Raw genomic sequence first — 57,216 nt, 5'->3', positions numbered from 1 at the left:
CTACTACCGGCCCGGCGGCGTCTACCGCGATCTGCCGGACCGCATGCCCAAGTACCAGGAATCGCGCTGGCACAAGGGCGCCGCGCTGAAGCGGCTCAACGCTGCGCGCGAAGGCTCGATGCTCGACTTCCTGGAAGACTTCACCAGCAGCTTCCCGGGCCGGGTCGACGAGTACGAGACCCTGCTCACCGACAACCGCATCTGGAAGCAGCGCACCGTCGGCATCGGCGTGATCACGCCGGAGCAGGCCTATGCCTGGAGCATGACCGGCGCGATGCTGCGCGGCTCGGGCATCGAATGGGACCTGCGCAAGAAGCAGCCCTACGCCAAGTACGACGCGGTGGATTTCGACATCCCGGTCGGCACCAACGGCGACTGCTACGACCGCTACCTGGTGCGCGTGGCCGAGATGCGCGAATCCAACCGCATCATCCAGCAGTGCGTGAAGTGGCTGCGGGCCAATCCTGGCCCGGTGATGGTCGAGAACTTCAAGGTCGCCCCGCCCAAGCGCGCGGAGATGAAGGACGACATGGAAGCGCTGATCCATCACTTCAAGCTGTTCAGCGAAGGCTATTGCGTGCCGGCCGGCGAGACCTATTGCGCGGTCGAGGCGCCGAAGGGCGAGTTCGGCTGCTACCTGGCCTCCGACGGCGCCAACAAGCCGTTCCGCGTGCATCTGCGCGCGCCCGGCTTCGCCCATCTGTCCTCGATGGACGCGATCGTGCGCGGGCACATGCTGGCCGACGTGGTGGCGATGATTGGTACCTATGATCTGGTGTTTGGTGAGGTCGACCGATGAAGGCGACAGGTAATTTCGAAGCGGCGCGCGACGTCGATCCGATGCTGGTGCTGAGCGAGAAGACGCGCGCGCACATCGATCACTGGCTGGCCAAGTTCCCGCCGGACCGCAAGCGGTCGGCGGTGCTGCAGGGCCTGCATGCCGCGCAGGAGCAGAACCAGGGCTGGCTGACCGACGAGCTGATCGCCGGCGTGGCCAAGTACCTGGAGCTGCCGCCGGTGTGGGCCTACGAGGTCGCCAGCTTCTACTCGATGTTCGAGACCGAGAAGGTCGGCCGCAACAACGTCGCCTTCTGCACCAACATCAGCTGCTGGCTCAACGGCGCCGAAGACCTGGTCGCACATGCGGAAAAGAGGCTCGGCTGCAAGCTGGGCCAGTCCACCGCCGACGGCCGCGTCTACCTCAAGCGCGAAGAAGAATGCCTGGCCGGCTGCGCCGGCGCGCCGATGATGGTGATCAACGGCCATTATCACGAGCAGTTGACCAAGGACAAGGTCGACGCGCTGCTGGACGGGTTGGAGTAACGGCAATGGCACAGCATCCCCACGCTCCCACCGGCCCGGTCGGTCCGGCCCCGCAGCCGCACCAGGTGGTACTGACCACGCTGCACTACGACACCCCGTGGTCGTACGAGAGCTACCTGAAGAGCGGTGGCTACGCCGCGCTGCGCAAGATCCTCGAAGAGAAGATCGCGCCGGAGCAGGTGGTCGAGATGGTCAAGCAGTCGAACCTGCGCGGCCGCGGCGGCGCCGGCTTCCCGACCGGCCTGAAGTGGTCGTTCATGCCCAAGGGCGCGCCGCAGAAATACATCCTGTGCAACTCGGACGAGTCCGAGCCGGGCACCTGCAAGGACCGCGACATCCTGCGCTACAACCCGCATTCGGTGGTGGAGGGCATGGCCATCGCCTGCTACGCCACCGGCAGCACGGTGGGCTACAACTACCTGCGCGGCGAGTTCCACCACGAGCCGTTCGAGCACTTCGAACAGGCCCTGGCGGACGCCTATTCCAACGGCTGGCTGGGCAAGAACGTGCTCGGCAGCGGCGTGGACATCGACATCTACGGCGCGCTGGGCGCCGGCGCCTACATCTGCGGCGAAGAGACCGCGTTGATGGAATCGCTGGAAGGCAAGAAGGGCCAGCCGCGCTACAAGCCGCCGTTTCCGGCCAATTTCGGCCTGTACGGCAAGCCGTCGACGATCAACAACACCGAGACCTACGCTTCGGTGCCGGCGATCATCCGCAACGGCCCGGAATGGTTCCTGGGCCTGAGCAGGACCAAGAACGGCGGGCCGAAGATCTTCTCGGTCTCCGGCTGCGTGCAGAAGGGCGGCAACTTCGAGGTGCCGCTGGGCACCACCTTCGACGAGCTGCTGGACATGGCCGGCGGGTTGAAGCCGGGCCGCACGCTGAAAGGGGCGATCCCGGGCGGCGTGTCGATGCCGGTGCTCAAGGCCGAGCAGCTCAAGGGCCTGCAGATGGACTACGACACCCTGCGCGCGCTGGGCACCGGCCTGGGCTCGGGCGCCATCGTGGTGCTCGACGACAGCGTGTGCTGCGTCAAGTTCGCCTGCCGCATCTCGCAGTTCTTCCACAAGGAGTCCTGCGGCCAGTGCACCCCGTGCCGCGAGGGCACCGGCTGGATGCACCGCGTGCTCGAGCGCATCGTCGCCGGCAAGGCCACGATGCAGGACCTGCAACAGTTGAAGACGGTGGCCGGCCAGATCGAAGGCCACACCATCTGCGCGTTCGGTGAAGCGGCGGCATGGCCCATCCAGGGCTTCCTGCGCCAGTTCTGGGACGAATTCGAGTACTACATCGTCAACGGTCATTCGATGGTTGACGGCAAGAAGGTGGAGGCAGCCGCCGCATGAGCGCGCAACCCAACAATCCTGGCGCGACCCCGGCCGTGGTGCCGGAGGGACACGTCACCGTCGAGATCGACGGCCAGTCCCTGGTCGTGCCGAAGGGCTCGATGATCATCCAGGCCGCCGACAAGGCCGGGATTCCGATCCCGCGCTTCTGCTACCACGAAAAGCTGCCGATCGCGGCCAACTGCCGCATGTGCCTGGTCGACGTGGAGAAGTCGCCAAAGCCGTCGCCTGCGTGCGCGACGCCGGTGATGGACGGCATGAAGGTCGCCACGCGCAGCGAGAAGGCGCTGAAGTACCAGCGCAGCGTGATGGAATTCCTGCTGATCAACCACCCGCTGGATTGCCCGATCTGCGATCAGGGCGGCGAGTGCGAGCTGCAGGACGTGTCGCTGGGCTACGGCCGTTCGGTCAGCCGCTTCAACGAGCGCAAGCGCGTGGTGGCGGACGAGGACATCGGTCCGCTGGTCGCCACCGAGATGACCCGCTGCATCCAGTGCACGCGCTGCGTGCGCTTCACCGCGGACATCGCCGGCACCTATGAGCTGGGCGGCATGTACCGCGGCGAGAACCTGCAGATCGGCACCTACGACGGCAAGCCGCTGACCACCGAGCTGTCGGGCAACGTCATCGACGTGTGCCCGGTCGGCGCGCTGACCAACAAGGTGTTCCAGTTCCGCGCGCGTCCGTGGGAGCTGACCGCGCGCGAATCGCTCGGCTACCACGACGCGATGGGCTCGAACCTGTTCCTGCACGTGCGCCGCGGCGAAGTGCTGCGCACCGTGCCGCGCGACAACGAGGCGGTCAACGAGTGCTGGCTGTCCGACCGCGACCGCTATTCGCACCAGGGCCTGTACGCCGCCGACCGCGCCACGCGGCCGCTGCGCAAGATCGATGGCCAGTGGCAGGAAGTGTCCTGGGCCGATGGCCTGGCCGCCGCCGCGCAGATCCTCGGCGACAACCGCGGCGATGCGCTGGGCGTGCTCGCGCACCCGGCCACCTCCAACGAGGAAGGCGCCTTGCTGGCGCGCCTGGCCGATGGCCTGGGCAGCGGCAACCTGGACCACCGCATCGGCAATCGCGATTTCTCCGATGCCGCCGTGGCCGAGCCGTTCGCGGTGCCGCTGGCGCAGATCGAACAGGCCGACGTGATCGTGCTGCTGGGCAGCAACCTGCGCCACGAGCTGCCGCTGCTGCACGCGCGCATCCGCAAGGCGCGGATGCAGCGCCAGGCGCGGGTGTATTCGATCAATCCGGTCGATTTCGATTTCGCCTTCGACCAGGCCGGCAAGCAGATCGTGGCGCCGTCCGGCTTCGCCGCCGCGCTCGCCGATGCGGCGCTGCGCGAGGCCGTGCAGGGCGCCGCCGGGCGTGCGGTGCTGATCGTCGGCGCGCTGGTCGAGACCCATCCGCAGGCCGCCGCGCTGCGCGCCGCCGCGCGCGATTTCGCCGCCGCCACCGGTGCGGCGCTGTGCCGCGTGCCGCAGGGCGCCAATGCGGTCGGCCTGGCCAGGCTGGGCGTGCTGCCGCGCGCGCGCGATGTGGCCGGCATGTTCGCCGAGCCGCGCAGCGCCTACCTGCTGTACGGCATCGAGCCGGGCCTGGACTTCGCCGACGCCGGCGCCGCGCGCGCCGCGCTGGGCGCGGCCAAGGTGGTGGCGTTCAGCCAGTTTGCCTGCGCCTCCACCCGCGACGTCGCCGATGTGATCCTGCCGATCGGCGCGCTGCCCGAGATCGACGCGACGCTGACCAATCTGGACGGCGTCGAGCAGCTGGCGCGCGCCGCCGGCAAGCTGCCCGACCAGGCCCGCGAAGGCTGGCGGGTGCTGCGTGCGCTCGGCGGCGAGCTGCAGTTGGCCGGCTTCGACTTCACCGACCTGGCCGGCCTGCGTGCCGGCGTGCAGCCGCGCAGCGTGAGCCTGCACGGTTCGGCGCAGCGCGCGGCCGCGGGCGAGGGCATCGAAGTGGCGGCGACGCCGGCGATCTACCGCACCGATGCGGTGGTGCGCCGTGCGCCAGCACTGCAGGCGCATCCGCTCAACGACGCGCCGGCGATCCGCCTGCATCCCGCGCACGCCGCGCAACTGGGCGTGGCCGCCGGGCAGGTGGTCAAGGTCGGCAATGCCGTCGGCAACGCGACGCTGCCGGTGGTGCTGGATCCGCGCGTCGCGGCGGGGGTGGCCTGGATCGAGTCCGGCCATGGAGCGACGGCGCCGATCGGTGCCGGCCGGGTAACGGTGGTGGCTGCATGAACGAGATGCTGTTGAACGTGGTCGATCCGCTGCACCAGTGGTTCGTCGGCCTGGGCGCGGTCGGCGTGGTCCTGTGGATCGTGCTGAAGATCCTGCTGATCGCGGTGCCGGTGATCGTCGCGGTGGCGTTCTACGTGGTCTGGGAGCGCAAGCTGATCGGCTGGATGCACATCCGCCACGGGCCGATGTACGTGGGCATGGGCATCTTCCAGGCCTTCGCCGACGTGTTCAAGCTGCTGTTCAAGGAGATCATCCAGCCCAGCAGTTCGCACAAGGCGATGTTCGTGATCGCGCCGCTGATCACCCTGGCGCCGGCGTTCGCGGCCTGGGCGGTGGTGCCGTTCGACGCCAGGCTGGTGCTGTCCAACGCCAACGCCGGCCTGCTGTACCTGCTGGCGATGACCTCGCTGGGCGTGTACGGCATCATCCTGGCCGGCTGGGCCTCCAACTCCAAGTACGCGTTCCTGGGCGCGATGCGCTCGGCCGCGCAGGTGGTCAGCTACGAGATCGCGATGGGCTTCGCCCTGATCGGGGTCATGATCGCCGCCGGCAGCCTCAACCTGAGCACGATCGTGGCCGCGCAGGCCGGCAACTCCGGCTTCTTCGACTGGTTCCTGGTGCCGCTGTTCCCGCTGTTCATCGTGTACTGGGTGTCCGGCGTGGCCGAGACCAACCGCGCGCCGTTCGACGTGGTCGAGGGCGAGTCGGAAATCGTCGCCGGGCACATGGTCGAGTATTCGGGCGGCGCGTTCGCGCTGTTCTTCCTGGCCGAATACGCCAACATGATCCTGGTCAGCTTCCTGGTCTCGATCTTCTTCCTGGGCGGCTGGCTGAGCCCGATCCAGGGCTGGGTCACGGCGGACATCTCGCCGTGGGTCGACTGGATCTGGACCGGCGGCTGGCCGTGGCTGCTGCTGAAGGTGTTGTTCTTCGCCAGCGCCTACATCTGGTTCCGCGCCAGCTTCCCGCGCTACCGCTACGACCAGATCATGCGCCTGGGCTGGAAGGTGTTCATCCCGCTGACGATCGTGTGGATCGCGGTGACGGCATTGATGGTGTTCTACGGCGTGATCCACAAGGGCGTGTAAGCGATGAATAAAGTCACCCATTATTTCAAGAGCCTGCTGTTGCTCGAGCTGCTCGGCGGCCTGTGGCTGACCCTGAAGTACGCGTTCCGTCCCAAGTACACCGTGCTGTACCCGATGGAGAAGTTCCCGCAGTCGGTGCGCTTCCGCGGCCTGCACGCGCTGCGCCGCTATCCCAACGGCGAGGAACGCTGCATCGCCTGCAAGCTGTGCGAGGCGGTATGCCCGGCACTGGCGATCACCATCGATTCGGCCAAGCGCGAGGACGGCACCCGCCGCACCACGCGCTACGACATCGACCTGTTCAAGTGCATCTACTGCGGTTTCTGCGAGGAAAGCTGTCCGGTGGACTCGATCGTGGAAACCCACGTGCTCGAGTATCACTTCGAGAACCGCGGCGAGAACATCGTCACCAAGCCGCAGCTGCTGGCGATCGGAGACCGGCTCGAAGCCGAGATCGCCGAGCGCCGCGCCGCCGACGCCGCCTTCCGCTGAGGTCCTGAAATGGATTGGGTAAATATCGCTTTCTGGATCTTCGCCACCGTCGCCGCGGTCTCCGCCGGCGCGGTGATCAGCGTGCGCAACTCCGTGTATGCGGTGCTGTGCCTGATCCTGACCTTCTTCTCGATCGCCTGCGTGTGGCTGCTGGTGGGCGCCGAGTTCCTCGGCGTGACCCTGGCGCTGGTCTACGTCGGCGCGGTGATGGTGCTGTTCCTGTTCGTGGTGATGATGCTCGACATCGATACCGCGCGGCTGCGCCAGGGCTGGGTGCGCTACCTGCCGGTCGGGCTGGTGGTGGCGGTGGCGATGCTGGTGCAGATGGTCACCCTGGTCGGGGTCAAGGCGCGCACCGCCGCCCCGTTCCCGGCCGACAACGCCGCCGCGCAGGCCGCCGACACCTCCAACATCACCTGGCTGGCCAAGACCCTGTTCACCCAGTTCCTGCTGCCGTTCGAGTTCGCCGCGATCATCCTGACCGTGGCGGTGGTGGCGGCGGTGATGCTGACCCTGCGCAAGCGCACCGGCATCAAGACCCAGAATCCCGGCGAGCAGGCGCGGGTCAAGGCCGGCGACCGGCTGCGCATCGTCAAGATGGACGCCGAGCAGCCCACGCTGCACACCCCGGCCCCGGCACCGCAGGAGGGCCAGCCATGATCACCCTGGGTCACCTGCTGGCGCTCGGCGCGGTGCTGTTCTGCATCAGCCTGGCCGGCATCTTCCTCAACCGCAAGAACGTCATCGTGCTGCTGATGTCGATCGAGCTGATGCTGCTGTCGGTCAACATCAACTTCGTGGCGTTCTCGCGCCAGCTCGGCGACCCCGCCGGTCAGCTGTTCGTGTTCTTCATCCTGACCGTGGCCGCGGCCGAGGCCGCCATCGGTCTCGCCATCCTGGTCACGCTGTTCCGTACCCGCCACACGATCAACGTGGCCGAAGTCGATTCGCTGAAGGGCTGACCCGTAGATGGAAATCACTCTCTCCAAGAGTCTGCTGATCGCGGTGGTGCTTGCGCCGCTGTTCGGCAGCATCGTCGCCGGCCTGTTCGGTCGCCAGGTCGGCCGCAAGGGCGCCCAGTGCGTCACCATCCTCGGCGTGGCGGTGAGCTGCGCGCTGTCGTGCTGGACCCTGTACCAGCTGGTCGGGCAGGGCGCGGCGCCGTTCAACCAGAACATCTATACCTTCTTCGAGGTCGGCCACTACGCGGCCCACGTCGGCTTCATGGTCGACCGCCTGACCGCGATGATGATGGTGGTGGTGACCTTCGTGTCGCTGCTGGTGCACGTCTACACCATCGGCTACATGGCCGAGGATCCGGGCTACCAGCGTTTCTTCAGCTACATCTCGCTGTTCACCTTCTCGATGCTGAGCCTGGTGATGAGCAACAACTTCCTGCAGCTGTTCTTCGGCTGGGAAGCGGTGGGCCTGGTGTCGTACCTGCTGATCGGGTTCTGGTTCAAGCGCCCGAGCGCGGTGTTCGCCAACATGAAGGCGTTCCTGGTCAACCGTGTCGGCGATTTCGGCTTCATCCTCGGCATCGCCGGCGTGCTGCTGTGGTTCGGCACGCTCGACTACGCCACCGTGTTCGCCAACGCCACCGCGGTGCTCGGCAGCGAGGCGGCCGGCGGCCTGGCCCAGGTGCAGCTGTTCCAGGGCCACCCGTGGAACGTGGCGACGATCATCTGCATCTGCCTGTTCATCGGCGCGATGGGCAAGTCGGCGCAGGTGCCGCTGCACGTGTGGCTGCCCGACTCGATGGAAGGCCCGACCCCGATCTCGGCGCTGATCCACGCCGCGACCATGGTCACCGCCGGCATCTTCATGGTGGCGCGCATGTCGCCGCTGTTCGAGCTGTCGCAGACCGCGCTGGACTTCGTGCTGTTCATCGGCGCCACCACCGCGTTCTTCACCGGCCTGATCGGCATCGTGCAGAACGACATCAAGCGCGTGGTCGCCTATTCGACGCTGTCGCAGCTGGGCTACATGACCGTGGCGCTGGGCGTGTCGGCGTACTCGGCGGCGCTGTTCCACCTGATGACCCACGCCTTCTTCAAGGCGCTACTGTTCCTGGCCGCCGGCTCGGTGATCATCGGCATGCACCACGAGCAGGACATGCGCAAGATGGGCGGCCTGCGCAAGTACATGCCGGTCACCTACTGGACCAGCGTGATCGGCACCCTGGCCCTGGTCGGCACGCCGTTCTTCGCCGGCTTCTACTCCAAGGACACGATCATCGAGGCGGCCGCGCACCATGCGCACGCCTCGCACAGCTGGATCGCGACCTACGGCTACTGGGCGGTGCTCGGCGGCGTGCTGATCACCAGCTTCTACAGCTTCCGCCTGCTGTTCCTGACCTTCCACGGCAAGGAACGCTTCCGCGACGCGCACCCGGCGCACGCGCACCACGACAGCGCGCATGCCGACGCCCACGCCACGCATGCGCATGACGAGCACGCGCACGACGACCACGACGACCACGACCACGGCCATGGCCACGGCGCGCACGAGCCGCACGAGTCGCCGTGGGTGGTGACGGTGCCGCTGGTGCTGCTGGCGATCCCGTCGATCGCCATCGGCTTCTTCACCATCGGCCCGATGCTGTTCGGTACCGACTGGGCCGGGCACCACACCGCGGCGGCGATCAAGGGCCAGGCGCTGGGCTTCTTCAGCGGCATCGTCGATTTCTACACCCCGGCGCGCGATACGGTCGGCGCGCTGGCCGAGGAATTCCACGGCCCGGTCGGGTTCGCGCTGCACGGCCTGACCCAGCCGCCGTTCTTCCTGACGCTGGCCGGCTTCGCCCTGGCCTGGATCCTGTACCTGTGGAAGCCGGAACTGGCGGCGAAGGCGCGCAAGACGTTCTCGCTGCCGGTGTGGATCCTTGAGAACAAGTACGGTTTCGACAAGCTCTGGATCAACGGCTTCGCCGGCGCCGGTCTCGGCCTCGGCAAGGTCTCGCGTGCGGTGGATACGCATGTCGTGGACGGCGTCATGGTCAACGGCACCGCGCGCGTGATCGACCTGGCGGCCAATCTGCTGCGTCGCACGCAATCCGGTTTTCTCTATCACTACGCCTTCGCGATGATCATCGGCCTCATTGCCCTGTTGGGCGTGCTGATGCATTTCTGGCGTTGACCTGTACGGAATAAGAACACGTGTCGAACTGGCCCCTACTGACTCTCCTGATCTGGCTGCCGATCCTCGGCGGCGCGCTGATCCTCGCGTTGCGCGACGCCAAGGCGGCGCGCTGGGCGTCGCTGCTGGTCGCGTTGCTGACCTTCGCGCTGAGCCTGCCGCTGCTCACCGGTTTCGACTACGCCAGCGACGCGCTGCAGTTCGTCGAGACCCATGCGTGGATCCCTGCCTACGACATCGGCTACAACCTCGGCGTCGATGGCATCGCGATCGCGCTGATCGTGCTGACCACGCTGGTCACGGTGCTGGCGCTGATCGGCGCCTGGACCTCGATCGAAAAGCGGGTCAACCAGTACGTGGCCGCGTTCCTGATCCTGGAAGGCGTCACCGTCGGCATCTTCGCCGCCACCGACGCGATGCTGTTCTACGTGTTCTTCGAGGCGATGCTGATCCCGATGTTCCTGATCATCGGCATCTGGGGCGGCCCGCGCCGCATCTACGCCGCGGTCAAGTTCTTCCTGTACACCTTCCTCGGCTCGGTGCTGATGCTGGTCGGGTTGATCTACCTGTACCTGAAGGGCGGCAGCTTCCAGCTCGCCGACCTGTACCAGCTGTCGCTGACCTCCAGGGAGCAGACCTGGCTGTTCTTCGCGTTCCTGATCGCGTTCGCGGTCAAGGTGCCGATGTTCCCGGTGCACACCTGGCTGCCGGACGCACACGTCGAGGCGCCGACCGCCGGTTCGGTGATCCTGGCCGCGATCGCGTTGAAGATCGGCGGCTACGGCTTCCTGCGCTTCAACCTGCCGATCCTGCCCGACGCCAGCAACGAATGGGCCTGGCTGGTGATCGCGCTGTCGCTGATCGCGGTGATCTACGTCGGCCTGGTCGCGCTGGTGCAGGACGACATGAAGAAGCTGATCGCATATTCGTCGATCGCGCACATGGGCTTCGTCACCCTCGGCACCTTCGTCGCCTTCGCCCTGGTTGGCTTCGGCAGCACCGACGCGGCGCGGCTCGGCCTGCAGGGCGCGATGGTGCAGATGATCTCGCACGGCTTCGTGTCCGGCGCGATGTTCTCCTGCGTCGGCGTGCTCTACGACCGCATGCATACCCGCCGCATCGCCGACTACGGCGGCGTGGCCAACGTGATGCCGTGGTTCGCCGCGTTCGCGATGCTGTTCTTCATGGCCAACGCCGGCCTGCCGGGCACCAGCGGCTTCGTCGGCGAGTTCATGGTGATCATGGCCAGCTTCCAGGCGCACCCGCTGCTCGCCTTCGCCGCGGCGACCACTCTGGTGATCACCGCCGCCTATACCCTGTGGCTGTACCGGCGCGTGTTCTTCGGCGAAGTGGCCAATGCGCACGTGGCCGAGCTGAAGGACATCAACCGCCGTGAGGCGCTGGTGCTGGGCGTGTTCGCGGTGGGCGTGCTGGTCCTGGGCCTGTATCCGAAGCCGCTGACCGACCTGATGGAACCCTCGATCGCAAAGCTGGCGGCGCAGATCGCCACCAGCAAGCTGTAATCGGGCCGTCGAGCGAAATGATTCCAGAGAGTTGATGATGACCACCCCTGCGCTACTGCCCCTGACCGCCGTCGACCTGCCGCCCCTGCTCCCCGAGCTGGTGCTGACCGCCGGCGCCTTCGCCCTGCTGATGCTCGATCTGTTCGTCAGCGAGCGCAACAAGGCCTGGACCCATATCGTCTCGGTGGCGATCCTGGTCGCGGTGTTCGCGATGCTGCTCGCCGGCGTGGGCGGGCAGGGCGCGGTGTTCAACGGCATGTTCGTGCGCGACGCCGCCGCCGACGTGATGAAGACGGTGATCGTCGGCCTCAGCGCGCTGACCCTGATCTACGGCTGGAGCTACCTGCGCGAGCGCAAGCTGTACCAGGGCGAGATCCCGGTGCTGGTGCTGTTCGCCACGGTCGGCATGATGATCCTGGTCTCGGCCGGCAGCCTGCTGATGGTGTACCTGGGCCTGGAACTGCTGGCGCTGTGCTCGTACGCGCTGGTCGCGTCGAACCGCGACAACGGCATGGCCACCGAGGCGGCGATGAAATACATCGTGCTCGGCTCGCTGGCCTCGGGCCTGCTGCTGTACGGCATGTCGCTGATCTACGGCGCCACCGGCACGCTGAGCCTGACCGGCATCCATGAGGCGATCGGTTCCAGCCAGGAGCGCACCCTGCTGCTGACCGGCACCATCTTCATGATCGCCGGCCTGGCGTTCAAGCTCGGCGCCGCACCGTTCCACATGTGGCTGCCCGACGTGTACCAGGGCGCGCCGGCGCCGATCGCGCTGTTCATCAGCTCGGCGTCGAAGCTGGCCGCGTTCGGCATGGCCTACCGGCTGCTGGAAGTGGGCCTCGGCCCGCTGGCCGAGCAGTGGCACTGGGTGGTCGGCGGCCTGGCCGCGCTGTCGCTGCTGGTCGGCAACCTGATGGCGCTGGCGCAGAGCAACCTCAAGCGCATGCTGGCGTATTCGACCGTCTCGCACATCGGCTTCCTGCTGCTCGGCGTGGCCGGCGGCGGCGAGCGCGGCTATGCGGCGGCGCTGTTCTATGCGATCTGTTATTCGCTGATGTCCACCGCTTCGTTCGGCGCGATCATCGCGATGTCGCGCAAGGGCTTCGAGGCCGAGCACATCGACGACTTCAAGGGCCTGAACGCGCGCAACCCGTGGATGGCGCTGCTGGTGCTGTGCATCATGGCCTCGCTGGCCGGCGTGCCGCCGTTCCTGGGCTTCTGGGCCAAGCTGGCGGTGCTCGGCGCGGTGCTCGCGGTGCCGACCGACAACCTGTGGTGGACCGGCCTGGCGATCCTGTCGGTGCTGTGCGCGGTGATCGGCGCGTTCTACTACCTGCGCGTGATCAAGGTGATGTATTTCGACGAGCCGGTCGGCGCGCCGTTGCCGGTCAACGACGACCGCGTGCTCGGCGTGGTGCTCGGGGTCAATGCGCTCGGTCTGTTGGCGCTGGGCCTGGCCTGGAGTCCGCTGATGGCGTGGTGCCAGCGCGCTTTCGCGCAGCTGGCCTGAGCGCGCGCGAAAGCGCTGTTTTCAAGCTGTTTGCGACAACGCCGCCACGATGGCGGCGGTGGCGTTTGTGCATCGATGGATGCGATCGGTCTTCCGCTGTCGGTCGCTTGCGGTTATCATGCCGCGCGAAGTCCGGCGGCATCGCCACCGGGTCGAATGAAAAATCAGGGCTTGCAATCATCGCGCTGGTTCTTCATAATTCCGCTTCTGCTGCGGGGTGGAGCAGTCTGGCAGCTCGTCGGGCTCATAACCCGAAGGTCGCAGGTTCAAATCCTGCCCCCGCTACCATATTTGTCTACGGCGGCAACCAGTTCAGCGGTTGCCTGCGGTAGGGAAATCTGGGCTTCGCGAAGACGCATGTTCCCGTCTTCGCAACCGGAATCCAGCGTTACCGGAGTCGTACCGGATAAGGGGCCCAACGGGCCCTTCGTCGTTTCCGGGGTCCGGAAAAACCGCCAGGACCGAATTCATTCATTCAGATGCAAGGCAGGCTGTGAGCGACAAGGCAAACGAAATCGCGAATCTGCTGGGCCCGACCGTGGACGCGTTGGGGCTGGAACTGCTGGGGGCGGAATACCTGCCGGCCCCGGGCGGCGCCACACTGCGCCTGTATATCGACGTGCCGCTGGCCGAACAGCCCGAGCGCATCGTCAACATCGACGATTGCGAGCGGGTCAGCCGCGAAGTGTCGGCGCAGCTGGACGTGGAAGATCCGATCAGCGGCAACTACACGCTGGAAGTGTCCTCGCCGGGCGTGGACCGTCCGCTGTTCAGCGCCGCGCAGTTCGCGCGCCACCAGGGCGAGTCGGCCAAGGTGGTGTTGAAGCTGCCGCAACAGGGCCGTCGGCGCCTGCAGGGGCGCATCGCCCAGGCGGACGTGGACGCCGGCCGCATCGTGTTCGAGGTCGACGGCGCCGAACTGGCGGTGGACTTCGACAATATCGACAAGGCGCGGATCCTGCCCGACTGGGCGGCACTGGGCCTGGCCCCGACCAAGCCGGGCAAGGCCCCCAAGCCGGCCGGCAAGACCGCAAAACCCAATAAGAAACCATCCAACGAACCGGCAGCCGACAAGGCTGCGCGCGGAGCGAAAGAATGAGCAAGGAACTGTTGCTGGTAGTCGACGCGGTCGCCAACGAAAAAGGCGTGCCGCGCGAAGTGATCTTCGACGCGATCGAGGCCGCCTTGGCCTCGGCGGCGAAGAAGCGCTACCCCGATCAGGACGTGCTGACGCGCGTCACCATCGATCACAAGGACGGCAATTACGAAACCTACCGCCGCTGGGAAGTGGTGGCCGACGACGTGGTGATGGAATCGCCGGACCGGCAGATCCGTCTGATGGACGCGGTCGACGAAGCCGAGGGCGTGGACGTCGGCGATTACATCGAAGAGCAGATCGAGAATCCGGATTTCGGGCGCATCGCCGCGCAGGCCGCCAAGCAGGTGATCGTGCAGCGCGTGCGCGAGGCCGAGCGCCAGCAGGTGGTGGACGCGTGGAAGGACCGCATCGGCGAGCTGGTCACCGGCGTGGTCAAGCGCGCCGAGCGCGGCAACATCTATGTCGATCTGGGCGGCAATGCCGAGGCCTTCATTCCCAAGGACAAGGGCATCCCGCGCGACGTGCTGCGCGCCGGCGACCGCGTGCGCGGCTACCTGGCCGAAGTGCGTTCGGAGCCGCGCGGCCCGCAGCTGTTCATCAGCCGCGCCGCGCCGGAATTCATGATCGAGCTGTTCAAGCTGGAAGTGCCGGAAGTGGGCCAGGGCCTGGTCGAGATCAAGGCCTGCGCGCGCGATCCGGGCGACCGCGCCAAGATCGCGGTGCTGGCGCACGACACCCGCACCGATCCGATCGGCGCCTGCATCGGCATGCGCGGTTCGCGCGTGCAGGCGGTGTCCAACGAGCTCAACGGCGAGCGCGTGGACATCGTGCTGTGGAACGACAACCCGGCCAACTTCGTCATCAACGCGATGGCGCCGGCCGAGGTGCAGTCGATCATCGTCGATGAGGAAAAGCACGCGATGGACTTGGCGGTGGCCGAAGACCGGCTGGCGCAGGCGATCGGCAAGGGCGGCCAGAACGTGCGCCTGGCCAGCCGCCTGACCGGGTGGCAGCTCAACGTGATGACCGCCGAGCAGGTCGCGGCCAAGTCCGAGGCCGAGCAGAACGTCGCCCGCCAGCTGTTCATGGACAAGCTGGAAGTGGACGAGGAAATCGCCGCGATCCTGGTCGCCGAGGGGTTCAACTCGGTCGAGGAAATCGCCTACGTGCCGGTCGGCGAATTGCTTGCGGTGGAAGGCTTCGACGAGGACATCGTCGAGGAGCTGCGGGCCCGCGCGCGCGATGCGTTGCTCAACGAGGCGCTGGCCGCCGAGGAAAGCGACGACAGCGGCGTGCCGGCGGCGGATTTGCTGTCGCTGGAAGGCATGGACGAGGCCACCGCCTACGCGCTGGCCAGCCATGGTGTGCGTACCAGTGAGGACCTGTCGGATCTGGCTGCCGACGAAATCCTCGAATTCGGCATCGAGGATCTGGACCAGGAGCGCGCCGCTGCGCTCATCCTGGCGGCCCGTGCCGAGGAGATCGCCCGATTGGAACGCGGCGAATGAGTCAGCGATGAATGCCGCCCTGAACCGATCAGGGCTTAGAATCCGCGCTACCTTCGCACGCGGCGAGGGGGCGCCAACCAGATCATAGGACCCGAATGTCGCAGCAAACCACCATCCGCAAGCTGGCCGAACTGGTGAATACGCCGGTCGATAAACTGCTGGTTCAACTGGCCGAGGCCGGAATGAAGTTCAGCGGTCCCGACCAGGTCGTGACCAGTACCGAAAAGATGAAGCTGCTCGGCTTCCTGCGCCGTACCCACGGCAAGGCCGACAAGCCGGTCGAGGAAGAAGCCCAGGCCGCGCCGAAGAAGATCACCCTGAACCGGCGCAAGCTGCAGGAAGTGACGGTCAGCGCCGGACGCAGCAAGACCACGGTCAACGTCGAGGTCCGACAGAAGCGCACCTACGTGAAGACGGCCGAGGATCTGGCCGCCGAGCGCGCGGGGATGGCCGCGGGCGGACGGGTGGATGACGAGCGCGCCGAGATCCTGCGCAAGCTGGAAGCCTCCAAACAGCGCAATCTGGCCGAACAGCAGAAGCTCGCCGAGCAGGACCGTGCGCGCGCCGAGGAAATCGAGCGCAAGCGCCAGGCCGAGCAGGATGCGCGCGACCGCGTGGAAGCCGAGCGCAAGGCCGCGCAGGCCGCGTTGCAAGCCGAGTCGGCGGCGCCGGCCGCTGCCGCCACGCCTGCGTCCGCTGCCACGCCGAATGCCGGTGCCGGCACCGGTGCCGCCGCGCCGCGCGCGCCGCGTCCGGCCAGCGCGCCGCACCATCCGCCGAAGCCGGCCGCGCCGCGCAGCGACGACCGCAACGCCGGCAACAAGCACAAGACCCGCGGCTCGCACGTGATGGTCGCCGGGGTCGAGGACGACGACAGCACCAGTCGCTTCGCCGGCCAGCTGCACCTGTCCGCGGCCGATCGCGCGCGCCGTTCCAACGTGCGCGGCAAGCCGCGCGGCGGCAACAGCGGCGGCCGTCGCCAGCCCGAGCCCTCGCGCAGCGGCGGCGGCGCGCATGGCTTCGAGCGTCCGACCGCGCCGGTGGTGCGCGAAGTGGCGATCGGCGAGACGATCACCGTGGCCGACCTTGCGCAGAAGCTCGCGCTGAAGGGCGGCGACGTGGTCAAGGCGCTGTTCAAGATGGGCGTGATGGCCACCATCACCCAGTCCATCGACCACGATACCGCCGCGCTGATCACCGAAGAGCTCGGCCACAAGCCGGTGCGCGCGGGCAGTGCCGACGCCGAGGACGCGCTGCTGGCGCACACCGAGGACGAGCAGGGCGAGAAGCGCTCGCGGCCGCCGGTGGTCACCATCATGGGTCACGTCGATCACGGCAAGACCTCGCTGCTGGACTACATCCGCCGCACCAAGGTCGCCTCTGGCGAAGCCGGCGGCATCACCCAGCACATCGGCGCGTACCACGTCGAAACCGATCGCGGCGTCATCAGCTTCCTGGACACCCCGGGCCATGCGGCCTTCACCTCGATGCGCGCGCGCGGCGCCAAGCTGACCGACATCGTGGTGCTGGTGGTGGCGGCCGACGATGGCGTGATGCCGCAGACGATCGAGGCGGTCAAGCACGCCAAGGCGGCCGGCGTGCCGCTGATCGTGGCGGTCAACAAGATCGACAAGTCCGGCGCCGATCCGCTGCGGGTCAAGAACGAGCTGCTCTCGCAGGACGTGGTCGCCGAGGAATTCGGCGGCGACACCCAGTTCGTCGAAGTCTCGGCCAAGACCGGCGCGGGCATCGACACGCTGCTCGACGCGATCTCGCTGCAGGCCGAAGTGCTGGAACTGAAGGCGGTATTCGATGGCCGCGCCAGCGGCGTGGTGATCGAATCCTCGCTGGACAAGGGCCGCGGCCCGGTGGCGACGGTGCTGGTGCAGCAGGGCAGCCTGAAGCGCGGCGACTACCTGGTGTGCGGCGTGCAGTACGGCCGCGTGCGTGCGCTGTTCGACGAGACCGGCGGGCAGCCGGCCGAGGCCGGTCCGTCGATCCCGGTGCAGGTGCTGGGCCTGTCCGGCGTGCCGGATGCCGGCGACGACTTCGTCGTGGTCGACGACGAGCGCCTGGCCAAGGACGTGGCGCAGCAGCGCGAAACCAAGCGCCGCGAGTCGCGCCTGGTGTCCTCGGCGGGCAGCCGCATGGAAGACATCATGTCGCAGCTCGGCAAGGGCGAAGGTCAGCTGTCGCTGAACCTGGTGATCAAGGCCGACGTGCAGGGGTCGGTGGAAGCACTGAAGCAGTCGCTGGTGGCCCTGTCCAACGAGCAGATCCGCATCAACGTGATCCATTCGGGCGTCGGCGGCATCACCGAGTCCGATGCGAACTCGGCGCTGGCCTCCAAGGCCACGGTGATCGGCTTCAATGTGCGTGCGGACGCTTCGGCGCGGCGCATCATCGAAACCAACGGCGTGGACCTGCGCTACTTCTCGATCATCTACGACGTGATCGACCAGGTGAAGCAGGTGGCCTCCGGTCTGCTCGGCGTGGAAATCCGCGAAGAGATCATCGGTACCGCGCAGGTGCGCGACGTGTTCCGCAGTTCCAAGTTCGGCGCGGTCGCCGGCTGCATGGTGGTGGAGGGCGTGGTCAAGCGCAACAAGCCGATCCGCGTGCTGCGCGACAACACCGTGGTGTTCGAGGGCGAGCTGGAATCGCTGCGCCGCTTCAAGGAGAACGTCGACGAGGTGCGCAACGGCACCGAGTGCGGCATCGGCGTGAAGGCCTACAACGACGTCAAGCCGGGCGACCAGATCGAGTGCTTCGAGCGCATCGAAGTGCAGCGCACGCTGTAAGTAGCCGGGAATCGGGAATCGGGAATCGGGATTGGGAAAAGCGGCAGGCTGGGTCAGCTGCGCTTTTCCCAGTCCGTTTACTGGTTCCGAGTCCCGAATAGAGAGATCCCGGACCATGGCAACAAAATCCTTTCACCGTACCGATCGTGTTTCCGCGCAGATCCGCCGCGACCTGGGCACGATCGTGCATTCGGCCGTGCGCGATCACGGCCTGCCGTCGGTCAGCGTTTCCGACGTCGAGGTCACCCGCGACCTGGCCCATGCCAAGGTGTTCGTCACCGCGCTGCTGCCCGAGCGCTCGGTCGAGGCGGTCAAGGGCCTGAAAGAACTGGCGCCGCAACTGCGCAGCGAACTGGCGCGGGCGATGAAGCTGCGCCACGTGCCCGAACTGCATTTCCACTACGACGATTCGGTCGACCGCGGCGAACGCATCGACAACCTGCTGCGCGACATGCCGGAACTGCAGCAGTCGGAAGACGCCGATGGCGACAGCGACGGCGACGCGGTCCCGCCGAAAGTCTGAGTCGTTGCTGCCGGTGCGACTGCATCGGCGCCGTGCTCCGCGTCGAGCGCACTGCAAGCCCCACTCGTATTCGCGTCGGCCCGTACTCCGCAGCCTTGCCTGCGCAGCCGACCGATCTTTCGGCATCGGTTTGTTTTCCATCCTGGTCTGCAGCGATCGCAGGCCTTACCGTTCGATTCCCGATTCCCGATTTCCGATTTCCGATTCCCGAATCCCGAATCCCGAATCCCGAATCCCGAATCCCGAATCCCCCAGCTTCCAACCCCATGCCCGTCTTCGGCCCCCGCCTGCCCCGCATCTCCTTCCGCCGCCTCGACGGCATCGTGCTGCTCGACAAACCGGCCGGCATGAGTTCCAACGCGGCGCTGCAGGCGGCGCGGCGGCTGTTCCGCGCCGAGAAGGGCGGCCACACCGGCAGCCTGGACCCGCTGGCCACCGGCCTGCTGCCGCTGTGCTTCGGCGAGGCGACCAAGCTGGCCGGGCTGCTGCTGGGCTCGGCCAAGGCCTACGAGGCGCAGATCGTGCTCGGCGTGAGCACCGACAGCGACGATGCCGACGGCGCGGTGCTGCGCACCCGGCCGGTGCCGCCGATCGATGCGGCGACCCTGCAGGCGGCGCTGGCGCCGCTGCGCGGACGCATCCGCCAGCGCGCGCCGATCTATTCGGCGCTCAAGCAGGGCGGCGAGCCGCTGTACGCGAAGGCGCGCCGCGGCGAAGCGATCGAGGCGCCGGAGCGCGAGGTCGAGGTGCACGCCATCGACGTGCTCGCCCACGCAGGCGAGCGCCTGCGCCTGCACGTGGCCTGCGGCTCGGGCACCTATATCCGCAGCCTGGCCCGCGACCTGGGCGAGGCGCTGGGCTGCGGCGCGCATATCGCCGGGCTGCGGCGCTTGTGGGTGGAGCCGTTCCGCGCGCCGCAGATGGCGACCCTGGAGCGGCTGCAGCAGCTGGCCGCGCAGGACCCGGCGGCGCTGGAGGCGCTGCTGCTGCCGCTGGCCGCCGGCCTGGCCGATTTCCCGCCGCTGCGCCTGGACCATGCTGCGGCGCAGCGTTTCCGCATGGGCCAGCGCCTGCGCGATGCCGCCTGGGCGCCGGGTGCGGTCGCGGTGTTCGGCGCCGACGACGTGCCGCTGGGGCTGGGCCAGGTCGACGCCAGCGGGCTGCTGGCGCCGCAGCGCATGTTCAACCTCTGATCCGCAGCCCTGCCGGGCGCCGTGCGCGGGCAGTCCCGGCGCCGGCCTGGCCGTGACGCGGCGTTAACGCCTTGTTCGCCAGGGCGGGGACCGGTACACTTCCGCGGCCTTTATGGCATCCCTGCGCTCCGGCGCAATCCTTCGCAATCGGCGAGCCAGGCGGTGCGTCATCCGCACGTTCCTGCCGGCCCCGCATCTTCAGAGAAAACACATCATGTCCGTCGACACCCAGAAAGTCATCGAAGAAAACAAGCGCGGCGCCGCCGACACCGGCTCCCCGGAAGTGCAGGTGGCCCTGCTGACCGCGCGCATCGAGCTGCTGACCGGCCACTTCAAGACCCACAAGAAGGACCACCACAGCCGCCGCGGCCTGCTGCAGATGGTCAACCGCCGCCGCAGCCTGCTCGACTATCTGAAGAAGAAGGATGGCGAGCGCTACAAGGCGCTGATCGAGAAGCTCGGCCTGCGTCGCTGAGGCAACGAACCCGACCGCGGCGCAGTGATGCGCCGCGGTTTTGTTTTGGGTAGTACCGCGGCCCGGGGAATGCTCCGCACCGCCGGCCGGATCCTCCCGGCCACCCGCCAGCGGCATGGGCCGCCAGCGGTCCATTCGAAGACAGCATCATCCAAGGAAACCCCGTGGCAAAAATCACCAAAACCTTCCAGTACGGCAAGCACACCGTCACCCTCGAAACCGGCGAGATCGCCCGCCAGGCCGGCGGCGCCGTCATCGTCAAGATGGACGACACCGTACTGCTGGTCACCGCCGTCGCCGCCAAGAGCGCGCGCGAAGGCCAGGACTTCTTCCCGCTGACGGTCGACTATCAGGAGAAGTTCTACGCCGGCGGCCGCATCCCCGGCGGCTTCTTCAAGCGCGAGGGCCGTGCGACCGAGAAGGAGACGCTGATTTCGCGTCTGATCGACCGTCCGATCCGTCCGCTGTTCCCGGAGGACTACAAGAACGAAGTGCAGATCATCGCCACGGTGATGTCGATGAACCCGGACATCGACGGCGACATCGCCGCGCTGATCGGCGCCTCGGCCGCGCTGTCGCTGGCCGGCACCCCGTTCAACGGCCCGATCGGCGCCGCCAAGGTCGGTTACAAGAACGGCGAATACATCCTCAACCCGACCATCACCGAGCTGAAGGATTCGCAGCTGGAGCTGGTCGTGGCCGGTACCGCCAACGCGGTGCTGATGGTCGAATCCGAAGCGGCGCTGCTGTCCGAAGAAGTGATGCTGGGCGCGGTCACGTTCGGTCATCGCGAGCTGCAGAAGGTCATCAACATCATCAACGAGCTGACCGTCGAAGCCGGCACCAAGCCGTCGGACTGGGTCGCCCCGGCGAAGAACGAAGGCATGATCGCGGCGCTGAAGGAAGCGGTCGGCGATCAGCTGGCCTCGGCGTTCCAGGTGCGCGACAAGCTGCAGCGCCGCGACGCGATCTCGGCGATCAAGAAGGACGTGCTGGCGCAGTTGGCGCCGCGCGCCCCCGTCGAAGGCTGGGTCGTGGCCGACCTGTCCAAGGAATTCGGCGAGCTGGAATACCAGACCATGCGCGGCTCGGTGCTGAGCACCAAGGTGCGCATCGACGGCCGTGCGCTGGACACGGTGCGTCCGATCAGCGTCAAGGCCGGCGTGCTGCCGCGGACCCACGGCTCGGCGCTGTTCACCCGCGGCGAGACCCAGGCGATCGTGATCACCACGCTGGGCACCGCCCGCGACGGCCAGGTGATCGACGCGGTCAGCGGCGAGTACAAGGAAAACTTCCTGTTCCACTACAACTTCCCCCCCTACTCGGTGGGCGAGTGCGGCCGCTTCGGCGCGCCGAAGCGTCGCGAGATCGGCCACGGCCGCCTCGCCAAGCGCGGCGTGCTGGCAGTGATGCCGAGCATGGAAGAGTTCCCGTACACGATCCGCGTGGTCTCGGAAATCACCGAGTCCAACGGTTCCTCGTCGATGGCCTCGGTGTGCGGCAGCTCGCTGGCGCTGATGGACGCCGGCGTGCCGATCAAGGCGCCGGTCGCGGGCATCGCGATGGGCCTGGTCAAGGAAGGCGAGGACTTCGTGGTGCTGTCGGACATCCTGGGCGATGAAGATCACCTGGGCGACATGGACTTCAAGGTCGCCGGTACCGCCGAAGGCGTGTCCGCGCTGCAGATGGACATCAAGATCGAAGGCATCACCGAAGAGATCATGAAGCAGGCCCTGGCGCAGGCCAAGGCCGGCCGCCTGCACATCCTCGGCGAGATGGCCAGTGCGCTGACCAGCCCGCGTTCGGAGCTGAGCGACTACGCGCCGCGCCTGCTGACGATCAAGATCCACCCGGACAAGATCCGCGAAGTGATCGGCAAGGGCGGCTCGACCATCCAGGCGATCACCAAGGAAACCGGCACCCAGATCGACATCCAGGACGACGGCACCATCGTCATCGCCTCGGTCAACGCGATCGCCGCGCAGGCCGCCAAGGCGCGCATCGAGCAGATCACCTCGGACGTGGAGCCGGGCCGCATCTACGAAGGCAAGGTCGCCAAGATCATGGACTTCGGTGCGTTCGTCACCATCCTGCCGGGCAAGGACGGCCTGGTGCACGTGTCGCAGATCTCCAGCGACCGCGTCGAGAAGGTCAGCGACGTGTTGAAGGAAGGCGATCTGGTCAAGGTCAAGGTGCTGGAAGTGGACAAGCAGGGCCGCATCCGCCTGTCGATGAAGGCCGTGGAGGAAGGCGAGGGCGTGACGGCCGAATAAGCCGTCGGCGTCCAGCGCTGCACCAAGGAAAAAGCGGGCTTCGGCCCGCTTTTTTCATTGTGGCGCTGGGGCGGGGTGTGCGAGTTGGCTCGGCGATCGAGATACGTAAGAGGCGAGGAACATTGTGGGAGCGACTTCAGGCGCGACGGGCTTTACCGGGAATGCCCGTCGCGGCTGAAGTCGCTCCACAACACTGCGTCAGCTGGAACACCTCGGCCGAAATGCCCTGGCGAGGCTTGCAGCGGACTCAGGCCGGATCGTCGTCGATCGCCGGATAGCGCGCCAGGTGCGCCGACAGCGGCCCCGGATGCGCCAGCTGGTAGCCTTGCCCGTAGCGCGCGCCAAGCGCCTGCAGCGTCGCCAGCTCGCTCTCGGTCTCGATGCCTTCGACGATCACGCCGGCGTCGGTCTCCGCGGCAAAGGACAGGATCGCCAGCGCCAGCCGCTGGCGCCGCGGTTCGGCGTCGATGCCGCGGGTCAGGGTCAGGTCCAGCTTGATGATGTCCGGCGACAGGTGCAGCAGGTGGCGCAGGCTGGCGAAGCCGGTGCCGGCGTCGTCCAGGGCGATGCGCAGGCCCTGCCGCTGCAGCGCGCCGATATGCTCGGACAGGCGCGGGTAATCCGGCGCCTGCAACTGCTCGGTGATCTCCAGCACCACCCGCGACAGGTCGTGGCCATGCAGCAGCGCCTCCAGCTGCGGGTGCAGCAGGGTCTGCGCGGAGACGTTGATCGCCAGGTACAGCGGCGCCGGCAGCTGCGCCAGCAATTGCAGCGCCTTGCGCGCTGCGGCCAGCTCCAGCTCCAGCGCCAGCCCGACCCTGCTCGCGTCGTCGAACCAGCGCAGCGGCGGCAGGCCGGGGTTGGATGGGAACCGCGACAAGGCCTCCACGCCGACGATGCGCTGCGTGGCCAGCGCCAGCACCGGTTGCGTCACGATCTGCAGGCGCTCGTTGGCGATGACCTCGCGGATCCGCGTGGCGATCGCCGCCTTCTCGCGGAATGCGTGCTTCTCCGCGTTCTGGCGGCGCGCGATGTCGGTCTGCAGCGCGGCGCGGTCCATCGCCAGCGCCAGGGTCGCGCCGACCAGGGTCGCCAGCATCTCCAGCGTGCGCACGTCCTGCGCGGTGTAGCTGCAGGGGTAGCGCGACATCACCTTGAGCACGCCGATGCCGCGATCGCCATAACTGAGCGGCACCACCAGCATCGAACGCAGGCCGACCTTGCGGCAGGCGTCCAGATTGACCCGCGGGTCTTGTTCCGAATCGTCGCACTGCAGCACCTGGCCGCTGCGCATGCACAGCCCGGACAGGCTGCCGTCGCTGGGCAGGCGCAGGCCCAGGTGCTGTTCGGCGATGCCGCTGGCCGACCAGTACAGCATGTCGTTGCCATCGCGCATCTCCACCACCGCGCCGGTGGAGCGGGTCAGTTCCTGCGCGCGGCGGGTCACCACATCGACCACCTGCAGCGGGTCGCTGCCGGCGGCGGCGATCTCGCCCTGGGCCAGGATGATCCGCGACAACAGCAACGCATCCTCGCTCATCGCCGAGGCAACCGGGCCACGCTCGGCAGTGGCATCGGCAGGGCGCTGGACCCAGTCCGAAACGTCGGGTTGCTTGATCATGCGCGGATCATGCGCCCATGCTTCGGCGCAGGGCAATCGGAATGCGCCTGCGTTCCGCTGGCGGAGCACGCAATTGCCGCATGCATCACGCTGCGCCGCTGCACGCCGAAGCGCAGCATTCAACCTGCCGCGCCGCCCTTGCGCGGTTTTCCGTACAGGCTGCGCAGCTCGTCCTTGGCCTGCTCCAGCACTTCGCGGCGCTGCGCCGGCAGCTGCTTGCCGGCGCGATTGATGTAGAACGTCAGCATCGACATCGCGGAGCGGTAGGGGCCGGTACGGCGCCGCGCGCTCTGGTCGGCGGAGTGCTTGAGCGAACGCGCGATGGACACCGGGTCGTCGCGTTCGAACACGCTGGGCGTGAGTTCCAGCGCATCGCTGCTCTCGGTGACGCGCTGGCCCCAGTGGGCGGTGGAAATATTCGAGCTGCTATGTGCCATCGGTGATGCTCCTTGGCTGGTAAAGAAGTGGAGATGGAGTCAACGCAGGATCGCCGCGCCGCCGATGGCGGGCGGATGGAGCAGGGAAAGGGGAAGCGATTTGCCAGCGCCTGCGCCGCGCTGGTGCGAGCCGCTGCAGCAGGCGAACGCCGCAATGCGCTCCTTGTGCGTGATGGCCAGCGTGGCCCGCGCGTGCGCCGCGCAACGCCGTCGCAAGCGCACAGGCGTGCGCCGCGACGGCGTTGCTGCGTCGGCATCGACGCTGTTGTTCGATCATGCTGCCATGCTGCATGCAAGGCTCCCCGAAGCGAGTTTCACGTCCGTTGCGCTAACGCTAGATGCGCAGGCGTGACGTCATCGACAACATAACCGCGCATCTCGGTGCGTGTGGTAGACAGAGCGATTTTTCACTGAACGATTAACCGAAAAACCCCTTGAAAACAGCTGCGCCGCGCAGGTTCGCCGGATCTGCGTTGGTAACGTCACCATCTTTTCGATGCGCCATTGACTCGATTGTCGCGGCAAGGACAATCAGGACATTCCATCTTTTCGCGCGCAGCGCATTCGATCGCAACGGTGCGTCGCAGGAGACCGCATGTCGTTCGTGCAAGCGCGTTTCCATTCTGCCGTCGCTCGCTGGTTCGAGCGCCGTTTTGCTGCGCCGACGCCAGCGCAGCTGGCTGCATGGCCGGCGATCCAGGCGGGGGCACACCTTGGTGGCGGCGCCGACCGGCTCCGGCAAGACATCGACTGCGTTTCTCGCCGCGCTCGATGCGTTCTGCATCGCGACGCGGTGCATCGCCGCGTGCGCCAGCGCCGCGACGCGCGCATGGCGGCGCCGACTTCCGGCGGCACCATTCCCGAGACCGGCGACTACAGCGTGTTGCCGGAGCCGCAGGCCTAGACCATCGGCACGGTCAACGAAGACTTCGCGGTGGAGAGTCTCATGCAGGAATTGAGCGCCGCCGACAGCGCGGTGGCGCGGCAGCGGCTGACCGAGACGGCGGCGTCGGGCACGCGCGATGCCATCGCCGCCATGCTCGCCAGGCTGCGCTGAAGACGCGCTCCTGCGGCGGCGGCCTGTTCAGTAACGCCAGCGCATTCAGGAAACAGCGCGGCGGCGCTCAGATGCGCGCGATTTTCACAGCTTGTCTACAAATAACCTGGGTTTACATCCCAGTTCAGCCCCGCGCGCGAACGGGCGGAATTTGCCGCAGAGAACAAGTGCTGCGTCAGTGCCAAGCCTGGCCGAGCGTCTTCCTGCAGCGTCAAAACACCGCCCCGAAAGGCTCGGTACGTATTCATCGAAGCCTCGCAAGCGCGCACTTGTGTGCCGAATTCTGCAGTCGTGGCGCCGATTAAAGGCGACGTTCCAGCCTGCCGATAGCCCTCAAGCAACGGCGATGCAGCGCCGCGTCGGGTCATCGCGGCTGCAGGCGCCGTTGCGATCGTTGCCGATCCACGTGGTGCAGCGGGAAGCACATCCGGACGCGTCGTCGTGGCGCGGTCGTTACCAAACAATCGGGGAGACATCATGTTGGGCAATATGAAAATCGGCATCAGGCTGACCTGCGCGTTCCTGATCGTGGCGGCCATCGGCGCGTGCATCGGCGCGATCGGCATCCGCAATTCCGGGCGCATCAACGACTACGCCACGCTGCTGTACGAACGCGAGCTGGTCGGCCTGTCCAACATCAAGGAAGCCAACATCAACCTCATCTACGCCGGCCGCGCGCGCTCCAACCTGCAGTTGGCCACCACGCAGGAAGAGCGCGCCAAGCACCTGGCCAACATCGACAAGTACACCGCGAACGTGGTCGATTACATGGGCAAGGCGCGCGCCTCGTTCGACAGCCCCGAGTCCAAGGCCAAGCTGGCCCGCTTCGACGAAGTGTGGAAGCAGTTCCTGGCCAACCGCAGCCGGTTCCTGGAGCAAGCCACCCAGCAGCCGCTGCAGCAGCCCAATCCGGAACTCATCGCGCTGTCCACCGCGGTGCGCGGCGCCTCCGACGAACTCGACACGCTGATGAGCGAGCTGGCCACCATCAAGGAAGCCCACGCGGCCGAGGCCAGCGCCGCAACCACCGCGATCCAGGTCAGCGGTGCCAGGATGCTGATCGCGATCATCATCGGCGGCGTGTTGCTCGGGGTGGGCCTGGGTTTCTTCATCAGCCGCAGCGTGACCAGGCCGATCGGCAAGGCGGTGGATGTGGCCAATGCGCTGGCCGCGGGCGACCTGAGCATCGTGATCGAGAGCACGGCGAAGGACGAGGCCGGGCAATTGCTGCTGGCGATGCGGCGCATGGTGGAGAAGCTGCAGCAGGTGGTCGGCGAGGTCAACGCCAGCGCGCAGACCCTGGCCGGCGCGTCGGAGGAAGTCAGCGCGACCGCGCAGTCGCTGAGCCAGGCCTCGACCGAGCAGGCGGCAGGCGTGGAGGAAACCAGCGCCTCTCTGGAGCAGATGACCGCCTCGATCGGGCAGAACACCGAGAACGCGCGCATCACCGACGGCATGGCCGCGCAGGCGGCCAGGGAGACGGTGGAGGGCGGCGAAGCGGTGGTGGCCACGGTGGCGGCGATGAAGCAGATCGCGCACAAGATCGGCATCATCGACGACATCGCCTACCAGACCAATCTGCTCGCGCTGAACGCGGCGATCGAGGCGGCGCGCGCCGGCGAGCACGGCAAGGGCTTTGCGGTGGTCGCCGCGGAAGTGCGCAAGCTGGCCGAACGCAGCCAGGTGGCCGCGCAGGAAATCGGCGAGGTCGCCGGCTCCAGCGTGGAGCTGGCGGAGAAGGCCGGGCGCCTGCTGGAGACCATCGTGCCCAGCATCAAGAAGACCTCCGACCTGGTGCAGGAGATCGCCGCAGCGTCGCAGGAGCAGTCCTCCGGCGTGGCGCAGATCAACTCGGCGGTGGTGCAGCTGAGCCAGACCACGCAGCAGAACGCCACCGCGTCCGAGGAACTGGCCGCGACCGCCGAGGAAATGAGTTCGCAGGCCGAGTACCTGCAGCAGTCGATGGCGTTCTTCCGCCTGGGCCACGGCGAGGCGCCGCGCCCGCCACGCGCGACCGACAAGCCCAGCGCCAAGACGCTCGGCAGCGGTCGCGTCGAACCCAAGCGTGCGCGCCCGCGCGTGCCGCAGCCGGCGTACGCGATGGCCAGCCCGGACGAATCCCAGTTCGCCAGCTTCTGAGGAGCACAGCATGGGCACGCATCCGGACAACGCAGCGGCCGTGCCGCTGGAAACGGAACAGGCGCCGTCGCAGTTCCTGACCTTTCAACTGGAACAGGAACTGTTCGGCCTGAACATCGACGGCATCCACGAGATCATCGAATACCGTGCGCCGACCCCGGTACCGACCATGCCGCCTGCGTGCGCGGCGTGATCAACCTGCGCGGCGCAGTGGTGCCGGTGGTGGACCTGCAACTGCGGCTGGGTCGCGCGCCCAGCCGCATCACCCGGCGCAGCTGCATCGTGATCGTGAGCGCCGAGGAGGGCGGCGCGATCCAGGCGTTCGGCCTGCTGGTCGATGCGGTCAGCGCGGTGCTGGACATCCCGGCGCAGCGGATCGAGGCGGCGCCGTCGTTCGGCAGCGGCATCCGCGACGAGTTGCTGCAGGGCATGGGCAAGCTGGAGGACCGCCTGGTGATCCTGCTGGACCGCGCGCGCCTGCTGCGCGTGGACGCCATCGCCGCGGCGCTGCCGATCGCGGCCTGAGGCGAAGTGGCGGTGCCGCGGCCATGCACGGCTCGTCAGTCGCACTGGACTCGTGTCGTCCGAAGCGAAATGCGCTCGCCGTGATATGCGCATCACGACGGCCTCGCTAGGGTTTCCGGGACAGGGCATCCGCCCGCCATCGCGAGGTCCGGACCATGGCAGACGACGACAAGCAGCACGGGATCCGGGAGGGCCAACAGGACCGCGCGCAGGACGAGGTGGCCAAGCAGCGATCCGGGCTGGGGGATCAGAAGCTGCGCGAGGGGCACGAGCGCGGCCCCAAGTCCGGCAACCAGCAAGAACCCGGCTGAGCCGCGCTTCGCCGGCGGTCGGGTCGGCCTTCGCCGCGGCGTCGGCGATGCGCGCAGCCACAAAAAAGCCCCGGAGGCGACTCCGGGGCGTTTCGTCTGAACGAGTGGTGGAGCGGAAGGGGATCGAACCCTCGACCTTCGCATTGCGAACGCGACGCTCTCCCGGCTGAGCTACCGCCCCACATCAGACGCATAGTCTAACTGGCCCGGGGCGTGCGTGCCAAGAGGGGCGCGGATCGGTGGCGGCGCGGTGCGCGGCGTGCCAGGGCGTCCGCAGCCGCGGTCGCCTGCGGACGCTGGCGAAGGCGGAAATGCGGCGACGCATCCCGGCAGCCATCGGATAGAGTCGATATAATCGCAGGCCGAAATCCTCTGTCAGACGATTTCGTCGTTCCGGATGAAATATTCCGTCCGTTCCAAATCTTTTATCACGGGTCTTTAAAAAATGACGGAAGCTCGCAACTTGCAACAAATCGCCGAAGCCAAGGCCAAGCTGCACGAAGAGATTCGCAAACTGGAAGAGCAGGAGAAGCAGGCGCGCGAAGGCGAGACCAGTGCCGCGCATGCCAACGTGCTGTCGCTGCTGGAGCAGTTCGCCGAGTTCTTCAGCGCCAAGCAGCGCAACGAGATCGCCGCTTACGTGACCAGCGCGGCGCCGAAGGCGGCCAGCGCCAAGTCCGCCGGCGGCCGCAGCGAGGTCAAGCCGAAGTACCAGCTGCCGCATACCGGCGAGACCTGGTCCGGCCGCGGCCGCACGCCGAAGGCGTTCGCCGCCTGGGAAGGCACCGCCGCCTACAACGAGTGGAAGGCGCGCCATCCGGAGCTGAAGTTCCCGCTGGTCAAATATTGATCGGTCGAAAAAGGCCGGGTCTCCCGGCTTTTTTATGCGCGATGGCGTTTATCGGCGGCATTGGCGTTGCTCGTGCCTTGCCGCGGATAAACTGCAGCGGAGAACGCGGGCGGTGAATGGCATGCGCCTGGAATAACCGCAGGCTTGGCAGCGCGCTGTCCGCCGCCGTGGCTGCGCTGCCGGTGTTTGCAGGCGACAAACCCTGTAGGAGCAACTTCAGCCGCGACCGGCGCTACTGGCAACGCCGGTCGCGGCTGATGGCCCGAGGCCACCCGGAGCCGCTTCCGCAAGTACCTTCAAATCCCTTAGTCCGCGGCGCGGCCGAGCAGCGGCTGCAGCGTCGCTTCCAGTTCGCGCTGGCGCCAGCCGGCCAGCGGCTGCGGCCATTGGCCGCTTTCCAGTAAGGCTTCCAGGTGTTTGCGCGAGGCGAGCAGGCCGTCGGGCAGGCCGAGTTCGGCGCTGCGTGCGGAGACCGCGTCCTGCAGGCGCTTCAAGGCGGCCTTGTTGTCGTCGCTGGAGGCCAGCGCCAGCGGCGCGTCCGCTTCGTCGGGCAGCGGCGTGGTCAGCGCCTGCCACAGCGCGTCGCCGAGCTTGCGCGGCGCCTTGGGGTGCTTGTCCAGCATCGCCTGCAGCGCGTGGCGCTCGCCCGGCGGGAAGCGCGCCAGGGTGGCGGCCAGTTCGTTGTCCAGGATCCAGCTGCGCGGCTTGTCGCTGTGCCGGGCCTGCACGTCGCGCCAGCGCAGCAGGCGCAGCAGGCGCTGCTGCGACGGCGGATCCATGAACTGTGCGGCGCGCATGCCCAGCTGCGGCCAGCGCTCGCCTTCGTCGTGCTCCACGGTGCCGAGCAGGCGCTCGCCGTCCTCGTGCAGCCAGGCGCTGCGGTCCAGCAACTGCAGCCGCGCGAGCAGCGCGTCGTGGATCGCGAACAGGTGGCGCACGTCGTCGGCGGCGTACTCCAGCTGCGCCGGCGACAACGGGCGGCGCAGCCAGTCCGAGCGGGTCTCGCCCTTGGCCAGGTGCACGCCGGTGATTTCCAGGACCAGCTTCTGGTAGCCCATGCCGGCACCGATGCCGGCCAGGCCGGCGCCGATCTGGGTATCGAACAAGGGCCGCGGCAGCGCGCCGCAGGCGCATTTGAACGCGACCAGGTCTTCGCTGGCGCTGTGCATGACCTTGAGGATGGCCGGGTCCGACAGCCACGGCGCCAGCGCCTGCGGCATTCCGGGAATCAGCGGGTCGATCAGCAGGATTTCGTCGGCCACCGCCATCTGCACCAGCGCCAGTTGCGGCCAGTAGGTGCGTTCGCGGACGAATTCGGTATCCAGGCCGATCCTGGCCGGGCGCTGCGCCAGCCGTTCGGCCAGCTCGGCGGGTTGCTTGATCCAATAGGGCACGTGGTTTCCGTCGAATGCAGGGTTTGCTCAGGCAGGCGAGAATAGCCCAACGTCGGCCCGCCGGCCGCACGGACGGGGTGGCGCGGATGCCATCGGGAGCCAATGTCGTTGGGAGGAAGCGTGCGTACGAACGGCCGTGTGATCGCCTGGACCCTGCTGGCCGCGCTGGCGTGCGGCTGCAGCGGGCCGGCGTCTGCGCCTGCGGCGGCGCCCGCCAAACCGGCGCCGGCCGCGGCGGCCAAGCCGGTGCAGGCGCCCAGCGTCACCATCGGCGGTGAGGATGCCGCCGAGACGGTGGCGCGCTGGCAGCCGCCGCTGCCGGCGCTCGAGCGCGGCGATCTGGCGCAGGCGCGGCGCGAGGCCGCGCGCGCACTGGCCGAGGATCGCCTGTTCGAGTACGCGCAGTCGGCGATCCCGCTGTACCTGGCGATCCGCGCACTGGCGCCGCAGGACCGGGTGGCGCGCGACGGCCTGCGCACGGCGCGGCGCCGGCTGCTGCAGCTCGGCGCCGCGTTGTTGCGCGTATCCGAGCAGCAGGAGCAGGCGCTGCAGCGCGCCGATCGCATCGCCATGGTGGCGCTGTCGCTGGATGCCGACGATCCGGCGGTGCGGCGCCTGCAGCAGCGGGTGGAGACCGCGCAGCGGGTGCTGGCCTACAACCGTGCCGGCGAAGACGATCTGCGCGCCGGCCGGCTCGGCGAGGACGGCAACGGCGCGCTGGCCAACTTCCGCGAAGCGCTGCAACTGGACGCCGACGCAGCGCGCGCGCGGCAGGGCATGGCGGCGGTGGAGAGCGCGCTGATCCGGCGCGCCGAGGCGGCCGCGGCGGTGTCCGATTTCGCCGCCGCCGGCAGCTGGCTGGCACGCGCGGCACGCATCCGCGACGCCGCTGCCACTGTGCGCGACGCGCGCGCACGGGTGGAAGGCGTGCGTAGCGCGCGCATCGCCGCGCTGCGCGACGCCGGCCTGCGCGATCTGGCCACGCCGGCCGGGCTGAAGGCGGCGCGCGAGAGATTGGGCGAGGCGCTGCGCATCGCCGATCCGGGCGATCCGGTGGCGGCCATGCTGCGCGAGCGCATCGACCTGGCCACCCACTACGGCAGCTTCCGTCCCGGCCAGGTGTTCACCGACGGCATGAGCAACGGCGAGCGCGGGCCGCAGATGATCGTGGTGCCGCATGGCGGCTTCCGCATGGGCGCCAGCGAGACCGAGCCGGGCGCGATGCCGGCGGAGCAGCCGCTGCATTACGTGCGCTTCGACCGCGGTTTCGCGATGTCGATCACCGAGGTCACCGTGGCCGAGTTCCGCCGCTTCGTCGAGGTCAGCGGCGCGCGGCCGCGGGCGACCCGGCGCGGGCATTCGATCGTCTACGACGAGCGCAGCGGCAACTTCGTGCGCCGCAGCGGCACCGACTGGCAGTCCGGCTACAACGGCGCGCGCGCCGCGCCGAACAGTCCGGTGATGCATGTCAGCGTGCGCGATGCCGAGGCCTACGCGGCGTGGCTGTCGCAGCAGACCGGGCGTCACTACCGGCTGCCCAGCGAGGCCGAGTTCGAATACGCGCTGCGCGCCGGCAGCGGCGGCCGCTATCCGTGGGGCAACGCCGGCACGCCGCCGCGCGGCACCGGCAACTTCACCGGCGGTGGCGACGTCTCGCCCGGCGGCCGTCACTGGAACAACGCCTTCGTCGGCTATGCCGACGGCTTCTGGGGGCCGGCGCCGGTCGCCAGCTTCAAGGCCAATGCCTGGGGCCTGCACGACATGGGCGGCAACCTCAGCGAGTGGGTCGCCGATTGCTGGCATTCCAGCTACCGTCGCGCGCCGGCCGACGGCGCCGCCTGGTACAACCCCGGCTGCCGCTCGCGGGTGGTGCGCGGCGGCAACTGGGCCAACGCGCCGGAGCAGACCCGCGCCGCCTGGCGGCTGATGCAGGACTCCGACACCACCAGCGCCCGGGTCGGGTTCCGCCTGGTGCGCGGAATTTGACGCGGCCGCGTAGCGCGCCCGGCTACAGTGCCGCGGACAGGCAGGCGCCATCGCCGCCGACCAGCCAACAAGGGGATTGGATATGAGCAACGTCTTCGGCCGCCAGGGCGGGGAGCAGGGCGGGAGCCGCCGCGGGCCGCTGGGCGGCGTGCGCTGGCTGCTGCTGTTGGGCTTCGCCGTGTACGCCGGGTTCTACTGGTTCTCCAACCGCAGCGAGGATCCGTACACCGGCGAGAAGGTGCTGATCGACAGTTCGCTCGGCGTCGAGGACGAGAAGGCGCTGGGTCTGCAGGCCTATCAGGAGATCCTGGCGCAGGAGCATCCGGTCGATCCGCAGTCGCAGGTGGCGCAGCAGGTGCGCGCGATCGCGCAGCGGCTGATCGCCAAGGTCGACGTGGTCGAGGACGCGCTCGCCGCCGAGCACGGCATGCAGGCCAGGCACTACGCGCGCGGCTTCGATTGGGAGGTCAACGTGATCGAGTCCGAGCAGGCCAATGCGTTCTGCCTGCCCGGCGGCAAGATGGCGGTCTACACCGGCCTGCTGCCGGTGGCCAGGAACGCCGATGCGATGGCGGTGGTGATGGGCCACGAGATCGCGCATGCGCTGCTGCGCCACGGCGCGCAGCGCATGGCGCAGCAGAAGCTGACCCAGATCGGGCAGATGGCCGGCGCGGCCAGCGGCATGGACCCGCAACAGCAGCAGATGGCGATGGCGGCGATGGGCTACGGCTATCTGCTGCCGTACGCGCGCAGCCACGAGACCCAGGCCGACGAGGTCGGGCTGATGCTGGCCGCGGCGGCCTGTTTCGATCCGCGCGAAGCGGTGCCGCTGTGGCAGCGGATGAGCGCCAGCGGCGGCGGCCAGGCGCCGCCGGAGTTCTCGTCCACGCACCCGAATCCGGGCACGCGGATCCAGAACCTGCAGGCGCTGATGCCCAAGGCGCTGGAGTACCGGCAGCGCTTCTGCGAAACGGCGAAGACCGCGCAGCGCTGAGCGCGCCGTGGCCACGGGCTGCGGCAGCTGCCCGCTTGCTGAATGTGCTGCGTGCGGGCATAAGGGCATGCCTGGCGCGGGTGCATCATGCGCCTGTCGCGACCGGGAGCCTCCACCATGAAACGCCTGCTGCTGTCATCGCTGGGGCTGGCCGCGCTGCTGGCCGGCTGCGCCAGCAACCGCCTCAGCGACGACGAGCGCCTGGCGCTGTACCGCGCCCATGCCGCCGCGCCGGTGCGCGACTTCCAGTACTTCAACCGGATCAGCGGCTGGACCGCGCTCGGCGACAGCGCGCTGGCGGTGTGGACGCGCCCGAACCAGGCCTATCTGCTGGAATTGAGCGGCCGCTGCGCGGACCTGGATTACGCGCCGACGATCGCCATCACCCATTTCGGCGACCGCGTTTCGGCGCGTTTCGACGACGTGCTGGTGATCGGCGGCAGCCCGGGCGCGATCCGCCTGCCGTGCCGCATCCAGAGCATCCGCCCGCTCGACGTGAAAGCGCTGCGTACCTCGGAAAAGGAGCTGCGCGAGGCCAAGGTGCAGGAGCGGACCGGCAGTTGAGCTGCCGATGCGGCGTCGCCGGCGCGGAGCGGACTCCGTGGCGCGCCTATCTATTTCGATTTCGTGCCGTAGTAGAAGCCGGTCGCGGCCGAGACCAGGGTGACGACGGGGCCGAGCAGCACCGCGAACTCCTTGATGTCCTGCACCTGGATGCCGCTCCAGGCCACCAGGATCAGCAGCCCGGCCACCACCACCCACAGCAGGCCGATCAGCATGTAGGCGATGTGGCGCCTCGCCTGGTCCTCGTGCGGCCGCGGATCGTAGTCGTCGCCCAGGCGCGGGGTGATGGCGGGGGTGTCGCTCGACCGTTCGCCGGTGAGATCCAGCGTATCGGCATCGGCGCGCGTCTGGGACGATGGCGTATCGCCTGAACCGGTGCCCGGCGGCGGTCCGTCTGCAGCTTGCGGCTGTTGCATGGGAGCGCTTCCTTGTGCGGCAGGCAGCGGACTGCCCGCAATGACCTTACCTGCGGATGACCTCGCGGATGCGGGTTCCGTCCTCGACCAGGATCTTGCGGTTGGCCGCTTCGTTGTCGGTGAAGAACTTCTCGGAGTTGATCGCCCGGCGAAGCACGTCGACCACGGAAACCTTTTCCTTGGCGGCGAGCTGCTGCAGGAAATCCACCTGCTCGGTCGGCAGGTTGACGGTGATTTTCTTGAAGTCGCTCATGGGCGTTCCAGCAGAGGCGGCGGGGTGTCGGGAGCATCGTATATGGCGAAATGCCGTATTTCAACCATATCGGCGCGGCCGCCGCCGCAGGCGCTGGCGGCTGTGCCTCAGGCCTGCTCTTCCGGCGCCACATAGCCCTCGGGCTTGGGCGCGCCGCCCTGGAACAGGAATTTCTCCAGCTCCGCTTCGAGGAACGCGCGGTGCTTGGGGTCGCGCGGCGACAGCCGGTTCTCGTTGATCAGCATGGTCTGGTGCGCCAGCCAGGCCTGCCAGCCGGCCTTGCCGATCTGCGCGAACACGCGCTGGCCGATGTCGCCGGGATACGGCACGTAGTCGAGCCCTTCGGCGTCGCGTTGCTGGTACTGGCAGAAGACGGTGCGGGACATGGCGGTTCCTGGTGGCGCGGCGGGCGACGATCAGAGGCCGTCGAGCAGTTTGCGGATCGGGGCGGGCAGGCCGAGTGCGGACAGGTCGGCACGCGCCACCCAGCGCAGGTCGTCATTGTCGCGTACCGCGTCGCGCAAGGCGACCTTGCGCAGGCGCAGCGGCTGCAGGTGCAGCCGGTAGTGGCTGAAGGTGTGGACGATGGGCGGCATCGGCTCGGCGTCGTCGAAGTCGCGGCCGCGGGTTTCGCGTTCGAACCAGGCGCGCAGCTCGCTCTCGCTCTCGGCCTGCGGCAGCGTCCACAGCGAGGCCCAGATGCCGCTCGGCGGGCGCCGCTGCAGCAGCAGCTCGCCGGCGGCGTTTTCCAGCAGCAGCGCCAGCGCCTCGCGCTCGGGCAGGGTCTTGCCCGGCTTGGGCGTGGGCAGCGCTTCGGTCAGGCCGTCGCGGCGCGCCACGCAGTCGTGCTGCAGCGGGCACAGCACGCAGGCCGGGTTGGCGCGGGTGCACAGGGTGGCGCCGAAATCCATCTGCGCCTGGGTGTAGTCGGCCATGCGGCCGTTGGCGACCGCGGCCACGTGGGCCTGCGCGATCGCCCACAGCGGCTTCTCCACCGCCGGCAGGCCCGGATAGCCGGCGATGCCGTGATAACGGGTCAGCACGCGCCTGACGTTGCCGTCCAGGATCGGGAAGCGCTCGTTCCAGGCCTGGCTCAGGATCGCGCCGGCGGTGCTGCGGCCGATCCCGGGCAGCGCGTGCAGCGCATCGAAATCGCGTGGCAGTTCGCCATCGTGCAGCTCCACGCAGCGCTTGGCCGCGGCATGCAGGTTGCGCGCGCGGGCGTAGTAGCCCAGCCCGGCCCATTGCGCCATCACCGCGTCGTTGTCGGCGGCGGCCAGCGCGGGCAGGGTCGGGAAGTGCTGCAGGAAGCGCAGGAAGTACGGGATCACCACCGCGACCTGGGTCTGCTGCAGCATGATTTCCGACAGCCACACGCGATACGGGCTGCGCGGATGCTGCCAGGGCAGGTCGTGGCGGCCGGAGTGGTCGAACCAGGCGAGCAGGCGGGTGGTGAAGGTGTCGGGGGGCTGGCGCATGCTGGCATCGAGTGGTTCCTTCTCCCATCGGGAGAAGGTGCCCCGAAGGGGCGGATGAGGGTACGGGCGAAGCTCCGTGTAGTTGGGTCGGCGAGACGCTTTCGCGCCGTACCCTCGTACTTGGGTCGGCGAGACGCTTTCGCGCCGTACCCTCACCCCAACCCCTCTCCCGGGGGGAGAGGGGCTTTAGGTCAGGCGCCCAGGGCTTCGGGCAGCAGTGCGTCGACGAAGGCTTCGGCGTCGAATACGCGCAGGTCTTCCGGGCGCTCGCCGATGCCGGCGTAGCGGATCGGGATGCCGAACTCGCGCGCCAGCGCGAACACCACGCCGCCCTTGGCGGTGCCGTCGAGCTTGGTCACCACCAGCCCGGTGACGCCGACCGCGGCGTGGAACTGGCGCAGCTGCGACAGCGCGTTCTGACCGGTGGTGCCGTCGATGACCATCAGCACCTCGTGCGGTGCGGCCGGGTCGAGCTTGCCGAGCACGCGGCGGATCTTGCCCAGCTCGTTCATCAGCCCGGTCTGGGTGTGCAGGCGCCCGGCGGTATCGGCGATCAGCACCTCGGTGCCGCGCGCCTTGCCGGCCTGCAGCGCGTCGAACGCGACCGAGGCGGCGTCGGCGTTCTGGCCCTGCGCGATCACGGTGACGCCGTTGCGATCGCCCCAGGCCTGCAGCTGCGCCACCGCGGCGGCGCGGAAGGTATCGCCGGCGGCCAGCATCAGGCTGTGGCCTTCGTCCTTGAAGCGCTTGGCCAGCTTGCCGATGGTGGTGGTCTTGCCGACGCCGTTGACGCCGACCGTGAGCACCACGAAGGGCTTGGCGCTGCGGTCGATCTGCAGCGGCCTGGCGACCGGTTGCAGGATCGCGATCAGGTCGGCGCGCAACGCGCGCAGCAGTGCCTGCGCATCGACGAATTCGCGCGCCTTCATGCGCTTGCGCAGGCTCTCGATCAGCGCGGTGGTCGCCGGCACGCCGACGTCGGCGGTGATCAGCGCGGTCTCGATCTCGTCGAGCAGGTCGTCGTCGAGCTTGGGATTGCGCGAGAACAGGCCGCCGAAGCTGCGCGCGATGGCGCTGTTGCGCAGGCGTTCGCGCCAGCCGGACTTGCCGGCGGGCGCGGCGGGCGGGGCGTCGCTGCGCTGCAGGTCGTCGCCTGCGGCGAGCGCGCTCGCCGGCACCGGCGTGGGCGTGGGCGCGCTGGGCGTCGCCACGGCGGGGGCGGCCGGGGCGGGAACGCGCGCTTCCGCTGGCGCGGTCGGCGCCTGTGGCGGCAGCGGCGTTGCACCGGGGTGCGGCACGGCGATCGGGGCAGGCGGCAGCGGTGCGGCGTCGGCGCTCGGACGGCTGCTGTCGCGCGCCACTGGCGCTGCGGCTGGCGCCGCGTGCGGCGGTGCCTGTTCAGCGACAGGCGCTTCCACGGCGGCGGGCTCGGCGCCCGGCGCTGCGCCGGCTGGCTTGGGGAAGGCGGCAGCCAACTCCTCGATGCTGTAGCGCTGGGTGCTGCGGCTATCGCCAGCGTGGTCCTGGGGCTTGTTGCGGCGGAATAGGCTGACCATGGATAACGCGTGGACCGGAAACCGGGAATGCTACCACTTGTGCCTGTTGGGGCCGGGATTGGGGATTGGGAATTCGTAAAAGCGGCATTCCTGCAGCCCTGCAGACGCAGCGCCCTTACGAAGTCCCTAATCCCCAATCCCCAATCCTCGCCCCTCAGAGCCTGCCCTTCATCGAGCGGTAGTCGCGCGGGGTCATGCCGACGGTGGCCTTGAACTGGCGCGCGAACGCGCTCTGGTCGGCGAAGCCGCAGGCCTGGCCGATGCTGGCGATGCTGTCCTCGCCGTGCAGCAGGCGCATCGCCGCTTCGATGCGCATCTTGGTCAGCAACTGTTGCGGGGTCAGCTGGAACACGCGGCGGAAGTGCCGTTCCAGCTGCGCCACCGACAGTTCCGCCAGGTCGGCCAGGGTCTGCACGCGCAGGTTATCGCCGTAGTGGGTCTGCATGTGCTCCATCGCGCGGCTGATGCGTTCGTAGGCGGAATGGCGGCTGTCGGGCTGGCCCAGGTCGCGCGAGATGCCGACCACGCCGATCACCTCGTCCTGCTCGCACAGCGGGCGTTTGAAGGTCAGGCACCAGCCCGGGGTGCGGTTCGGGAACAGGTGCACTTCCAGCTGGTTCTCGATCATCTCCCCGCACAGCACGCGCCGGTCCTGCATCAGGTAGCTGCCGCCCAGCGGCAGCGGGAACACTTCCAGCGCCGATTTGCCGATCAGGTCGGCACGGTATTTCTTGCCCAGGCGCCGCACCAGGGTCAGGTTGACGTGGGTGTAGCGGCCATCGCGGTCCTTGACGAAGAACACCACGTCCGGCAGCGCGTCGAACAGCGTCTGCATTTCCTGCGCGGAAATCAAAGTATCCATCTGCACTCACCGGGCGGTTGTAGGCGGCGGCGGCAGGCACGCCGCGGCATGCCCACCCTGAGGACCGATCCTAGCCTAAGTCGGGCCTGCGGGGACGCCAGGGTTGTGCGAATTTCCGCATTTATGACAGGCAAACGCTGCTAGCCGCCAGTGGCCCGGAATGTGAGCATGGACCTATGCATACACTCGATGTGATCGACTCGCATAGCGGCGGCGAACCGACCCGTGTCGTCGTCGCCGGCTTCCCCGACCTGGGCACCGGCCCGCTGGCGCAACGGCGCGATCTGTTCCGCGATCGCTTCGATCGCTGGCGTAGCGCCATCGCCTGCGAACCGCGCGGTTCGGACACCATGGTCGGCGCGCTGCTGTTGCCGCCGATCGCGGCCGACGCCTGCGCCGCGGTGATCTTCTTCAACAACGTCGGCTACCTGGGCATGTGCGGCCACGGCACCATCGGCCTGGTACGCACGCTGGCCGAACTGGGCCGGCTGGCGCCGGGCACGCACCGCATCGAGACCCCGGTGGGCACGGTCGGGGTGGAACTGCACGCCGACGGCCGGGTCTCGGTGGACAACGTGGAAAGCTATCGCCACGCCACCGGCATCGAGGTGCAGGTGCCCGGCTACGGCCGCGTGCGCGGCGACGTGGCCTGGGGCGGCAACTGGTTCTTCATCACCGAGCAGACGCCGTGCGCGCTGGAGCTGCGCAACCAGCGCGCGCTGACCGCCTACACCGAGGCGCTGCGGCTGGCGCTGGAGGCGGCCGGCATCCGCGGCGCCGACGACGGCGAGATCGACCATATCGAGATCAACGGCCTGGCCCCGGACGCCGGTGCCGACGCGCGCAACTTCGTGCTGTGCCCGGGCCTGGCCTACGACCGCTCGCCGTGCGGCACCGGCACCAGCGCCAAGCTGGCCTGCCTGGCCGCCGACGGCAAGCTGGCCGCCGGCCAGGTGTGGCGGCAGCAAGGCATCCTCGGCAGCATGTTCGAAGCCAGCTACGTGCCCGGCAGCCGCGGCGTGCTGCCGCGGATCACCGGGCAGGCGCACATCACCGCCCGCGCGCAGCTGCTGATCGATGCGCAGGATCCGTTCGCCTGGGGCATCGGCGCCGGATGAGCGGTTTCGACCTGATCGTCGTCGGCGCCGGCATCGTCGGCGCGGCCTGCGCCGATGCGGCCGCGGCCGCCGGGTTGCGGGTGGCGATCGTCGAGTCGGGCACGATCGGCGGCGGTTCCACCGCCGCGGCGATGGGGCATCTGGTGGCGATGGACGAGGATCCGGCGGAGCTGGCGCTGTCGGCGTATTCGCTGCGCCTGTGGGAAGAATTCGCGCACTTGCCGGCGGCCGAGTTCAGCCGCTGCGGCACGCTGTGGGTGGCGCGGCAGGCGCGCGAGCTGGAGGCGATCCCGGCCAAGATCCAGCGCCTGGCCGCGGCCGGGGTGCGCGCCGAGGCGGTCGATGCTGACGCGCTGTACCGGTTAGAGCCGGCGCTGGTGCCGGGCCTGGCCGGCGGCATGCGCGTGGTCGCCGAGGCGGTGGTGTATCCGCCGCGCATGGCGCGGCATCTGCTCGAGCGTGCGCTGTCCGCCGGTGCGCAGTTGTACGCCGGGCGCCGCGCGCTGGCGCTGGCCGCCAGCGGGCTGCGCCTGGACGACGGCAGCACGCTGCGCGGGCCGGTGCTGGTCGCCACCGGCTGCGCGCTGCCGGAGCTGTTGCCGGAGCTGCCGATGCGCGCGCGCAAGGGCCAGTTGGTCATCACCGACCGCTATCCCGGCTTCGTCGGCCACCAGTTGCTGGAGCTGGGCTATGCCGACAGCGCGCACGGCAGCGACGGCAGCAGCGTGGCGTTCAACGTGCAGCCGCGGCCGACCGGGCAGATCCTGATCGGTTCCTCGCGCGAGTTCGATGCCAGCGACCGCAGCGTGTCGATGCCGATGCTGCAACGCATGCTCGAGCGCGCGTTCGCGTTCCTGCCGGCGTTGCGCCAGTTGCAGGCGATCCGGGTGTGGACCGGGCTGCGTCCGGCCACGCCCGACGGCCGTCCCTACCTGGGCGCGGTGCCGGAGCGTGCCGACGTGTGGGTCGCGGCCGGCCACGAAGGGCTGGGCGTGACCACCGCGCTGGGCAGCGCGCGCCTGTTGCTGGATCTGCTGCTGCAGCGCACGCCCGCGCTGGACCCGGCGCCGTTCGCGCCGGCGCGGGCGCTGTCGTGAGCGCGCCGATGCTGCGCCTTCGGATCAATGGCCAGGCCGTCGAGGTGCTGGACGGCAGCAGCGTGGCTGCGGCGGTGGCGCAGGTGGCTGTGCATTTCCGCCGCTCGCGCAACGGCCAGCCGCGCGCGCCGCTGTGCGGCATGGGCGTGTGCAGCGAATGCCGGGTGCGCATCGACGGCGTCGGCCAGTTGCGCGCCTGCATCACCCCGGTGCGCGACGGCATGCAGGTGTGGACCGATGGCTGAGCCGCGCGCGCTGCAGTACGACGTGGTCGTGGCCGGTGCCGGTCCGGCCGGACTGGCGGCGGCGTTGGCCGCCGCCGGGCACGGCCGGCGCGTGGCGCTGGTCGATCTGCAGGCGCGCGCCGGCGGCCAGATCTGGCGCCACGACGTGACCCATGCGCCGCCGCGGCTGGCCGCGCGCGTGCTGGCGCAGCTGGCGGCGAGCAGGATCGACTTTCTGGCGCAGACCCAGTTGCTGATGGCGCAGGACCGGCAACTGCTGGCCGATGGCCCGCAGGGCGCGCGCTGGATCGGCTACGACGCGCTGGTGCTGGCCACCGGCGCGCGCGAACTGCTGCTGCCGTTCCCCGGCTGGACCTTGCCTGGCGTCACCGGCGCCGGCGGCGCGCAGGCGCTGGCCAAGCAGGGCTGGCCGCTGGCCGGCAAGCGCGTGCTGGTCGCCGGCAGCGGTCCGCTGCTGCTGGCCAGCGCGGCGACGCTGCGCCGCCACGGCGCGCAGGTGCTGGGCATCGTCGAACAGGCCCCGCTGCGTGCGCTGGCCGGTTTCGCCGCGCAGCTGCCGTGGCGCTGGCCGGACAAGGCGTTGCAGGCGCTGAGCCTGCGCGCGCAACTGGCCGGGGTGCGTTATCACAGCGGCAGCGTGGTGCTGGCGGCGCAGGGCGACGGCCAGCTGCAGTCGGTGGAGATCGACGGCCCGCGCGGCCGCCGCAGTGTCGAGTGCGACCAGCTGGCGGTCGGCTACGGCCTGGTGCCGAACGTGGAGCTGGCGCAACTGCTCGGCTGCCGCCTGGCGCGCAGCGGCGCGCATCCGTGCGTGGCGGTGGACGCGCAATTGCGTACCAGCGTTGCAGGCGTGTACGCCGCCGGCGAGGCGCTGGGCATTGGCGGGCGCGATTGCGCGCGCGTCGAAGGCGCCATCACCGGGCACCTGGCGGCCGGGCAGGAGGCCGCGGCGCAGGCGTTGCAACCGCAGCGGCACCGCGCGCGCGCGTTCGCCGCGCTGCTGCAGCGCCAGTTCGCGCTGGACCCGCGCATCCACGCGCTGGCCGCGGACGACACGCTGGTGTGCCGCTGCGAAGACGTGCCGCTGTCGGCGCTGCGCGGCCATGCCGACCTGCGCGAGGCCAAGCTGGTCTCGCGCTGCGGCATGGGCGCCTGCCAGGGCCGCATCTGCGGCAGCGCGCTGACCGAGCTGGGATTGGCGCCGCGGCACGACGATTTTTCCGACGACGGCCGCCGGCCGCCGCTGTTCCCGGTGCGCCTGGACGCGCTCGCCCAATCGCTTCCCGATCCATTTCTTTCCGAACCTCCACTCACAACCCTCGACAAGGTGTAATCCCATGAGCAAGGCTTCTTTCTGGTACGGCGTGCTGCCGGCCATCACCACTCCGTTCAACGCCGACGGCAGCATCGACCACGCGTTCCTGGCCAGGCATGCGCAGGTCATGGTCGACGCCGGCTGCACCGCGATCGTGCCGCTGGGTTCGCTCGGCGAGGCCGCCACGCTCAGCTTCGACGACAAGGTCGCGATCCTGAAGACCCTGGTGCAGGCGCTGGACGGCCGCATCCCGGTGGTGCCGGGCATCGCCGCGCTGTCCACCGACGAGGCCGTGCGCCTGGCGCAGGCGGCCAGGCAGGTCGGCTGCGGCGGGATCATGGTGCTGCCGCCGTACGTGTACTCCACCGACTGGCGCGAGATGGGCGCGCATGCGCGTGCGGTCATCGCCGCCACCGACCTGCCGGTGATCCTGTACAACAACCCGGTCGCCTACAAGACCGATTTCAGCCCGGCGCAGATCGCCGAGCTGGCCGCCGAATTCCCGCAGCTGCAAGCGGTCAAGGAATCCTCCGGCGACGTGCGCCGCTTCGCCGCGCTGGGCGAGCTGCTCAACGACCGCCTGGTGCTGCTGGTGGGCATGGACGATGCGATCGTCGAAGGCCTCAGCATGGGCGCCAAGGGCTGGATCGCCGGCCTGGTCAATGCGTATCCGAAGGAGTCGGTGAAGCTGTTCGAGCTGGCCCGCGACGGCGGCTATCCGGCGGCCAAGGCGCTGTACGACTGGTTCCTGCCGCTGCTGCGCCTGGACACCGTGCCCAAGTTCGTGCAGCTGATCAAGCTGGTGCAGGAGAAGGTCGGCCTGGGCAACGAGCGCGTGCGCGCGCCGCGCCTGGTCGTCGACGGCGCCGAGCGCGAAGCGGCGCTGAAGGTGATCGACCACGCCATCGCCACCCATCCCGGGCTCTGAGATGAGCATGCAGCCGCTGTTGCTTGCCGGCCACTGGCAGCCCTCGTTGGAGGCGCGCGGCAGCTTCCGCGCCGAGGACCCGCGCGACGGCAACGCGTTCGGACCGGAGTTCCCGATCAGCGGCGCCGCCGATCTGGAAGCGGCGCTGAGCGCGGCGGTGCTGGTCGCCGACGCGCTGGCCGCGGCGGCGCCCGAACGCATCGCCGGGTTCCTCGACAGCTACGCCGCGGCGATCGATGCCGACGTGGAGCAGTTGGTCGCGCTGGCGCACGCCGAAACCGGCTTGCCGGTGGAGCCGCGCCTGGCCAAGGTGGAGTTGCCGCGCGCCAGCGGGCAGCTGCGCCAGGCCGCGCAGGCGGTGCGCAGCCATAGCTGGACGCAGCCGGTGATCGATACCGCGGCCGGCCTGCGCGCGCAGCTGGGGCCGCTGCACAAGCCTGTGCTGGTGTTCGGGCCGAACAATTTCCCGTTCGCGTTCAACGCGGTGGCCGGCAGCGATTTCGCCTCGGCCATCGCCGCGCGCAATCCGGTCATCGCCAAGGCGCATCCGTCGCATCCGGCCACCAGCCAGCGCCTGGCGCAGCTCGCGCACCAGGCACTGCTGGACAACGGCCTGCCGGCCGCGGCGGTGCAGTTGCTGTACCACTTCGACAATACGCTGGGCCTGGAACTGGCCGGCGATCCGCGGCTGGGCGCGATCGGCTTCACCGGTAGCCGTGCCGGCGGACTGGCGCTGAAGGCGGCGGCCGACCGCGCCGGGGTGCCGGCCTACGTCGAGTTGTCCAGCGTCAATCCGGTGTTCCTGCTGCCGGGCGTGCTGGCCGAACGCGGCACCGCGCTGGCGCAGGAATTCTTCGCCTCGTGCACGATGGGCAGCGGCCAGTTCTGCACCAATCCCGGCATCGTGGTGGTGCCCGAGGGCGAAGACGGTGATGCGTTCGTCGCCGCGGCCAGCGCGCACTTCGCCGGCGCCGCGCCTAGCCTGTTGTTCTCGCGCGGCGTGCTCGAGCATCTGCAGCGCGGCGTGGCCACGCTGCGCAATGCCGGCGCCAGCGTGCTGGCCGGCGGCGAAGCCGCGCCAGAGCCGGGCTATCGGCATGCGCCGACCTTGCTGGCGGTTTCGGCGCAGGCCTTCGGGCAACAGCCCGAGGCGCTGCAGACCGAGGCGTTCGGCCCGGTCAGCCTGGTGGTGCGCGCCGCCGGCCTGGCGCAGATGACCGCGCTGGCGCACAGCCTGGAGGGCAACCTCACCGGCACCGTGTACCGTGCCGCCGACGGCAGCGACGACGTGCTGTTCGCCGCGTTGGCCGCCGCGCTGCGGCCGCGGGTGGGACGCCTGATCTGCAACAAGATGCCGACCGGCGTGGCGGTCAGTGCGGCGATGAATCACGGCGGCCCGTACCCGAGCACCGGCCATCCGGGCTTCACCGCGGTCGGCATGCCGGCGGCGATCCGCCGCTTCGCCGCGCTGCACAGCTACGACGGCCTGCCCGATGCGCTGCTGCCGGAACTGCTGCGCGACCGCAATCCCGGCGGCGTGCAGCGCCTGATCGACGGCCAGTGGAGCGTGGCCGACGTGGAGCGCGCGGCATGAGCGCATCCGCGCAGATCGGCGGGCTGAGCCTGGCCATGGCGCAGGCGCAACTGGCGCCGTGGCCGGCGCAGGCGCCGCCGATCCAGCCGCAGGAATACCGGCAGCGGCTGGCGCGGGCGCGCGAGCTGCTGCGCGCGCACGGCGCCGATGCGTTGCTGATCGGCGCCGGCGCCTCGCTGCGCTATTTCACCGGCGTGGCGTGGGGCGCCAGCGAGCGCCTGGTGGCGATGCTGCTGACCGCCGAGGGCGATCCGCTGCTGATCTGCCCGGCGTTCGAGGACGGCTCGCTGGACGCGGTGCTGCGCATTCCGGTGCGCAAGCGGCTGTGGGAAGAACACGAGGATCCGCATGCGCTGGTCGCCGAGGCGCTGAGCGAACTCGGCGCGCAGGCGCTGGCGCTGGATCCGGGCATCGCCTTCGCCGTGCACAGCGGGCTGAGCGCGGTGCTGGACCGGGTCGCGATCCGCGACGCGACGCCGATCGTGGATGGCTGCCGCATGCGCAAGTCGGCGGCGGAACTGGCGCTGATGCAGCAGGCCTGCGACATGACCCTGCAGGTGCAGCGGCTGGCCGCCGGCCTGATCCACGCAGGCATCACCACCGCCGAGCTGGTGCGCTTCATCGACCAGGCGCATCGCGCGCTCGGCGCCGACAACGGTTCCACCTTCTGCATCGTGCAGTTCGGCCATGCCACCGCGTATCCGCACGGCATCCCCGGGGTGCAGACGTTGCGCCCAGGCGAGCTGGTGCTGATCGATACCGGCTGCACCGTGCACGGTTACCACTCCGACATCACCCGCAGCTACATCTTCGGCAAGCCGAGCGAGAAGCAGCGGCGCATCTGGCAGCTGGAGCACGACGCGCAGGCGGCCGCGTTCGCCGCGGTGCGTCCGGGCGTGAGTTGCGCCGCGGTGGACCAGGCGGCGCGCGAGGTGCTGCAGGCGGCGGGCCTGGGCCCGGACTATTGCCTGCCGGGATTGCCGCACCGCACCGGCCATGGTTGCGGCATGAGCATCCACGAGGCGCCGTACCTGGTGCGCGGCAACGCGCTGGCATTGGCGCCCGGCATGTGCTGCAGCAACGAGCCGATGATCGTGGTGCCGGGCGAGTTCGGCGTGCGCCTGGAAGACCATTTCTACGTCACCGAACACGGCGCGCAGTGGTTCACGCCGCCGTCGCCGGCGATCGATCGGCCGTTCGCCTGATGCGCGCGGCGGTCGCCATGGCAGCGCCGCCGCAGAGGTTCCATTCGCTTACCGGAGTCCGTCGATGAAATTCGCCCGCCTGTTCGTCCCCTGCGCGCTGGCCGCGGCGCTGCTGGGCGCCTGCCAGCCGGCCACGCCGCCCGCGTCGCCGCAGCCGGCGGCCGCGGCGGGCGCGCCAGCGCAACAGCCGGGCCAGGCCTTCGCCGCCTTGCTCGACGCGCAGTGGCAGTACCAGCTCGAACACCATCCGGAGTTCGCCAGCATCATCGGCGACACGCGCTACAACGACCGCTGGAGCGATTATTCGCCGGCGGCGTTGCAGGCCGAGCAGCAGGCCACCGCGGATTTCCTGAGGCGTTTCGAGGCGATCGACGGCAAGGCGCTGTCGGCGCAGGACCAACTGAGCCTGCAGATGATGCTGCGCCAGTTGCGCGACCGGCTGGAGGCGATCGCGCTGAACAACGACGCGATGCCGCTGGAGCCGGTCGGCGGCATCCAGCTGGCGCTGCCGGGTTACGCGCAGGCGTTCCCGTTCGCCAGCGTCAAGGACTACGAGGACTACATCAAGCGCCTGCAAGCGATTCCGGCGCTGCTCGACCAGGTCGTGGCGCTGTCGCGCGCCGGCGCCAAGCACGGGCTGGTGCAGCCGAAATACCTGCTCGAGCGGATCCCGGCGCAGGTGCGCGCGATCGCCGCGCCGGCCGGCGCCGACAGTCCGTTCGCGTTGCCGCTGAAGACCTTCCCCGACGCGGTGCCGGCGGCCGAGCGCGCGCGCCTGCGCGAGGCGATGCTCGCGGCGATCGACCAGCAGGTGCGTCCGGCCTACGCCAAGCTGGCCGATTTCGTCGCCGACGAATACGCGCCGCAGGGCCGCGCGCAGGAAGGGCTGTGGTCGCTGCCCGATGGCGAGCGCCGCTACCGCTACGCGATCCATACCCAGACCACCACCGACAAATCGCCCGAGCAGATCCACCAGATCGGCCTGGCCGAAGTGGCGCGCATCGAGGGCGAGATGAGCACCATCGCCAAGCAGCTCGGCTATGCCGACCTGGCCGCGTTGCGCAAGGCGGTGGCGCGCGACCGCAAGTTCTTCGCCAGTTCGCGCGAGCAGATCCTGCAGCGCTACCGCGACGACATCGCGCAGATGCAGCCGCAGCTGCCCAAGCTGTTCGGCACCTTGCCGAAGACGCCGCTGGAAGTGCGCGCGATGGCCGAGTTCCGCAGCACCGCGCCGGGCGCCGAGTACTGGCAGAGCGATGCGCAAGGCAGCAAGCCGGCGCTGGTGATGGTCAACACCAGCGACTACGCGCAGCGCACCCTGGTCAACATCGAGGCCACCGCGTATCACGAAGGCGTGCCCGGGCATCACCTGCAGATCTCGCTCGCGCAGAGCCTGCCGTTGCCGCCGTTCCGCCAGCAATCCAGCTACAACGCCTACGTGGAAGGCTGGGCGCTGTATGCCGAACGCCTGGGCAAGGATGTGGGCTTTTACAAGGATCCTTACAGCGACTACGGTCGCCTGGCCGGCGAGCTGCTGCGCGCCAACCGCCTGGTACTGGACACCGGCGTGCACTACAAGCGCTGGACCCGGCAGCAGATGATCGATTTCTTCCACGCGCATCCGTCCGACGACGAGCCCAGCATCCAGGCCGAGACCGACCGCTACATCGTGTGGCCGGGCCAGGCGCTGGGCTACAAGCTCGGCGAGCTCGACATCCTGGCGCTGCGCGAGAAGGCCAAGCGCGAACTTGGCGCGCGCTTCGACATCCGCGCCTTCCACGACCAGATCCTCGGCGGCGGCGCGATGCCGCTGGACCTGCTCGACGCACGCATCGACGCCTGGATCGCGCAGGCCAAGGCCGGCGCATCCGCCACTTCGGAGAAACCGCAATGAGCCCGAACTCCCGACTCCGAGCGCCGCTGCTGCTGGCCATGCTGTGCGCGCTGGCAGGGCAGGGCGTGGCCACTGCCGCCGAACCCGCGCGACCGGCGGCCGCCGCGGCGAGCAGCGACGCCGGCGCACGCTTCAAGGCGCTGTACCTGCGCGAGTGGACATGGCGCCAGCAGCAGTCCGCCGGCGCCGACGGCGAAGACAGCCAGGGCGAGGCCGCCGACCATTTGCCGAAGGTGGATCCGGCCACGCAGGACCAGCGCACCGCTTACTGGCAGCAGGCGCTGCGCGAACTGGAGGCGATCGACCCGGCGCAGCTGTCGGCGCAGGACCAGGTGAACTACCAGGTCTACCGGCAGCAGTTGCAGGTGCTGCTCGACCAGCAGCGTTTCCGCGCCTGGGAGATGCCGTTCAACAGCGACAGCGCGTTCTGGAGCGACCTGGGCTTCACCGCGCGCAGCACCCTGCACAGCCGCGAGGACTACCAGCGCTACCTCGGCCAGCTGGCCGACATTCCGCGCTATTTCGACGAGCAGATCGGCAACATGCGCGCCGGCCTGGCGCGCGGTTTCGCGCAGCCGAAGGTCACCCTCGACGGCCGCACCGAGTCGATCGCCGAAGTCGCGCAGGCGCAGGGCGAGGACAACCTGTTCTACGCCCCCTTCAAGCAGATGCCGGCGACGATTCCCGCCGCGGTGCAGGCGCAACTGCGTGCGCAAGCGCAAGCGGCGATCGCCAAGCAGGTGGCGCCCGCCTACGCCAAGCTGCTGCGCTTCATGCGCGAGGACTACCTGCCCAAGACGCGTCCGGCGCTGGCCATCGAGTCGGTACCCGACGGCGCCGCCTACTACCGTGCGCAGATCCGCGAATACACCACGCTGGACATGACCCCGGAACAGATCCACGCGGTCGGCCTGAAGGAAGTGGCGCGCCTGCGCAAGGAGATGGACCAGACCATCGCCGACAGCGGCTTCAAGACTCCGGCCGGGCAGCAGACCTTCCCCGCGTTCCTGAACTACCTGCGCACCGATCCACGGTTCTACGCCAAGACCCCGGAGGAGCTGCTGAAGGACGCGGCCTGGATCGCCAAGCGGGTGGACGCCAAGGTCGGCGACTACATCGGCCGCCTGCCGCGGCGCCGCTTCGCGATCGAACCGGTGCCGGCGGAGCTGGCGCCGTTCTACACCGGCGGCCGCGGCGGCCCCGGCATCTACCTGGTCAACACCTACGACCTGCCGTCGCGCCCGCTGTACAACCTGACCGCGCTGACCCTGCACGAGTCCTCGCCCGGCCACGCGCTGCAGATGCCGCTGGCGGCCGAGCAGGACAACCTGCCGGACTTCCGCCGCTACACCTTCATCTCCGCCTACGGCGAAGGCTGGGCGGTGTATTCGGAGTACCTGGGGCAGGAGATGGGCCTGTACGACACGCCGTACGACCGCTTCGGCTACCTGACCTACCAGATGTGGAGGGCATGCCGGCTGGTGATCGACACCGGCATCCACCACTACGGCTGGACCCGCGCGCAGGCGCAGGCTTATCTGCGCGACAACACCGCGCTGAGCGAGCACGAGGTCACCACCGAGGTGGACCGCTACATCGCCTGGCCGGGGCAGGCGCTGTCCTACTATCTGGGCGAGCTGAAGATCATCGAGTTGCGGCGCAAGGCCGAGGCCGCGCTGGGCGAGAAATTCGACATCCGCGCCTTCCACGACGCGATCCTGGAAACCGGCTCGGTGCCGCTGCCGGTGCTGGAGCAGCGCATCGATCGTTTCATCGCCGAGGGTGGCAAGTCGCCGTGGGCGCAGGAGGCTTCAAAACAGTAGACATGACCAAAGCCCCTCTCCCGTCGGGGCGACAGGGCACAGCTTGCGCGCCACTGGCGCGCGTGCTCTGGAGCGCCCGCGCCGCTGGCGCGGGCCGGGGCGCGGAGCGGGGGTTGGGGTGTGAGGGTACGGGCGAAGCCTCATGCGGTCGAAACGACACGAGGCTGCGCCCGTACCCTCATCCGCCCCTTCGGGGCACCTTCTCCCGGGGGGAGAAGGGGGCAGGGAAGCTTGCAATTGGAGCAGGAAGCACCTGGGCGCATCGCTTCAAGCCCCTCTCCCCCCGGGAGAGGGGTTGGGGTGAGGGTACGGCGCGAAGCCTCATGCAGTCGAAACGACACGAGGCTGCGCCCGTACCCTCATCCGCCCCTTCGGGGCACCTTCTCCCGGAGGGAGAAGGGGACAGCTGCAGGTAGTTAGGAATCGGGTACAACCTTTCCAGCGGGGGCACCATGGCCACACAAGGCAAGTTCCACAAGCGTCTGAGCCTGACCGACCTGACCTTCATCGGGCTCGGTTCGATCTTCGGCTCCGGTTGGCTGTTCTCGGCCAGCCATGTGTCGGCCATTGCCGGCCCGGCCGGCATCGTGTCGTGGATCGCCGGCGGCGTGGCGGTGCTGCTGCTGGGCCTGGTGTATTGCGAACTGGGCGCGGCGCTGCCGCGCGCCGGCGGGGTGGTGCGCTACCCGGAGTATTCGCACGGCGCGCTGCTCGGCTGGCTGATGGGCTTCATCACCTTGATCGCGTTCTCCAGCCTGATCGCGATCGAGGTCGAGGCAGCGCGGCAGTACGCCGCGGCCTGGTTCCCGTCGTTGAACCAGGCCGGCAGCACCCATCCCGGCGTGGCCGGCTGGCTGCTGCAGTTGGCGCTGCTGGTGGCGTTCTTCCTGCTCAACTATTTCAGCGTCAAGACCTTCGCCATCGCCAACAACATCGTCAGCGTGTTCAAGTTCCTGGTGCCGGTGCTGGTGATCGTGCTGCTGATGGGCCACTTCAATCCGCAGAACCTGCACGTGCAGGGCTTCGCCCCGTCCGGTGCGGCCGGCGTGGAGGCGGCGATCTCGGCCGGCGGCATCATCTTCGCCTACCTGGGGCTGACCCCGATCGTGTCGGTGGCCAGCGAGGTGCGCGATCCGCAACGCAATATCCCGATCGCGCTGATCCTGTCGGTGGCGCTGTCCACGGTGATCTACGTGCTGCTGCAGCTGGCGTTCCTGGGCAGCGTGCCGGCCGCGCACCTGAGCCAGGGCTGGGGCGGCATCGACAAGGCGTTCGCGTTGCCGTACCACGACATCGCGCTGGCCTTGGGCCTGGGCTGGCTGGCGGCGCTGGTGATCTGCGATGCGATGATCTCGCCCAGCGGCACCGGCAACATCTACATGAACGCCACGCCGCGCGTGGTCTACGGCTGGGCGCGCAGCGGCGGTTTCCTGTCGGTGCTGACCCGGGTCGATGCCAAGTCCGGCATCCCGCGCCCGGCGCTGTGGCTGAGCCTGGCGCTGTCGGTGTTCTGGACGCTGCCGTTCCCGTCGTGGGAGACGCTGATCCAGGTGGTGTCGGCGGCGCTGGTGCTGAGCTATGCGGTGGCGCCGGTGACCGTGGCGGCGCTGCGCCGCAGTGCGCCGCAGCTGCCGCGGCCGTTCCTGCTGCGCGGCTTCGCCGTGCTCGGCCCGCTGTCGTTCATCGTCGCCGCGCTGATCGTGTACTGGTCCACCTGGAACACGCTGTCGTGGCTGCTCGGTCTGCAGGTCGCGATGTTCGCGCTGTACGTGCTGTACAAGCTGCCGAGCGCGGCCGGACGCGCGCAGCTGTGGCGGCAGGTGCGCGGCGCGCTGTGGCTGATCGGGTTCTTCGTGTTGGTGTTGCTGGTGTCCTCCCTGGGCAGCTTCGGCGGCACCGGCCGGATCGCGCATCCCTGGGACACGCTGAGCGTGGCGGTCATCGCGTTCGGCTGCTACCACTGGGGCGCGCGCACCGGGCTGCGCAGCGACCAGCTGGCGCTGGAAGAGGACGACGGGGAGTAGGTTTGCTCGCTTCTGTAGGAGCAACTTCAGTCGCGACAGGCTTGCTTGAAACATCCTGTCGTGGCTGAAGCCGCTCCTACAGAAAACGCTGTATCAGGGGATATCGGAACGTAATGAACAGATTCGCTGCATCGATCGTGCTGGCCGCGGTGTCCTTCGCCGGCCACGCCCAGGCCGCGCCCAGCGCCGCCGACTACCAGCGCTCGCTCGGCCTGCGCGAGGCGTGGATGACGCTGACCGAGAACGTCGCCTGGCCGGCGCAATGGCGCGACGACGGCACGTTCTATTACCGCAAGACGGTGCCCGGCGGCTTCGCCTTCGTACTCGAGGATGTGGCCACTCAAAGCAAGCAGCCGGCGTTCGATGCGGCGCGGTTGGCGCACGGGCTGAGCGCCGCGGCCGGGACCGAGTACCCGGCGCTGCGGCTGCCGTTCGAGCGCTTCAGTTATGCGGGCGACGCTGGCCGCGACAACGCCGCGATCGTGTTCCAGATCGACTATGCGCCGTGGCGCTGCACGCTCGCCGACTATGTCTGCGCGCGCGCCGATGCCGGTCCGCAGCCGCGGCCGCGCGGCTTCGGCGTGGTCCGCGATCCGGCGGTGGCCGCCGACAACACGCCGCGGCGTTCGCCGGACGGGCGCTGGGATGCGTTCGCCGACGGCCACGATATCGTGTTGCGCAGCGTCGCCGACGGCCACGTGCTGCGCTTGAGCGAGGACGGCCGCGCCGACGATTTCTACGATCCGGAAACGCTTGCCTGGTCGCCGGATTCGCAGCGGCTTGCGGTATACAAGGTGCGTCCGGGTTTCGCGCGGCGGGTGACGCGGGTGGAGGCGGCGCCGCCCGGCGGCGGCCAGCCGCGCGTGCGTACCCAGCTGTATCCCAAGCCCGGCGACGCGGTGGATATCGAGCGGCCGGTGCTGTTCGATCTCGCCGGCGTGTCCGCCGGCGCCGGCGCGCGGCGCATCGCCATCGACGCTGCGCTGTTCGCCAATCCGTACCAGCTGTCGCCGATCCAGTGGCGCACCGACGGCTGCAGCTTCGTGTTCGATTACGTGCAGCGCGGTTTCCAGCGCATGCGCGCGATCGCGGTGGACGCGGCCAACGGCCGCGCGCGCGTGGCGGTGGGCGAGGACGCCAGGACCTTCGTCTACGCCGACCGCAGCTACCGCCACGACGTGGACGGACTCGGCAAGGAGATCCTGTGGATCTCCGAACGCGACGGCTGGCGCCATCTCTATCTGTTCGATGGCGAAAGCGGCAAGGTCAAGGCGCAGGTCACCAAGGGCGAGTGGATCGTGCGCGACGTGCTGCGCGTGGACGACGCGCAGCGCCGCATCTGGTTTTCCGCCAGCGGCATGGATGCGGGCAAGGATCCGTACCACCGGCAGTTGTTCGCGGTGGATTTCGACGGCGGCCACCCGACCCGGCTGACCACGGCCGATGCCGACCACGACGTGGCCATCGCCGACGACGGCGGCCACTACGTGGACACCTATTCGCGCCCGGACCTGCCGCCGGTGATGGAGCTGCACGCCATCGACGGCACGCTGCTGCAGGTGGTCGAACGCGGCGACATCGGCAAGCTGCTCGCCGCCGGCTGGCGCGCGCCGCAGACCTTCGTGGCCAAGGGCCGCGACGGCCGCACCGACATCTGGGGCATGGTGGTGCGCCCGCGCGATTACGACCCGCACAAGACATACCCGGTGATCGAGAACATCTACGCCGGCCCGCACGACAGCTTCGTGCCCAAGACCTTCTGGCCGTTCGGCTACCACTCCGGCGGCGACAAGCAGATCGGCATGCAGGCGCAGGCCGACCTGGGTTTCATCGTGGTGATGATCGACGGCATGGGCACCGCCAACCGTTCCAAGGCGTTCCACGACGTGGCCTGGAAGAACCTCGGCGATTCCGGGTTCCCCGACCGCATCGCCTGGCACAAGGCGCTGGCGGCCAAGGACCCGTCCTACGACATCTCCCGCGTCGGCATCTACGGCGCCTCGGCCGGCGGGCAGAGCACGCTGGGCGCGCTGGAACGGCATCCGGATTTCTACAAGGTCGGCGTGGCCTATGCCGGCTGCTACGACAACCGCATGGACAAGATCAGCTGGAACGAGCAGTGGATGGGCTGGCCGGTGGACGCCAGCTACGCCGCCGCTTCCGGCGTGGACAACGCGGCCAGGCTGCGCGGCGAGCTGCTGCTGATCGTCGGCGAGCAGGACAGCAACGTCGATCCGGCCTCGACCGCGCAGGTGGTGGATGCCTTGATCAAGGTCGGCAAGGAGTTCGACCTGTTGAACGTGCCCGGCGGCGAGCACTCGGTGGGTCGCTCTACTGGCCCGATCGACTATGTGCAGCGGCGCCAGTACGACTTCTTCGTGCGGCACCTGCTGGGCGCACAGACGCCGCGCTGGAATGCGATTTCCCCGGGAGACGCGCAATGACCGACCGCCATCCGCACATCCCTGTAGGAGCGGCTTCAGCCGCGACAGATGTTTCCAAAACCAGAATCCGTCCGGCGCCGGTGTCGCGGCTGAAGCCGCTCCTACATAAAGCATCGTCAATCGTCCGGTACGCCGTGCTGGCCATGCTGCTGCCACTGCTCGCTCACGCCGAAGAAATGCCCCGCTACGTCAGCCGCGACGGCCACCACGCGCTGTTCGTCGATGGCGCGCCGTACAGCATCATGGCCGCGCAGCTGCACAACTCCAGCGCCTGGCCGCAGGTGTTGCCGCAGGCGCTGGACGCGGTGCAGGCGCTGCACGCCAACACGGTCGAGGCGCCGGTGTACTGGGAGCAGTTCGAACCGGAGCCGGGCCGCTACGACTACCGCAACGTCGATGCACTGGTCGAGCACAGCCGTGCGCGCGGGCTGCGTTTGATCGTGCTGTGGTTCGGTACCTGGAAGAACGGGCAGATGCACTACGTGCCGGAGTGGATCAAGCGCGATCCGGCCACGTATCCGCGCATGCGCGATGCCAAGGGCGAACCGGTGGATGTGCTGTCGCCGCATGCGGCCGCCAACGTGCAGGCCGACGCGCGCGCCTTCGCCGCGCTGATGCAGCACCTGCGCAAGATCGACGCCGGCCGCTACACGGTGATCGCGGTGCAGGTGCAGAACGAACCCGGCGCGATCGGCACCGTGCGCGACCATGGCGCCGCCGGCGAGCGTGCGTTCAATGCCGCAGTGCCTGCGCAGCTGCTGCAGCGGCTGGGCAAGCCGGCCGGCAACTGGAGCCAGGTGTTCGGCAGCGATGCCGAGGAAATGTTCAGCGCCTGGAGCAATGCCAGCTACATCCAGCAGGTCGCCGCCGCCGGCAAGGCCGCGTATCCGCTGCCGCTGTACGTGAACACCTGGCTGCGCTACAAGGGCCGCACCAAGCCGGGCGAGGAATACCCGGCCGGCGGCGCCACCTGGAACGTATTCGAGCTGTGGCGGCTGGCCACGCCGGCGATCGACTTCATCGGCACCGACATCTACACCAGCGACTACGACGAATACACCAAGGTGATCGGCCAGTACGCGCGCGCCGACAATCCGGCCTGGGTCTCGGAGACCGGTTTCGAGGCGGCCACTGCGCCGTACCACTTCCACGTGCTCGGCCGCGGCGGCATCGGCTTTTCGGTGTTCGGCATCGACGGCAACGAGGACACGCCGGAGAACCAGGCCGCGATCGCCGCGCACGCGGCCGGCTTCGGCCTGCTGGCGCCGCTGCAGCGCGAACTGGCCGCCGGCGCTTTCGCCGGCACGTTGCAGGCAGCCGTCGAGAAGGCCGGGGTGCCGAAGCAGAGCCTGCGCTTCGGCGCATGGCAGGCGCAGGTGTCGTTCGGCGCGCCGGGCTGGGGCGAGGCGCCGGCGATCCTGCCCGGCACGCCGCAGCACGACGGCCGCGCGCTGGTGCTGGAATTGCAGCAAAACGTGTTCCTGGTCACAGGTTTCAACGCCCGCGTTGAATTTGTGCGCGACCGTGCCGATGGCAAATACGGGCAACTGCTGCGCGTGGAGCAGGGCCGCTACGTCGATGGGCAGTGGCGGTTCGTGCGCCTGTTGAACGGCGACGAGACCGACTACGGGCTCAACTTCCGGCGCGCCGATCCCTAACGTGCTGCGGGTGACCGTGGGAACCTACTGACCTTGCGGCCGCAACCCGGCCGCCCGACGAGCAAACGCACATGAGTTCCATCGCCTCGGTGTCCTCGATCGCCCTGTCCGGCATGCGCGCCGCCGCCGCCGGCCTGCAGGCGCGCGCGCACAATGTCGCCAACGCCGCCACCGAAGGTTTCCAGCGGCAGGTGACGGCCAACCAGGAAACCGCCGGCGGCGGCGTCGTGGCGCAGGTGCAGGCGGCGGGCGGCGAGGGCAGCGATCTGGTCGAGGACATGGTCGGCGGGCTGTCCGCGCGCAACGATTTCCAGGCCAACGCGCGGGTGCTGCGCGCGGCAGACGACACCATCGGCAGCCTGCTCAACGTCCTGGCCTGAGGCCACGGCGCTCCCTTCTCCCATCGGGAGAAGGTGCCCCGCAGGGGCGGATGAGGGTACGTGCGCAGCCTCATGCGCCAAACTCCGCGAGACGCTTCGCGCCGGACCCTCACCCCAACCCCTCTCCCGGTGGGAGAGGGGCTAGCGGCTGTCCCTTCTCCCCTCGGGAGAAGGTGCCCCGAAGGGGCGGATGAGGGTACGGGCGCAGCCTCGTGCGCCCAACTCCGCGAGACGCTTCGCGCCGGACCCTCACCCCAACCCCTCTCCCGGTGGGAGAGGGGCTAGCGGCTGTCCCTTCTCCCCTCGGGAGAAGGTGCCCCGAAGGGGCGGATGAGGGTACGGGCGCAGCCTCGTGCACCCAACTCCGCGAGACGCTTCGCGCCGGACCCTCACCCCAACCCCTCTCCCGGTGGGAGAGGGGCTAGCCGGCCGTTCCTTCTCCCATCGGGACCATGGCCCCCTTCTCGGGGGAAGGTGCCCCGCAGGGGCGGATGAGGGTAC

The 57,216-nt window shown here is 68.9% G+C and carries 47 protein-coding genes, 2 tRNA genes and 2 pseudogenes (1 of these 51 only partly in view); 40 read left to right on the top strand and 11 right to left on the bottom strand.

What is annotated here, in order from left to right; genetic code table 11:
* The 19 genes from FZ025_RS02565 to pnp all read left to right on the top strand — a co-directional run.
* A protein-coding gene (locus FZ025_RS02565) for an NADH-quinone oxidoreductase subunit D (protein WP_046980151.1) crosses the window boundary here: on the top strand, positions 1-799 show its 3' portion. It extends 509 nt beyond the left edge of the window; the window shows 799 of its 1,308 coding nt (coding positions 510-1,308); its start codon lies beyond the left edge, outside the window; its stop codon occupies positions 797-799.
* Complete coding sequence (gene nuoE / locus FZ025_RS02560) at positions 796-1,323, top strand: NADH-quinone oxidoreductase subunit NuoE (RefSeq protein WP_046980152.1); 528 nt, start codon at positions 796-798, stop codon at positions 1,321-1,323. The genes FZ025_RS02565 and nuoE overlap by 4 nt, the downstream gene beginning before the upstream one ends.
* A 5-nt stretch (positions 1,324-1,328) precedes the next feature.
* On the top strand, positions 1,329-2,672 hold the full coding sequence (nuoF, locus tag FZ025_RS02555) for an NADH-quinone oxidoreductase subunit NuoF (protein WP_046980153.1): 1,344 nt from the start codon (positions 1,329-1,331) through the stop codon (positions 2,670-2,672).
* Entirely contained in the window at positions 2,669-4,921 is a 2,253-nt protein-coding gene (gene nuoG, locus FZ025_RS02550; protein WP_046980154.1) for an NADH-quinone oxidoreductase subunit NuoG, read from the top strand. The genes nuoF and nuoG overlap by 4 nt, the downstream gene beginning before the upstream one ends.
* Positions 4,918-6,009 (top strand): NADH-quinone oxidoreductase subunit NuoH, encoded by a 1,092-nt coding sequence (gene nuoH, locus FZ025_RS02545; RefSeq protein WP_046980155.1) that lies wholly within the window; start codon positions 4,918-4,920, stop codon positions 6,007-6,009. Before nuoG ends, nuoH begins: the two co-directional genes overlap by 4 nt.
* Positions 6,010-6,012: 3 nt before the next feature.
* Positions 6,013-6,501 (top strand): NADH-quinone oxidoreductase subunit NuoI, encoded by a 489-nt coding sequence (gene nuoI / locus FZ025_RS02540; RefSeq protein ID WP_046980156.1) that lies wholly within the window; start codon positions 6,013-6,015, stop codon positions 6,499-6,501.
* 9 nt (positions 6,502-6,510) lie between these two features.
* Positions 6,511-7,161, top strand: coding sequence for an NADH-quinone oxidoreductase subunit J (locus tag FZ025_RS02535; protein WP_046980157.1), 651 nt, complete (start codon positions 6,511-6,513; stop codon positions 7,159-7,161).
* Positions 7,158-7,463 carry an NADH-quinone oxidoreductase subunit NuoK gene (nuoK, locus tag FZ025_RS02530; protein ID WP_046980158.1) on the top strand — a complete coding sequence of 102 codons (306 nt, stop codon included), beginning with the start codon at positions 7,158-7,160 and terminating at the stop codon, positions 7,461-7,463. Before FZ025_RS02535 ends, nuoK begins: the two co-directional genes overlap by 4 nt.
* Before the next feature lie 7 nt (positions 7,464-7,470).
* Entirely contained in the window at positions 7,471-9,639 is a 2,169-nt protein-coding gene (gene nuoL / locus FZ025_RS02525) for an NADH-quinone oxidoreductase subunit L (protein WP_046980159.1), read from the top strand.
* 20 nt (positions 9,640-9,659) lie between these two features.
* A complete protein-coding gene (locus tag FZ025_RS02520; RefSeq protein WP_046980160.1) occupies positions 9,660-11,162 on the top strand; it encodes an NADH-quinone oxidoreductase subunit M in 1,503 nt (500 codons plus the stop codon).
* 37 nt (positions 11,163-11,199) lie between these two features.
* Positions 11,200-12,675 (top strand): NADH-quinone oxidoreductase subunit NuoN, encoded by a 1,476-nt coding sequence (gene nuoN / locus FZ025_RS02515; protein ID WP_046980164.1) that lies wholly within the window; start codon positions 11,200-11,202, stop codon positions 12,673-12,675.
* A 211-nt stretch (positions 12,676-12,886) separates the two neighbouring features.
* Positions 12,887-12,963, top strand: a tRNA-Met gene (locus tag FZ025_RS02510).
* A gap of 205 nt (positions 12,964-13,168) precedes the next feature.
* Positions 13,169-13,774, top strand: coding sequence for a ribosome maturation factor RimP (gene rimP / locus FZ025_RS02505; protein ID WP_046980161.1), 606 nt, complete (start codon positions 13,169-13,171; stop codon positions 13,772-13,774).
* Positions 13,771-15,282 carry a transcription termination factor NusA gene (nusA, locus tag FZ025_RS02500; RefSeq protein ID WP_046980162.1) on the top strand — a complete coding sequence of 504 codons (1,512 nt, stop codon included), beginning with the start codon at positions 13,771-13,773 and terminating at the stop codon, positions 15,280-15,282. The genes rimP and nusA overlap by 4 nt, the downstream gene beginning before the upstream one ends.
* Positions 15,283-15,377: 95 nt before the next feature.
* Positions 15,378-18,083 carry a translation initiation factor IF-2 gene (gene infB, locus FZ025_RS02495; RefSeq protein WP_104558668.1) on the top strand — a complete coding sequence of 902 codons (2,706 nt, stop codon included), beginning with the start codon at positions 15,378-15,380 and terminating at the stop codon, positions 18,081-18,083.
* A 115-nt stretch (positions 18,084-18,198) separates the two neighbouring features.
* Positions 18,199-18,606 (top strand): 30S ribosome-binding factor RbfA, encoded by a 408-nt coding sequence (rbfA, locus tag FZ025_RS02490; RefSeq protein ID WP_104558667.1) that lies wholly within the window; start codon positions 18,199-18,201, stop codon positions 18,604-18,606.
* 266 nt (positions 18,607-18,872) lie between these two features.
* The gene (truB, locus tag FZ025_RS02485; RefSeq protein ID WP_104558666.1) at positions 18,873-19,799 is read left to right on the top strand and encodes a tRNA pseudouridine(55) synthase TruB; all 927 of its coding nucleotides are present in this window, start codon (positions 18,873-18,875) and stop codon (positions 19,797-19,799) included.
* Positions 19,800-20,013: 214 nt separating this feature from the next.
* Positions 20,014-20,274 (top strand): 30S ribosomal protein S15, encoded by a 261-nt coding sequence (rpsO, locus tag FZ025_RS02480; protein WP_104558665.1) that lies wholly within the window; start codon positions 20,014-20,016, stop codon positions 20,272-20,274.
* A gap of 164 nt (positions 20,275-20,438) precedes the next feature.
* Positions 20,439-22,547, top strand: coding sequence for a polyribonucleotide nucleotidyltransferase (gene pnp / locus FZ025_RS02475; protein ID WP_104558664.1), 2,109 nt, complete (start codon positions 20,439-20,441; stop codon positions 22,545-22,547).
* Between the two features lie 247 nt (positions 22,548-22,794).
* On the opposite strand, the gene FZ025_RS02470 is transcribed toward pnp, so the two are convergent.
* From FZ025_RS02470 to FZ025_RS02460, 3 genes are all read right to left on the bottom strand, one after another.
* A complete protein-coding gene (locus FZ025_RS02470; RefSeq protein ID WP_104558663.1) occupies positions 22,795-24,168 on the bottom strand; it encodes a sensor domain-containing phosphodiesterase in 1,374 nt (457 codons plus the stop codon).
* 119 nt (positions 24,169-24,287) lie between these two features.
* Positions 24,288-24,605 (bottom strand): DUF3175 domain-containing protein, encoded by a 318-nt coding sequence (locus tag FZ025_RS02465; RefSeq protein ID WP_046977816.1) that lies wholly within the window; start codon positions 24,603-24,605, stop codon positions 24,288-24,290.
* A gap of 418 nt (positions 24,606-25,023) precedes the next feature.
* Positions 25,024-25,215, bottom strand: coding sequence for a hypothetical protein (locus FZ025_RS02460; protein ID WP_146093568.1), 192 nt, complete (start codon positions 25,213-25,215; stop codon positions 25,024-25,026).
* Here FZ025_RS02460 and FZ025_RS21945 point away from each other — a divergent pair.
* The 4 genes and pseudogenes from FZ025_RS21945 (at position 25,201) to FZ025_RS21825 (ending at position 28,637) form a co-directional block, all read left to right on the top strand.
* Positions 25,201-25,509 carry a hypothetical protein gene (locus FZ025_RS21945; RefSeq protein WP_046977814.1) on the top strand — a complete coding sequence of 103 codons (309 nt, stop codon included), beginning with the start codon at positions 25,201-25,203 and terminating at the stop codon, positions 25,507-25,509. The two genes, FZ025_RS02460 and FZ025_RS21945, sit on opposite strands and share 15 nt — an antisense overlap.
* A 630-nt stretch (positions 25,510-26,139) precedes the next feature.
* Positions 26,140-27,801, top strand: coding sequence for a methyl-accepting chemotaxis protein (locus tag FZ025_RS02445; protein ID WP_046977813.1), 1,662 nt, complete (start codon positions 26,140-26,142; stop codon positions 27,799-27,801).
* Between the two features lie 10 nt (positions 27,802-27,811).
* Positions 27,812-28,326: pseudogene (locus FZ025_RS02440) on the top strand (chemotaxis protein CheW).
* A 155-nt stretch (positions 28,327-28,481) separates the two neighbouring features.
* Positions 28,482-28,637 (top strand): hypothetical protein, encoded by a 156-nt coding sequence (locus tag FZ025_RS21825; protein ID WP_167523865.1) that lies wholly within the window; start codon positions 28,482-28,484, stop codon positions 28,635-28,637.
* A gap of 105 nt (positions 28,638-28,742) precedes the next feature.
* Here FZ025_RS21825 and FZ025_RS02435 read toward each other — a convergent pair.
* A tRNA-Ala gene (locus FZ025_RS02435) sits at positions 28,743-28,818 on the bottom strand.
* Between the two features lie 264 nt (positions 28,819-29,082).
* Here FZ025_RS02435 and FZ025_RS02430 point away from each other — a divergent pair.
* The gene (locus FZ025_RS02430) at positions 29,083-29,487 is read left to right on the top strand and encodes an H-NS histone family protein (RefSeq protein WP_046977812.1); all 405 of its coding nucleotides are present in this window, start codon (positions 29,083-29,085) and stop codon (positions 29,485-29,487) included.
* Positions 29,488-29,792: 305 nt separating this feature from the next.
* On the opposite strand, the gene rnd is transcribed toward FZ025_RS02430, so the two are convergent.
* Positions 29,793-30,881, bottom strand: coding sequence for a ribonuclease D (rnd, locus tag FZ025_RS02425; protein ID WP_046977811.1), 1,089 nt, complete (start codon positions 30,879-30,881; stop codon positions 29,793-29,795).
* 102 nt (positions 30,882-30,983) lie between these two features.
* Here rnd and FZ025_RS02420 point away from each other — a divergent pair, with 102 nt between their 5' ends.
* From FZ025_RS02420 to FZ025_RS02410, 3 genes are all read left to right on the top strand, one after another.
* Complete coding sequence (locus tag FZ025_RS02420) at positions 30,984-32,867, top strand: formylglycine-generating enzyme family protein (RefSeq protein ID WP_046977810.1); 1,884 nt, start codon at positions 30,984-30,986, stop codon at positions 32,865-32,867.
* 82 nt (positions 32,868-32,949) lie between these two features.
* The gene (locus tag FZ025_RS02415; protein ID WP_046977809.1) at positions 32,950-33,861 is read left to right on the top strand and encodes a M48 family metallopeptidase; all 912 of its coding nucleotides are present in this window, start codon (positions 32,950-32,952) and stop codon (positions 33,859-33,861) included.
* A 117-nt stretch (positions 33,862-33,978) separates the two neighbouring features.
* Positions 33,979-34,425, top strand: a complete 447-nt coding sequence (locus FZ025_RS02410; RefSeq protein ID WP_046977808.1) for a DUF6491 family protein — start codon at positions 33,979-33,981, stop codon at positions 34,423-34,425.
* 50 nt (positions 34,426-34,475) lie between these two features.
* On the opposite strand, the gene FZ025_RS02405 is transcribed toward FZ025_RS02410, so the two are convergent.
* The 6 genes from FZ025_RS02405 to FZ025_RS02380 all read right to left on the bottom strand — a co-directional run bounded on the left by FZ025_RS02405 (position 34,476) and on the right by FZ025_RS02380 (position 38,990).
* The gene (locus FZ025_RS02405) at positions 34,476-34,841 is read right to left on the bottom strand and encodes a hypothetical protein (RefSeq protein ID WP_244292446.1); all 366 of its coding nucleotides are present in this window, start codon (positions 34,839-34,841) and stop codon (positions 34,476-34,478) included.
* Between the two features lie 46 nt (positions 34,842-34,887).
* Positions 34,888-35,094, bottom strand: a complete 207-nt coding sequence (locus tag FZ025_RS02400) for a CopG family transcriptional regulator (RefSeq protein ID WP_046977807.1) — start codon at positions 35,092-35,094, stop codon at positions 34,888-34,890.
* Positions 35,095-35,201: 107 nt separating this feature from the next.
* A complete protein-coding gene (locus FZ025_RS02395) occupies positions 35,202-35,480 on the bottom strand; it encodes an oxidative damage protection protein (protein WP_046977806.1) in 279 nt (92 codons plus the stop codon).
* Between the two features lie 30 nt (positions 35,481-35,510).
* Positions 35,511-36,572 carry an A/G-specific adenine glycosylase gene (gene mutY / locus FZ025_RS02390; protein WP_046977805.1) on the bottom strand — a complete coding sequence of 354 codons (1,062 nt, stop codon included), beginning with the start codon at positions 36,570-36,572 and terminating at the stop codon, positions 35,511-35,513.
* A 191-nt stretch (positions 36,573-36,763) separates the two neighbouring features.
* Positions 36,764-38,128: a signal recognition particle-docking protein FtsY gene (gene ftsY / locus FZ025_RS02385; protein ID WP_104558662.1), complete on the bottom strand. Its 1,365-nt coding sequence runs from the start codon at positions 38,126-38,128 to the stop codon at positions 36,764-36,766.
* A gap of 154 nt (positions 38,129-38,282) precedes the next feature.
* Entirely contained in the window at positions 38,283-38,990 is a 708-nt protein-coding gene (locus FZ025_RS02380) for an AraC family transcriptional regulator (RefSeq protein WP_046977645.1), read from the bottom strand.
* A 176-nt stretch (positions 38,991-39,166) separates the two neighbouring features.
* Here FZ025_RS02380 and FZ025_RS02375 point away from each other — a divergent pair, with 176 nt between their 5' ends.
* The 13 genes and pseudogenes from FZ025_RS02375 to FZ025_RS02315 all read left to right on the top strand — a co-directional run bounded on the left by FZ025_RS02375 (position 39,167) and on the right by FZ025_RS02315 (position 56,715).
* On the top strand, positions 39,167-40,108 hold the full coding sequence (locus tag FZ025_RS02375) for a 4-hydroxyproline epimerase (RefSeq protein WP_046977646.1): 942 nt from the start codon (positions 39,167-39,169) through the stop codon (positions 40,106-40,108).
* On the top strand, positions 40,105-41,205 hold the full coding sequence (locus FZ025_RS02370; RefSeq protein ID WP_046977647.1) for an NAD(P)/FAD-dependent oxidoreductase: 1,101 nt from the start codon (positions 40,105-40,107) through the stop codon (positions 41,203-41,205). Before FZ025_RS02375 ends, FZ025_RS02370 begins: the two co-directional genes overlap by 4 nt.
* An 8-nt stretch (positions 41,206-41,213) precedes the next feature.
* Positions 41,214-41,450 carry a (2Fe-2S)-binding protein gene (locus tag FZ025_RS02365; protein WP_046977648.1) on the top strand — a complete coding sequence of 79 codons (237 nt, stop codon included), beginning with the start codon at positions 41,214-41,216 and terminating at the stop codon, positions 41,448-41,450.
* Positions 41,443-42,783: an NAD(P)/FAD-dependent oxidoreductase gene (locus FZ025_RS02360; RefSeq protein ID WP_046977649.1), complete on the top strand. Its 1,341-nt coding sequence runs from the start codon at positions 41,443-41,445 to the stop codon at positions 42,781-42,783. Before FZ025_RS02365 ends, FZ025_RS02360 begins: the two co-directional genes overlap by 8 nt.
* A 4-nt stretch (positions 42,784-42,787) precedes the next feature.
* On the top strand, positions 42,788-43,693 hold the full coding sequence (locus tag FZ025_RS02355; RefSeq protein ID WP_104558661.1) for a dihydrodipicolinate synthase family protein: 906 nt from the start codon (positions 42,788-42,790) through the stop codon (positions 43,691-43,693).
* A 1-nt stretch (position 43,694) separates the two neighbouring features.
* Positions 43,695-45,287, top strand: coding sequence for an aldehyde dehydrogenase family protein (locus FZ025_RS02350; RefSeq protein WP_046977651.1), 1,593 nt, complete (start codon positions 43,695-43,697; stop codon positions 45,285-45,287).
* Positions 45,284-46,492, top strand: coding sequence for a M24 family metallopeptidase (locus FZ025_RS02345; protein WP_046977652.1), 1,209 nt, complete (start codon positions 45,284-45,286; stop codon positions 46,490-46,492). Before FZ025_RS02350 ends, FZ025_RS02345 begins: the two co-directional genes overlap by 4 nt.
* A gap of 64 nt (positions 46,493-46,556) precedes the next feature.
* A complete protein-coding gene (locus tag FZ025_RS02340) occupies positions 46,557-48,386 on the top strand; it encodes a DUF885 domain-containing protein (protein WP_046977653.1) in 1,830 nt (609 codons plus the stop codon).
* Entirely contained in the window at positions 48,383-50,209 is a 1,827-nt protein-coding gene (locus FZ025_RS02335) for a DUF885 domain-containing protein (protein WP_046977654.1), read from the top strand. The genes FZ025_RS02340 and FZ025_RS02335 overlap by 4 nt, the downstream gene beginning before the upstream one ends.
* A 452-nt stretch (positions 50,210-50,661) precedes the next feature.
* Positions 50,662-52,233, top strand: coding sequence for an APC family permease (locus tag FZ025_RS02330; protein WP_104558660.1), 1,572 nt, complete (start codon positions 50,662-50,664; stop codon positions 52,231-52,233).
* Positions 52,234-52,346: 113 nt separating this feature from the next.
* Positions 52,347-54,677, top strand: coding sequence for a S9 family peptidase (locus FZ025_RS02325; RefSeq protein WP_104558659.1), 2,331 nt, complete (start codon positions 52,347-52,349; stop codon positions 54,675-54,677).
* A pseudogene (locus tag FZ025_RS02320) lies at positions 54,674-56,366 on the top strand (DUF5597 domain-containing protein). Before FZ025_RS02325 ends, FZ025_RS02320 begins: the two are co-directional and overlap by 4 nt.
* A gap of 40 nt (positions 56,367-56,406) precedes the next feature.
* A complete protein-coding gene (locus FZ025_RS02315; RefSeq protein WP_046980888.1) occupies positions 56,407-56,715 on the top strand; it encodes a flagellar basal body rod C-terminal domain-containing protein in 309 nt (102 codons plus the stop codon).
* Positions 56,716-57,216 lie beyond the last annotated feature (501 nt).

It is taken from the genome of Xanthomonas hyacinthi (genome assembly GCF_009769165.1).
Lineage (GTDB): Bacteria > Pseudomonadota > Gammaproteobacteria > Xanthomonadales > Xanthomonadaceae > Xanthomonas_A > Xanthomonas_A hyacinthi.
This window is presented reverse-complemented; position numbering and strand designations above follow the sequence as displayed.

What these genes read in the sequence shown, in the direction of transcription:
- FZ025_RS21945 (WP_046977814.1), top strand. Translation starts at nt 25,201, where the DNA reads ATGTCGTTCGTGCAAGCGCGTTTCCATTCTGCCGTCGCTCGCTGGTTC.
- FZ025_RS02365 (WP_046977648.1), top strand. Translation starts at nt 41,214, where the DNA reads ATGCTGCGCCTTCGGATCAATGGCCAGGCCGTCGAGGTGCTGGACGGC.
- FZ025_RS02350 (WP_046977651.1), top strand. Translation starts at nt 43,695, where the DNA reads ATGAGCATGCAGCCGCTGTTGCTTGCCGGCCACTGGCAGCCCTCGTTG.
- nuoE (WP_046980152.1), top strand. Translation starts at nt 796, where the DNA reads ATGAAGGCGACAGGTAATTTCGAAGCGGCGCGCGACGTCGATCCGATG.
- FZ025_RS02375 (WP_046977646.1), top strand. Translation starts at nt 39,167, where the DNA reads ATGCATACACTCGATGTGATCGACTCGCATAGCGGCGGCGAACCGACC.
- FZ025_RS02330 (WP_104558660.1), top strand. Translation starts at nt 50,662, where the DNA reads ATGGCCACACAAGGCAAGTTCCACAAGCGTCTGAGCCTGACCGACCTG.
- FZ025_RS02345 (WP_046977652.1), top strand. Translation starts at nt 45,284, where the DNA reads ATGAGCGCATCCGCGCAGATCGGCGGGCTGAGCCTGGCCATGGCGCAG.
- FZ025_RS02430 (WP_046977812.1), top strand. Translation starts at nt 29,083, where the DNA reads ATGACGGAAGCTCGCAACTTGCAACAAATCGCCGAAGCCAAGGCCAAG.
- FZ025_RS02380 (WP_046977645.1), bottom strand. Translation starts at nt 38,990, where the DNA reads ATGGATACTTTGATTTCCGCGCAGGAAATGCAGACGCTGTTCGACGCG.
- FZ025_RS02355 (WP_104558661.1), top strand. Translation starts at nt 42,788, where the DNA reads ATGAGCAAGGCTTCTTTCTGGTACGGCGTGCTGCCGGCCATCACCACT.
- nuoF (WP_046980153.1), top strand. Translation starts at nt 1,329, where the DNA reads ATGGCACAGCATCCCCACGCTCCCACCGGCCCGGTCGGTCCGGCCCCG.
- FZ025_RS02465 (WP_046977816.1), bottom strand. Translation starts at nt 24,605, where the DNA reads ATGGCACATAGCAGCTCGAATATTTCCACCGCCCACTGGGGCCAGCGC.
- FZ025_RS02445 (WP_046977813.1), top strand. Translation starts at nt 26,140, where the DNA reads ATGTTGGGCAATATGAAAATCGGCATCAGGCTGACCTGCGCGTTCCTG.
- FZ025_RS02535 (WP_046980157.1), top strand. Translation starts at nt 6,511, where the DNA reads ATGGATTGGGTAAATATCGCTTTCTGGATCTTCGCCACCGTCGCCGCG.
- nuoK (WP_046980158.1), top strand. Translation starts at nt 7,158, where the DNA reads ATGATCACCCTGGGTCACCTGCTGGCGCTCGGCGCGGTGCTGTTCTGC.
- nuoI (WP_046980156.1), top strand. Translation starts at nt 6,013, where the DNA reads ATGAATAAAGTCACCCATTATTTCAAGAGCCTGCTGTTGCTCGAGCTG.
- FZ025_RS02370 (WP_046977647.1), top strand. Translation starts at nt 40,105, where the DNA reads ATGAGCGGTTTCGACCTGATCGTCGTCGGCGCCGGCATCGTCGGCGCG.
- nusA (WP_046980162.1), top strand. Translation starts at nt 13,771, where the DNA reads ATGAGCAAGGAACTGTTGCTGGTAGTCGACGCGGTCGCCAACGAAAAA.
- ftsY (WP_104558662.1), bottom strand. Translation starts at nt 38,128, where the DNA reads ATGGTCAGCCTATTCCGCCGCAACAAGCCCCAGGACCACGCTGGCGAT.
- mutY (WP_046977805.1), bottom strand. Translation starts at nt 36,572, where the DNA reads ATGCGCCAGCCCCCCGACACCTTCACCACCCGCCTGCTCGCCTGGTTC.
- FZ025_RS02360 (WP_046977649.1), top strand. Translation starts at nt 41,443, where the DNA reads ATGGCTGAGCCGCGCGCGCTGCAGTACGACGTGGTCGTGGCCGGTGCC.
- FZ025_RS02325 (WP_104558659.1), top strand. Translation starts at nt 52,347, where the DNA reads ATGAACAGATTCGCTGCATCGATCGTGCTGGCCGCGGTGTCCTTCGCC.
- infB (WP_104558668.1), top strand. Translation starts at nt 15,378, where the DNA reads ATGTCGCAGCAAACCACCATCCGCAAGCTGGCCGAACTGGTGAATACG.
- FZ025_RS02420 (WP_046977810.1), top strand. Translation starts at nt 30,984, where the DNA reads ATGTCGTTGGGAGGAAGCGTGCGTACGAACGGCCGTGTGATCGCCTGG.
- FZ025_RS02315 (WP_046980888.1), top strand. Translation starts at nt 56,407, where the DNA reads ATGAGTTCCATCGCCTCGGTGTCCTCGATCGCCCTGTCCGGCATGCGC.
- FZ025_RS02340 (WP_046977653.1), top strand. Translation starts at nt 46,557, where the DNA reads ATGAAATTCGCCCGCCTGTTCGTCCCCTGCGCGCTGGCCGCGGCGCTG.
- nuoN (WP_046980164.1), top strand. Translation starts at nt 11,200, where the DNA reads ATGACCACCCCTGCGCTACTGCCCCTGACCGCCGTCGACCTGCCGCCC.
- FZ025_RS02335 (WP_046977654.1), top strand. Translation starts at nt 48,383, where the DNA reads ATGAGCCCGAACTCCCGACTCCGAGCGCCGCTGCTGCTGGCCATGCTG.
- FZ025_RS21825 (WP_167523865.1), top strand. Translation starts at nt 28,482, where the DNA reads ATGGCAGACGACGACAAGCAGCACGGGATCCGGGAGGGCCAACAGGAC.
- rbfA (WP_104558667.1), top strand. Translation starts at nt 18,199, where the DNA reads ATGGCAACAAAATCCTTTCACCGTACCGATCGTGTTTCCGCGCAGATC.
- nuoL (WP_046980159.1), top strand. Translation starts at nt 7,471, where the DNA reads ATGGAAATCACTCTCTCCAAGAGTCTGCTGATCGCGGTGGTGCTTGCG.
- truB (WP_104558666.1), top strand. Translation starts at nt 18,873, where the DNA reads ATGCCCGTCTTCGGCCCCCGCCTGCCCCGCATCTCCTTCCGCCGCCTC.
- nuoG (WP_046980154.1), top strand. Translation starts at nt 2,669, where the DNA reads ATGAGCGCGCAACCCAACAATCCTGGCGCGACCCCGGCCGTGGTGCCG.
- FZ025_RS02470 (WP_104558663.1), bottom strand. Translation starts at nt 24,168, where the DNA reads ATGATCAAGCAACCCGACGTTTCGGACTGGGTCCAGCGCCCTGCCGAT.
- FZ025_RS02415 (WP_046977809.1), top strand. Translation starts at nt 32,950, where the DNA reads ATGAGCAACGTCTTCGGCCGCCAGGGCGGGGAGCAGGGCGGGAGCCGC.
- FZ025_RS02405 (WP_244292446.1), bottom strand. Translation starts at nt 34,841, where the DNA reads ATGCAACAGCCGCAAGCTGCAGACGGACCGCCGCCGGGCACCGGTTCA.
- rpsO (WP_104558665.1), top strand. Translation starts at nt 20,014, where the DNA reads ATGTCCGTCGACACCCAGAAAGTCATCGAAGAAAACAAGCGCGGCGCC.
- FZ025_RS02410 (WP_046977808.1), top strand. Translation starts at nt 33,979, where the DNA reads ATGAAACGCCTGCTGCTGTCATCGCTGGGGCTGGCCGCGCTGCTGGCC.
- FZ025_RS02400 (WP_046977807.1), bottom strand. Translation starts at nt 35,094, where the DNA reads ATGAGCGACTTCAAGAAAATCACCGTCAACCTGCCGACCGAGCAGGTG.
- FZ025_RS02395 (WP_046977806.1), bottom strand. Translation starts at nt 35,480, where the DNA reads ATGTCCCGCACCGTCTTCTGCCAGTACCAGCAACGCGACGCCGAAGGG.
- nuoH (WP_046980155.1), top strand. Translation starts at nt 4,918, where the DNA reads ATGAACGAGATGCTGTTGAACGTGGTCGATCCGCTGCACCAGTGGTTC.